Annotated in this window: 49 protein-coding genes (2 of these 49 cut by a window edge); 17 read left to right on the top strand and 32 right to left on the bottom strand. The window is 66.1% G+C overall.

Annotated features, from left to right (window positions below; all coding sequences use genetic code 11):
* The 3 genes in view from BFD71_RS18365 to BFD71_RS18355 are tightly spaced (at most 24 nt apart) and all read left to right on the top strand, a layout consistent with a single transcriptional unit that may run on beyond the window.
* On the top strand, positions 1–821 hold the 3' portion of the coding sequence (locus BFD71_RS18365; protein WP_069265714.1) for an MFS transporter. Its footprint begins 619 nt before the window's first position; 821 of the gene's 1,440 nt are visible here — the last part of the coding sequence; its start codon lies off the left edge, out of view; its stop codon occupies positions 819–821.
* Positions 822–845: 24 nt separating this feature from the next.
* A complete protein-coding gene (locus BFD71_RS18360) occupies positions 846–2,042 on the top strand; it encodes a CaiB/BaiF CoA transferase family protein (RefSeq protein WP_069265713.1) in 1,197 nt (398 codons plus the stop codon).
* A 2-nt stretch (positions 2,043–2,044) separates the two neighbouring features.
* Complete coding sequence (locus BFD71_RS18355) at positions 2,045–2,887, top strand: citryl-CoA lyase (protein ID WP_069265712.1); 843 nt, start codon at positions 2,045–2,047, stop codon at positions 2,885–2,887.
* A 74-nt stretch (positions 2,888–2,961) separates the two neighbouring features.
* Here the strand turns inward: BFD71_RS18355 and BFD71_RS18350 are convergent, their stop codons facing one another.
* The 20 genes from BFD71_RS18350 to BFD71_RS18255 all read right to left on the bottom strand — a co-directional run bounded on the left by BFD71_RS18350 (position 2,962) and on the right by BFD71_RS18255 (position 29,798).
* Entirely contained in the window at positions 2,962–3,732 is a 771-nt protein-coding gene (locus BFD71_RS18350; protein ID WP_069265711.1) for an IclR family transcriptional regulator, read from the bottom strand.
* 116 nt (positions 3,733–3,848) lie between these two features.
* Entirely contained in the window at positions 3,849–4,856 is a 1,008-nt protein-coding gene (locus BFD71_RS18345) for a LacI family DNA-binding transcriptional regulator (protein ID WP_176732901.1), read from the bottom strand.
* 35 nt (positions 4,857–4,891) lie between these two features.
* A complete protein-coding gene (locus BFD71_RS18340; protein WP_069265709.1) occupies positions 4,892–5,989 on the bottom strand; it encodes an ABC transporter ATP-binding protein in 1,098 nt (365 codons plus the stop codon).
* Positions 5,990–5,998: 9 nt separating this feature from the next.
* Positions 5,999–6,928 carry a carbohydrate ABC transporter permease gene (locus BFD71_RS18335; protein ID WP_069265708.1) on the bottom strand — a complete coding sequence of 310 codons (930 nt, stop codon included), beginning with the start codon at positions 6,926–6,928 and terminating at the stop codon, positions 5,999–6,001.
* Positions 6,925–7,869, bottom strand: coding sequence for a carbohydrate ABC transporter permease (locus BFD71_RS18330; RefSeq protein ID WP_069265707.1), 945 nt, complete (start codon positions 7,867–7,869; stop codon positions 6,925–6,927). Before BFD71_RS18330 ends, BFD71_RS18335 begins: the two co-directional genes overlap by 4 nt.
* An 8-nt stretch (positions 7,870–7,877) precedes the next feature.
* Positions 7,878–9,116: an ABC transporter substrate-binding protein gene (locus BFD71_RS18325; RefSeq protein WP_069265706.1), complete on the bottom strand. Its 1,239-nt coding sequence runs from the start codon at positions 9,114–9,116 to the stop codon at positions 7,878–7,880.
* A 244-nt stretch (positions 9,117–9,360) separates the two neighbouring features.
* Positions 9,361–10,764, bottom strand: coding sequence for a GH1 family beta-glucosidase (locus BFD71_RS18320; RefSeq protein ID WP_069265705.1), 1,404 nt, complete (start codon positions 10,762–10,764; stop codon positions 9,361–9,363).
* Between the two features lie 202 nt (positions 10,765–10,966).
* Positions 10,967–12,643: a SulP family inorganic anion transporter gene (locus BFD71_RS18315; RefSeq protein ID WP_069265704.1), complete on the bottom strand. Its 1,677-nt coding sequence runs from the start codon at positions 12,641–12,643 to the stop codon at positions 10,967–10,969.
* A gap of 196 nt (positions 12,644–12,839) precedes the next feature.
* Positions 12,840–14,564, bottom strand: coding sequence for a SpoVR family protein (locus BFD71_RS18310; RefSeq protein WP_069265703.1), 1,725 nt, complete (start codon positions 14,562–14,564; stop codon positions 12,840–12,842).
* A complete protein-coding gene (locus BFD71_RS18305) occupies positions 14,561–15,829 on the bottom strand; it encodes a YeaH/YhbH family protein (protein WP_069265702.1) in 1,269 nt (422 codons plus the stop codon). Before BFD71_RS18305 ends, BFD71_RS18310 begins: the two co-directional genes overlap by 4 nt.
* A gap of 174 nt (positions 15,830–16,003) precedes the next feature.
* Positions 16,004–17,926, bottom strand: a complete 1,923-nt coding sequence (locus tag BFD71_RS18300) for a PrkA family serine protein kinase (protein WP_069265701.1) — start codon at positions 17,924–17,926, stop codon at positions 16,004–16,006.
* Between the two features lie 777 nt (positions 17,927–18,703).
* The gene (locus BFD71_RS18295; protein ID WP_069265700.1) at positions 18,704–19,465 is read right to left on the bottom strand and encodes a 2-keto-4-pentenoate hydratase; all 762 of its coding nucleotides are present in this window, start codon (positions 19,463–19,465) and stop codon (positions 18,704–18,706) included.
* A gap of 379 nt (positions 19,466–19,844) precedes the next feature.
* Entirely contained in the window at positions 19,845–21,632 is a 1,788-nt protein-coding gene (locus BFD71_RS18290; protein ID WP_069265699.1) for a methyl-accepting chemotaxis protein, read from the bottom strand.
* A gap of 202 nt (positions 21,633–21,834) precedes the next feature.
* Positions 21,835–22,776 carry a ribokinase gene (gene rbsK / locus BFD71_RS18285; protein WP_305120834.1) on the bottom strand — a complete coding sequence of 314 codons (942 nt, stop codon included), beginning with the start codon at positions 22,774–22,776 and terminating at the stop codon, positions 21,835–21,837.
* A gap of 44 nt (positions 22,777–22,820) precedes the next feature.
* A complete protein-coding gene (locus BFD71_RS18280; RefSeq protein ID WP_069265698.1) occupies positions 22,821–23,858 on the bottom strand; it encodes a LacI family DNA-binding transcriptional regulator in 1,038 nt (345 codons plus the stop codon).
* A 139-nt stretch (positions 23,859–23,997) separates the two neighbouring features.
* On the bottom strand, positions 23,998–25,086 hold the full coding sequence (locus BFD71_RS18275) for an ABC transporter permease (RefSeq protein ID WP_141710712.1): 1,089 nt from the start codon (positions 25,084–25,086) through the stop codon (positions 23,998–24,000).
* Positions 25,083–26,795: a sugar ABC transporter ATP-binding protein gene (locus BFD71_RS18270; RefSeq protein ID WP_069265697.1), complete on the bottom strand. Its 1,713-nt coding sequence runs from the start codon at positions 26,793–26,795 to the stop codon at positions 25,083–25,085. The genes BFD71_RS18275 and BFD71_RS18270 overlap by 4 nt, the downstream gene beginning before the upstream one ends.
* Before the next feature lie 266 nt (positions 26,796–27,061).
* Positions 27,062–28,024, bottom strand: a complete 963-nt coding sequence (locus tag BFD71_RS18265; RefSeq protein ID WP_069265696.1) for a sugar ABC transporter substrate-binding protein — start codon at positions 28,022–28,024, stop codon at positions 27,062–27,064.
* 166 nt (positions 28,025–28,190) lie between these two features.
* A complete protein-coding gene (corA, locus tag BFD71_RS18260) occupies positions 28,191–29,168 on the bottom strand; it encodes a magnesium/cobalt transporter CorA (protein ID WP_069265695.1) in 978 nt (325 codons plus the stop codon).
* A 183-nt stretch (positions 29,169–29,351) separates the two neighbouring features.
* A complete protein-coding gene (locus BFD71_RS18255) occupies positions 29,352–29,798 on the bottom strand; it encodes a hypothetical protein (protein ID WP_069265694.1) in 447 nt (148 codons plus the stop codon).
* A gap of 141 nt (positions 29,799–29,939) precedes the next feature.
* Between BFD71_RS18255 and cydX the strand changes: the two genes are divergently transcribed.
* Both cydX and BFD71_RS18245 read left to right on the top strand, forming a co-directional pair.
* Positions 29,940–30,119, top strand: a complete 180-nt coding sequence (gene cydX / locus BFD71_RS18250) for a cytochrome bd-I oxidase subunit CydX (protein ID WP_069265693.1) — start codon at positions 29,940–29,942, stop codon at positions 30,117–30,119.
* The gene (locus tag BFD71_RS18245) at positions 30,116–30,709 is read left to right on the top strand and encodes an AAA family ATPase (protein ID WP_069265692.1); all 594 of its coding nucleotides are present in this window, start codon (positions 30,116–30,118) and stop codon (positions 30,707–30,709) included. Before cydX ends, BFD71_RS18245 begins: the two co-directional genes overlap by 4 nt.
* A gap of 4 nt (positions 30,710–30,713) precedes the next feature.
* Here the strand turns inward: BFD71_RS18245 and BFD71_RS18240 are convergent, their stop codons facing one another.
* The gene (locus BFD71_RS18240) at positions 30,714–31,817 is read right to left on the bottom strand and encodes a saccharopine dehydrogenase family protein (RefSeq protein ID WP_069265691.1); all 1,104 of its coding nucleotides are present in this window, start codon (positions 31,815–31,817) and stop codon (positions 30,714–30,716) included.
* A 208-nt stretch (positions 31,818–32,025) separates the two neighbouring features.
* Complete coding sequence (locus BFD71_RS18235) at positions 32,026–32,490, bottom strand: Lrp/AsnC family transcriptional regulator (RefSeq protein ID WP_042265707.1); 465 nt, start codon at positions 32,488–32,490, stop codon at positions 32,026–32,028.
* 224 nt (positions 32,491–32,714) lie between these two features.
* On the opposite strand from BFD71_RS18235, the gene BFD71_RS18230 reads away from it, so the two are divergent.
* Together BFD71_RS18230 and BFD71_RS18225 are read left to right on the top strand one after the other, a co-directional pair.
* Positions 32,715–33,269 carry a Spy/CpxP family protein refolding chaperone gene (locus tag BFD71_RS18230; RefSeq protein WP_069265690.1) on the top strand — a complete coding sequence of 185 codons (555 nt, stop codon included), beginning with the start codon at positions 32,715–32,717 and terminating at the stop codon, positions 33,267–33,269.
* A 157-nt stretch (positions 33,270–33,426) separates the two neighbouring features.
* Positions 33,427–33,861: a PGDYG domain-containing protein gene (locus BFD71_RS18225; protein WP_069265689.1), complete on the top strand. Its 435-nt coding sequence runs from the start codon at positions 33,427–33,429 to the stop codon at positions 33,859–33,861.
* 69 nt (positions 33,862–33,930) lie between these two features.
* Here BFD71_RS18225 and BFD71_RS18220 read toward each other — a convergent pair whose 3' ends face one another.
* The 8 genes from BFD71_RS18220 to BFD71_RS18185 all read right to left on the bottom strand — a co-directional run bounded on the left by BFD71_RS18220 (position 33,931) and on the right by BFD71_RS18185 (position 41,621).
* Complete coding sequence (locus BFD71_RS18220; RefSeq protein WP_069265748.1) at positions 33,931–34,296, bottom strand: DUF3022 domain-containing protein; 366 nt, start codon at positions 34,294–34,296, stop codon at positions 33,931–33,933.
* A gap of 33 nt (positions 34,297–34,329) precedes the next feature.
* Positions 34,330–35,139, bottom strand: coding sequence for a YhfC family intramembrane metalloprotease (locus tag BFD71_RS18215; RefSeq protein ID WP_069265688.1), 810 nt, complete (start codon positions 35,137–35,139; stop codon positions 34,330–34,332).
* Positions 35,140–35,253: 114 nt separating this feature from the next.
* The gene (locus tag BFD71_RS18210; protein ID WP_256094779.1) at positions 35,254–36,351 is read right to left on the bottom strand and encodes a LacI family DNA-binding transcriptional regulator; all 1,098 of its coding nucleotides are present in this window, start codon (positions 36,349–36,351) and stop codon (positions 35,254–35,256) included.
* Positions 36,348–37,313, bottom strand: a complete 966-nt coding sequence (locus tag BFD71_RS18205) for a 2-hydroxyacid dehydrogenase (RefSeq protein WP_069265687.1) — start codon at positions 37,311–37,313, stop codon at positions 36,348–36,350. The genes BFD71_RS18210 and BFD71_RS18205 overlap by 4 nt, the downstream gene beginning before the upstream one ends.
* A gap of 21 nt (positions 37,314–37,334) precedes the next feature.
* On the bottom strand, positions 37,335–38,618 hold the full coding sequence (locus BFD71_RS18200; protein ID WP_069265686.1) for an MFS transporter: 1,284 nt from the start codon (positions 38,616–38,618) through the stop codon (positions 37,335–37,337).
* Between the two features lie 98 nt (positions 38,619–38,716).
* Positions 38,717–39,685 (bottom strand): sugar kinase, encoded by a 969-nt coding sequence (locus tag BFD71_RS18195; RefSeq protein ID WP_069265685.1) that lies wholly within the window; start codon positions 39,683–39,685, stop codon positions 38,717–38,719.
* Between the two features lie 62 nt (positions 39,686–39,747).
* On the bottom strand, positions 39,748–40,545 hold the full coding sequence (locus BFD71_RS18190; RefSeq protein WP_069265684.1) for a TIM barrel protein: 798 nt from the start codon (positions 40,543–40,545) through the stop codon (positions 39,748–39,750).
* Positions 40,546–40,700: 155 nt separating this feature from the next.
* Positions 40,701–41,621, bottom strand: coding sequence for a LysR family transcriptional regulator (locus BFD71_RS18185; protein WP_069265683.1), 921 nt, complete (start codon positions 41,619–41,621; stop codon positions 40,701–40,703).
* Positions 41,622–41,766: 145 nt separating this feature from the next.
* Between BFD71_RS18185 and BFD71_RS18180 the strand changes: the two genes are divergently transcribed.
* From BFD71_RS18180 to BFD71_RS18155, 6 genes are all read left to right on the top strand, one after another.
* Positions 41,767–42,843 (top strand): YeiH family protein, encoded by a 1,077-nt coding sequence (locus BFD71_RS18180; protein WP_069265682.1) that lies wholly within the window; start codon positions 41,767–41,769, stop codon positions 42,841–42,843.
* A gap of 246 nt (positions 42,844–43,089) precedes the next feature.
* A complete protein-coding gene (locus tag BFD71_RS18175) occupies positions 43,090–43,824 on the top strand; it encodes a glutathione S-transferase (RefSeq protein ID WP_069265681.1) in 735 nt (244 codons plus the stop codon).
* 158 nt (positions 43,825–43,982) lie between these two features.
* On the top strand, positions 43,983–45,728 hold the full coding sequence (locus tag BFD71_RS18170) for a ClcB-like voltage-gated chloride channel protein (RefSeq protein ID WP_069265680.1): 1,746 nt from the start codon (positions 43,983–43,985) through the stop codon (positions 45,726–45,728).
* A gap of 150 nt (positions 45,729–45,878) precedes the next feature.
* Complete coding sequence (locus BFD71_RS18165) at positions 45,879–47,228, top strand: C45 family autoproteolytic acyltransferase/hydolase (RefSeq protein WP_069265746.1); 1,350 nt, start codon at positions 45,879–45,881, stop codon at positions 47,226–47,228.
* A 248-nt stretch (positions 47,229–47,476) separates the two neighbouring features.
* Complete coding sequence (locus tag BFD71_RS18160) at positions 47,477–47,749, top strand: hypothetical protein (protein WP_069265679.1); 273 nt, start codon at positions 47,477–47,479, stop codon at positions 47,747–47,749.
* A gap of 245 nt (positions 47,750–47,994) precedes the next feature.
* A complete protein-coding gene (locus BFD71_RS18155) occupies positions 47,995–48,225 on the top strand; it encodes a DUF2795 domain-containing protein (RefSeq protein ID WP_069265678.1) in 231 nt (76 codons plus the stop codon).
* A gap of 34 nt (positions 48,226–48,259) precedes the next feature.
* Here BFD71_RS18155 and BFD71_RS18150 read toward each other — a convergent pair whose 3' ends face one another.
* The gene (locus BFD71_RS18150) at positions 48,260–48,877 is read right to left on the bottom strand and encodes a TetR/AcrR family transcriptional regulator (RefSeq protein WP_069265677.1); all 618 of its coding nucleotides are present in this window, start codon (positions 48,875–48,877) and stop codon (positions 48,260–48,262) included.
* 253 nt (positions 48,878–49,130) lie between these two features.
* Here BFD71_RS18150 and BFD71_RS18145 point away from each other — a divergent pair, with 253 nt between their 5' ends.
* From BFD71_RS18145 to BFD71_RS18130, 4 genes are all read left to right on the top strand, one after another.
* Positions 49,131–50,267 carry an efflux RND transporter periplasmic adaptor subunit gene (locus BFD71_RS18145; protein ID WP_069265676.1) on the top strand — a complete coding sequence of 379 codons (1,137 nt, stop codon included), beginning with the start codon at positions 49,131–49,133 and terminating at the stop codon, positions 50,265–50,267.
* Positions 50,264–53,419 carry an efflux RND transporter permease subunit gene (locus BFD71_RS18140; protein ID WP_069265675.1) on the top strand — a complete coding sequence of 1,052 codons (3,156 nt, stop codon included), beginning with the start codon at positions 50,264–50,266 and terminating at the stop codon, positions 53,417–53,419. The genes BFD71_RS18145 and BFD71_RS18140 overlap by 4 nt, the downstream gene beginning before the upstream one ends.
* The gene (locus tag BFD71_RS18135; protein ID WP_256094778.1) at positions 53,416–54,993 is read left to right on the top strand and encodes an efflux transporter outer membrane subunit; all 1,578 of its coding nucleotides are present in this window, start codon (positions 53,416–53,418) and stop codon (positions 54,991–54,993) included. The genes BFD71_RS18140 and BFD71_RS18135 overlap by 4 nt, the downstream gene beginning before the upstream one ends.
* A gap of 84 nt (positions 54,994–55,077) precedes the next feature.
* Complete coding sequence (locus BFD71_RS18130; RefSeq protein ID WP_069265674.1) at positions 55,078–55,698, top strand: 2-hydroxychromene-2-carboxylate isomerase; 621 nt, start codon at positions 55,078–55,080, stop codon at positions 55,696–55,698.
* 392 nt (positions 55,699–56,090) lie between these two features.
* On the opposite strand, the gene BFD71_RS18125 is transcribed toward BFD71_RS18130, so the two are convergent.
* Positions 56,091–57,671, bottom strand: the 3' portion of a protein-coding gene (locus BFD71_RS18125; RefSeq protein WP_069265673.1) for a penicillin-binding protein 1A. The gene runs 948 nt beyond the window's last position; only the last 1,581 of its 2,529 coding nucleotides appear in the window; the start codon falls outside the window, past its right edge; it ends in the stop codon at positions 56,091–56,093.

Here is a 57,671-nt window from a genome sequence, read left to right as displayed (position 1 = left end):
GGCGCTGGGTCGTGATGTTCGGCGCGTTCGGCGCGCTCATCGCCTGGGCGATCCGCCGTCGCGTGCCCGAGAGCGCGCGCTGGCTCGCGCAGCGCGGCCGCACCGAGGAAGCTGCACGCATTCTCGCGAGGCTCGAAGCGAAGATCGAGGCGCAGCACGGTCGCTCGCTGCCTGCGCCTGTCGTGGAACCTGCCAGCGCGCAAACACTTGCCAAGGCGCGTTTCGCCGAGATCTGGCAGCCGCCTTACCGCCGCCGCACGATCACGCTGCTCGTCTTCAATCTGTTTCAGGCCATCGGCTTCTACGGCTTCGCCTCGTGGGTGCCGACGCTGCTCGTTTCCAAGGGCGTCACGGTCACGCACAGCCTGCTCTACTCGTTCGTGATCGCGGCGTCGAATCCGTTCGGGCCGCTGCTCGGCATGGCGATTGCCGACCGCATCGAGCGCAAGACGCTCGTCGTACTCTCCGCGCTCGCCATCGCCGTCTGCGGCACGCTGTTCGCCATGCAAACCTCGGCCGGCATGCTCATGTTCCTCGGTGTGCTCATTACGCTGGGCGGTACCCTCCTCTCGGTCGGCTACCACGCGTACCAGGTCGAGCTCTTCCCCACGCGCATGCGCGCCACCGCTGTTGGCTTTGTCTATTCGATGTCGCGTCTTTCCGCGATGTTCTCGGGCTTCATGATCGCGTTCGCGTTGCGCCACTTCGGGGTGCCAGGCGTTTTCGCGCTGATTACCGGCGCGATGATCGTGGTGATGGCGGCCATTGGCATCTTCGGGCCGCGCACGAAGAATCGCGCGCTCGACGACATCTCCCACTAATTTTTCCAATACGAGGCGGTAACCATGCTCCCGTTAGCCGGCGTGCGCGTCCTGGATCTGTCGAATGTGCTCGCGGGTCCCTTCTGCGCCTATCAACTCACGCTCTTCGGCGCCGAAGTCACCAAGGTCGAGCATCCTGAAGGCGGCGACCTGGCGCGCCGCCTCGGGGCCGACAAGGACGCCGCGGCGCGCAATATGGGCGCGTCGTTCGTGGCCGTGAATGCGGGCAAGCGCTCGATCACGCTGAACCTGAAAGACCCGCGCGGCAAGGCCATTTTGCTCGATCTGGTACGCCACGCCGACGTGCTCGTCGAAAACTTCCGGCCCGGCGTGATGGACCGCCTCGAACTCGGCTACGATCAGTTATCCAAAGTGAATCCGGCGCTGGTCTACTGTGCGATTTCCGGTTTCGGCGATGAAGGCGAGCTGTCGCGCCGCCCGGCCTACGACCAGATCATTCAGGGCATGTCCGGCGTGATGAGCGTGACGGGCGACGCGCACAGCGCGCCGCTGCGCGTAGGCTATCCCGTCTCCGATACCGTGGGCGGCCTCACCGCCGCATTCGGCATTTGCGCGGCGCTCGTCGACGCGCGAACGAGCGGCCGCGGGCGGCACCTCGACGTTTCGATGCTCGAAGCCACGCTCGCGACCATGGGCTGGGTCGTGTCGAACTACCTGAACGCCGGCGTCGAGCCTGCGCCGATGGGCAACGAGAATTTCACGGCCGCGCCCTCGGGCACCTTCCGCACCGGCGCGGGCCTGCTCAATATCGCGGCAAACGAAACGCGCCAGTTCGAGAGCCTGTGCGAGGTGATCGGCCGCCCCGACCTGCCGCGCGACGAGCGTTTTGCCGCGCGCCATTCGCGCAAGCAGTATCGCGAAGCGCTCAAGGCCGAGATCGAAACCGCGCTCGCCGCAGACAGCGCGGCGAACTGGGAAGCGCGCCTGCTCGAGCGGGGCGTGCCCGTGGGCCGCGTGCTCTCGGTGCCCGAAATCCTCGCGCATCCGCATCTGGCCGAACGGCGCTTCATACGCGAGTTCGAACCGGCACAGGGCGAAGCCGCGCAACGCGTGACGCGCGCGGGCCTGCGGCTCGCCGATGCCGACGCCGCGCCCGCCACGCCCGCGCCGGTTCTTGGCGCCCACACGCGCGAAACGCTCGCACAACTCGGTTACGAAGCCGCCCAAATCGAAGCTCTCCACGATGACGGAGTGATCTGACCATGCCGACGACGAATACAGCCACGCCCGATCTCGCCGCCCTATGCGCCGACTACTGGAGCACCTCGATCATCGACATCCATCCGGGCTCCATCAAGGTGCGCGGCTATCCGATCCAGGAGCTGATCGGCAGCGTGAGTTTCCCGCAGATGATCTGGCTGATGCTGCGCGGGGAACTGCCCGGCGACGAAGAGGCCACGCTGCTCGAAGCGGCGCTCGTGGCCTCGGTCGATCACGGGCCACACGCTCCTTCGATCGCGATCTCGCGCATGGCCACGAGCTGCGGCTTGCCGATCAACGGCGCAATGGCCTCGGCGCTCAACGCACTCGACGACGTGCACGGCGGCGCCGGCCAGCAGGCGGTCGAACTCTATGCCGACATCGCCGCGCGCATCGTGGCAGGCGCCCCATTCGACGCGGCGGTCGAAGCCGGTGTCGACGAGTTCATTGCCAGTCACGGCAAGTATCTCCCGGGCTTCGGCCATCGCTTTCATCCGGTCGATCCGCGCGCCGGACGGTTGCTCGCGCTCGTCGATGCACATGTGGCGTCGGGCACCATCAAGGGCCGCTACGCCGCGATTGCGCGCGGCATCGAAGCGTTGCTGATAAAGCGCAAGGACCGCCCCGTGCCGATGAACATCGACGGCGTAACGGCCGTTATCTACGCCGAACTGGGCTTTGCGCCCGAACTGGCGCGCGGCGTGTTCTGCCTCTCGCGCGCGGTGGGCATCCTCGCGCATGCGTGGGAGCAGCGCGGGCGCGGCGAGCGTAACAAGGGGCCCATGCCGCGTCAGATTCCGTATGCCTATACTGGCGCGCCGGAGCGACATCTGGAGCAGTCCTGATCAACGCCCCGTGAAAGCGACCGTGTGCAAACGGTGCTTTGCGCCTGCAATGTTTGCGCTAGCCGCGCGTGGCTTCAGGCGTCCTGACGTGCGTGCGCGGCGTGCGCACGTTGGGCGGCGCGCAGCGCGCGCGAGTCGCCGCCGAGCGCGTCGGTAGCGCGTATCGCGCACTCGAACAGCGCGTCGAGATGACGCTCGACGAACGCCGCGTCGATACGCGAACTCGGCCCGGCGAGCGTGAGCACGCCACGCAAGGTGTCGTGAACGCCGAACACGGGCATGGACACGCCGGCGGTTTCGCGGTCGCGCTCACCGATCGAGATGCAGTAGAAGTCGTGGCGAATGGTCTCGAACGGCTCGCCCGGTTCGCCGCCGAATGCCAGCAGCGCGCGGCCGCCAGATCCGCTTTCGAGCGGCAGCACGTCGCCCTCTCGCACATGGTGACGCACCACATGATGCGAATCGACGCGATGCAGGCACACGCGCACCGCGTTGTCACGCACGTAGAACGAAACGCTCTCGCCGCTCGCCGCGGCCAGTTCACGCATGAGCGGCAGCAGAATGTCGCCCATGTTGAGACCGCGCTGATAGAGCGCGCCCAGCGCGAACGTGGCGGGGCCGAGCTGGTAGCGGCCGTCGTCGAGGCGCAGCAGCAGGCGATGCTGAATCAGCGCACCGGCCAGCCGCAGCAACGTGCTTTTATAGAGGCCCGTGCGCGCTGCGAGTTCGGCGAGCGTGAGCGCGCTGTCTCCGGGGCGAAACGCAAACAGGATGGCACACGCGCGGTCGATGACAGCGACGCCTTCTTCTTTCTTGACCGTACCAGCCGGGTCTTGCGCGGGCATGAATGGAAAACGTGGGGATTGGGAATGCGTTCGATTTTACGCGACTTGCCGTCTCCCGGGTGCGCCCGCCTCACCTTCGACTCCAGCGCTGCTGCTCGTTGCATGGGACGCGCGCGTTACTTCGCCCGCGCCACCGAATCGCGCAGCGTCACGCTTACGGGAAACGTGCGCTCGATCGGCCACTGCGTGCCGTAGCACTGGTTGATGAGCCAGCGCACCGCATTGCGCGTGAGCTCCGCTGTGGGAATGTGCACCGAGGTCAGCGCAGGCGCCATGTAGGCCGCCGAATAATCGTCGTCGTAGCCGATCACCGAAACGTCGTGGGGCACGCGCAACCCTGCCTGCTGCAGACGCGCGAGCGCACTCATGGCCATCGTGTCGTTCGCGCAGAAAAGCCCGGTGAAGCGATGTTTGCGTTCGAGCAGCGTCCCGGCCGCCACATAGCCGCCCTCGGGCGAGAAGTCCGAGACGATATGCGGCACGGTTCTGCGCTCGATGCCGTGACGCGCCAGCTCGGCGAAAAAACCATGCAGACGCGCCGCATTGTCCGAGGACGTTGACGGGCCGCCGATCACCGCAAGCTCGCGATGGCCGTGCTCGATGAGCGTGCGGGCTGCCATCTCGCCGCCGTGAAAGTGATCGGCGCAAAACGATGCTTCGGGTAACTGATCGAATGAGCGGTTCAGGAAGGCCATGCGCGGGTGCATGGCGTGCAGCATCTGCAGGTCGTCGTCGTACAGATCGTGGCTGATGACCACGACGCCGTCGCAATCGCGGCCGATGAGGAAGCGCACGGCCTCGATGGCCTGCTCGCGCGGCGAGGCTTCACCGCAACCGGTGGCCACCACCACATGACGCCGCACGGCGCGCAGCTGCGTGTCGGTTTCCTTCAGGATAGTGCCGTAGTACGAGCCGAAAAACGTCGGTACGAAGATACCGATGATGCCGAGCGACTTCGTGGCCATCGCCCGCCCGATGGACGAAGGCCGGAAATTGAGCTGTTCGATCGCAGCCTGCACGCGCGCGGCTGCTTCTGCCGACACCGGGCCGTTGCCCGATATCGCCCGCGAAGCTGTCGAAAGGCCCACGCCGGCCAACGCCGCCACGTCTTTCAGGGTCGCCACGTTCCTGGCCTCTCTGTCTTTATCGGTTGTATGCATCAAATGCGTGCGCCGGTTTCTTCGTCGAATAGCGAAACATGCGCACCGTCGATGGAGAACGGCACCGCCGCCCCACTCGCCAACGGCGTCTTGTGCTGATCGATCGACGCGATCTGCCCCCCCTGATGTTCGATCCACAGGACACGATGATTGCCCATGGGCTCCACGAGCGTCAAGTGGCCTTCCCACGACGCCTCGTGCGGGCGCACTGCACCGCCTGCACGCACGTCTTCCGGGCGCACGCCGAGCACGCAGGGGCGTGTCGGATCCGGCGTGCCCTTGAACGCGTAAGCCGACACATCCACGTCGAGGCCTGACCCGCGAAAGCGCAGCCGGCCTTCGTCGGCTTCGAGCCTGCCACGCAGCAGGTTCATCGGCGGCGCGCCGAGGAAGGTCGCGACGAACAGGTTCTCTGGGCGCGCGTAGACTTCGGCCGGTGTGCCGAACTGCTGGATCGCCCCGCCCTTCATCACCGCCATGCGCGTGGCGAGCGTCATCGCCTCGACCTGGTCGTGCGTCACGTAGATCATCGTCGCGCCGAGTTGCTGATGCAACTGCTTGAGTTCGCGGCGCAATTCGGTGCGCAGCTTGGCGTCGAGATTCGAGAGCGGCTCGTCGAACAGGAACACGTCCGCCTCGCGTACGAGTGCGCGCCCGATCGCCACACGCTGGCGCTGGCCGCCCGAGAGCTGCGCGGGTTTGCGCGAAAGCAGTGGCCCGAGCTGCAGCATGTCGGCGGCGCGCTTCACGCGGCGGTCGATCTCCGCCTTCGGCGTGCCATTGATACGCAGTGCGAACGAGAGATTGCGCTCCACGTTCATGGTCGGATAGAGCGCGTACGACTGGAACACGAGCGCCACGCCCCGATCCTTCGGGTCGGCCCACGTCATGTCCTCGCCGCCGATCTCGATGCTGCCGTCGGTCACGTCGACGAGGCCCGCGATGCTGTGCAGCAAGGTGGATTTGCCACAGCCCGAAGGCCCGAGCAACACGACGAACTCGCCTGCGCGCACATCGAGATCCAGTTCGTCGATCACCGTGTTCGCGCCGAGGTCGATGCGCAGGTTGCGTACGGAAACGTTCGTGAGATTGCCCATGCCCTGCTCCTAGCCTTTCACCGCGCCCGAGGCGATGCCGCGCACGAACCAGCGCCCCGAAATGAAGTAGATCGCGAGCGGCACGGCCGACGTGAGGATCGTCGCGGCCATGTTGACGTTATAGATACGCTCGCCGGTCGTCGTGTTGATGATGTTGTTCAGCTGCACCGTCATCGGCAGGTTTCTCGTGCCCGCGAACACGAGGCCGAGAATGTAGTCGTTCCAGATGCCGGTGACCTGCATGATGATCGCCACGACAATGATCGGCACCGACATCGGCAGCATGAGCTGCATGAAGATGCGCCAGAACCCGCCGCCGTCGATGCGCGCGGCCTTGAACAGCTCCTGTGGCAACGACGCATAGTAGTTGCGGAACAGGAGCGTCATGACCGGCATGCCGAAGATCGTGTGTATCAGGACGATGCCCGGCAGCGAGCTGAACAGATGCACGAAGGCCAGCACGCGCACGAGCGGGTACACCATCACCTGCACGGGAATGAACGCGCCCGCGAGCAGAATGCCGAACAGCACGCCCGCGCCGCGCGGCCGCCAGAACGACAGCGCGTAACCGTTCACGGCGCCCACGGCAATGGAGATGACCGTGCTCGGCACGACGATGCGCACCGAATTCCAGAAGCCCACGCGAATGCCGCTGCAGTCGAGCCCCGTGCACGCGGAGGACCACGCGTCGCGCCACGGCGCGAGCGTCCACTGCACCGGCAGTGCGAGCAGATGACCGAGGCGGATCTCGGTCATCGGCTTGACCGAAGTCACCAGCATCACATAGAGCGGCAGCAGGAAGAACAGCGCCGCCGTGAACAGAAACGCATAGACGCCGAGCCGCGCGGGCGTGAAGCGGCTGCGCGGCTTGCGCCGCTTTTGCGCCGCACGCGCGGAAGCGGGCGCGGGACGCAGCGAATCGGCCAAAGGCGTGCTCATGCCCGGTCTCCTCTGAGCGCCGCGCGGCTGCGCGCGTAGAAGAATGGCGCAAGAATCGCGAGGACCGTAGCGAGCAGCACGATCGACGCTGCCGAGGCGAGCCCGATGTTCGCGCGATTGAACAGGTAATCCATGATGAATTTCGCCGGCACCTCGCTCGCGGTGCCGGGGCCGCCCTGGGTCATCGCGACCACGGCGTCGTAAAGTTTCACGACCATCACGAAGAGCAGCACGAATGCCGTGGAAAGCGAGGTCTTGAGCATCGGCACGACGATGCTCGCGTACACGCGCCAGCGCGGAATGCCGTCGAGGCGCGCGGCCTTCCATATTTCGTCGTCGATGCCGCGCAGCCCCGCGAGCATCAGCGCCATCACGAGACCCGAGGCCTGCCACACGGTGGCGATCACGAGCGTGTAGATCGCGAAGCGCTGCGTGACGATCCAGTCGAAGCGCGCGTGCTCGAATCCCATGTGCCGCAGCACGGCCTGCACGCCGAGTTCGGGGTTGAGGATCCACTGCCAGACGAGGCCCGTTGCGACGAACGACATCGCATAGGGATAGAGAAACACCGTGCGCAGCGCGCCTTCCGCCACGACGCGCTGGTCGATGAAGATCGCGAGCAGTAGCCCGATCGCGAGGCACGCCGCGATGAAGCACAGGCCGTAGATCACGAGATTTTGCAGCGACAGGATCCAGCGGTCGTTCTCGAAGAGCCGCACGTACTGCGTCACGCCCGCGAAGGTGTTGGTGGGTAGCGAGCGCGAGAGGCTGAGCGAGACGCGCGCCGTCCACAGCATGGTGCCGAGATACGCGAACAGGACCGTCGCCGCCATCGGCGCGAGCGCGATCCAGGCGGCGAGCGAGAGCCGCCGCCGCGCGGGGCGCGCGCTGCGCACTTGCCCCGCTTGGCGTTTGGCCGGGTGCAGCTTGGCGGCGTACATGGTTGCGCTCAGCTCTGGATTGCCGTGGCAAAGGCTTTCTGCGCGTCTTCGGCCGACTGGTTCTTGTTCCAGAAGTTCGTGATGACGTCCTGCAGCGCGCCCTGGACATCAGGCGGAATCAGCATTTCCGGATTCGGCAGTTGCCGCGACTTGTCCTTCATGATCGTCATGCCCTCCTTCGCGCAGATGTCGAAGCCCGAGGTGTCCACGTCGGGGCGAATCGGAATCGAGCCCTTCTTCTGGTTGAACGCGACCTGTGCGGCCGGCGACGTCATCACCGTGGCGAGCAGTTGCTGCGCCTTGACCTGCTCGGGATTGTCGGTCTTCGGGAACACGAACACGTCGCCGGCGATCATGTACGGCGACTTCGGAAAACCGGGGAAGCATCCGAAGTCCTTGCCCGCCACCTGGTTCGCGGCCGAAAACTCGCCCTTGGCCCAGTCGCCCATGATCTGCATGCCCGCCTTGCCGGAAATCACGAGCGCCGTGGCGTCGTTCCAGTTGCGGCCAGGCGAGCCCGGATCCACGTAATTATGCAGCCGCTTGAAGGTCGTGAGCACGTTGCGGAACGCGGGCGAATTCACGGCGTTCGCGTCGCGGTCGCGGTAGACCTTCATGTAGAGATCGCGGTCCATGTCGGCGAAGATGGCGTCGAAGGTGATCTTCTCCTGCCATGCCTGACCACCCAGCGCGAGCGGAATCACCCCAGCCGACTTGAGCTTGTCGAGATCGGCGAAGAGTTCGTCGAAATTCTGCGGTTCGCCCTTGATCCCGGCCTTGGCGAACGCGGGCTTGGAATAGAAGAACCAGTCCTGCATGTGAATGTTCACGGGCGCGGCATAGTAGTGCCCTTTGACCTTGATCGCCGTGAGAATCGATTCAGGGAAGCTGGTGCTCCAGTTCTCCTTCGTTGCGACCGCATCGACATTGTTCAGGAGTCCCTGGTCGATGAGATCGTGAAACTGCCTGGACGTATTGAACTGCGCAGCGGTGGGCGGATCGCCGCCCACGATGCGGTTGATTGCCGTTGCGCGCGCCTGGTCCCCACCGGCGATCGCGTTGTCCACCCACTTCCCACCCGCCTGATCGTAGGCAAGCGCGAACTGCTTGATCGCGGCCGACTCGCCGCCCGACGTCCACCAGTGAATCACGTTGGCCTTCAGCGGCTCCGCGGCGTGGGCCGCGAGCGCGCCGGCCAGCGCGAGAGCGGCCACGATGCCGCGCAGAACGGGTGCGTTGTGCTTCATTGCGTCTCCTGTCGATCCGGAGCTGGCGCTTCAGCTGTCGCCTGGCGTCAGTGCTTTCGGCACCGGCGTCGGGCCCATGCAGGGCTCCGGTTGCTCCGGGTTGGTCTGCAAAAGCTTTTGGGTTGGAAATTTCGTCGGCCACGGCGCGTCGTACGGCATGCCCGAGCGTCGCATGCCCTGCCGTGGTTGTCACGCTAGTTGTTGCCCTTGCTCGGTAACCCTGTCAAGCGCCCTTGATGTGCCATCAAGCGCCGTCGAGCGCGCGCCGCTGCGCGATGAAATGCGCAATGAGTTGCGCACTGCGCTTGGGCGTGCGAACCTGAGTGTCGTAATCGACATGCACGACGCCGAAGCGCCGCTCATAGCCAAACGCCCATTCGAAGTTGTCGAGCAGCGACCAGACGAAATAGCCGCGCACGTCCACGCCCGCCTTGATCGCGGCGTCCACCGCGGCGAGATGGCGCTTGAGGAACGAGATGCGTTGCGTATCGTTGACCTCGCCTTCGCTCACGCGGTCGTCCGAAGCCATGCCGTTCTCGGTGATATAGATCGGCGGCAGGTTCTCGTAGGTGCGACCGAAACCGATCAGCAGGTCGCGCAGACCGTCGGGGTGAACCTCCCACCCCATCTGCGTGCGCTCGACGTCCTTCAGCGGCACTTCGACGAAGCCGTGCGCGCCGTCGCTCTTCACGTTGGTGCGGAAATAGTAGTTGATGCCGAGGAAATCGAGCGGCGCCGAGATCGTCTTCATGTCGCCTTCGAGCACGAGCGGCTCGGTGCCCGGCCACAGCTCGAAGAGTTCTTCGGGGTACGCGCCCTTGAGCAGCGGATCGAGAATCCACGCGTTGTGCTGCACTTCGAAGCGGCGTGCGGCGCGCACATCTTCCGGCGACGAGGAATCGGGCGTGCCGCGTCCCACGTTCGCCACGATGCCCTTGGTCGAGCCCGGATCGTTCGCGCGCAGCACGCCGGTAGCGAGGCCGTGGCCGAGCAGCAGATGATGCATCGCCTGGGTGGCATAGCGGCCGTTCGCGAGGCCCGGCGCGTGATGGCCGTTGCCGTAGCCGAGGTACGCCGAGCACCACGGCTCGTTGAGCGTCATCCATGCGTCGACGAGGCCGGACAGTTCGCGGCTCATGAGGTCGGCGTAGTCGGCGAAGCGGTATGCGGTGTCGCGATTGAGCCAGCCGCCGCGATCTTCCAGATGCTGCGGCAGGTCCCAGTGGTAGAGCGTGGCGAAGGTGCGCACGCCCTTCTCCCTCAGGCGCTCCAGCAAGCGCTTGTAGAAGGCGATGCCTTTGGCATTGGGCCGGCCCGCCTCGTCCATGACGCGCGGCCACGCGATCGAAAAGCGATAGGCCTCGAAGTTAAGGCTCTCGAGCAGATCGAGATCGGACTCCCAACGGTGATAGTGGTCGCAGGCCACGGCGCCCGTGTCGCCCGCGAGCACCTTGCCCGGCGTGGCGCTGAACGTGTCCCAGATCGAGGGGATGCGCCCGTCCTCGTGAATGGCGCCTTCGATCTGATACGAAGCCGTGGCCGCGCCCAGGAGGAAGTCGCTGCGCCACAGTGCAGAGCTGGCGGGCGGAGTGAAAGGATCGTCGGCAACTGCGGCGGCGGAATGCGGCAATGCGGTGTCCTGAGTCACGAAGCCTCCTGCGCGGAAGTCACCGGCGTTCTGGGTAGCCGGATCAGGTTGGAGTGGAAGCGCTTCCACAGCGCTTGAGGCGCACAATAGCAGCGGCGAATTCCGGCGGGCAATCGGGGTTTTTATGGACGTTATTATGTAGCTGCTTCACACGTTTTCCGCACTACACGCTCGTCTGGCTTGTAGCATGGCTACACGGGCGTCACGCATCCGAGCGCGACTCCAGTTCGGGACGCACCGCCGCGAGCGCTTCGTGCAGGGTCGGGAAGATGTTCGCACGGCCCACCACGGCCGTGATGCCATGCCGATCCATGTCCGAAAGCAGATAGCGGTTCACGCGCCCGAAAATCACCTTCACGCCGCGCTCCGCGAGTTCCGCGCAGAGGTCGATGACGGAGCGCCCCGCGGAATAGTCGAGATCGGTGATCGCCCCCGCATCCACGACCACGCAGTGCACGGGCGACGGCGCGCGATCGATCAGCATGCGCAGTTCGTCGACGAACAAATGGTCGTTCGCATAGAACAGGTCCGCACCGAAGCGATAGACGATCAGCCCTGCCGCCGTGAGCTGGCCCGCTTGCGCGGGCTCGGGCAGCCAGTGCCCCTCGTCGTTCGGCACGAGCACCATGGTGTGCGGCCGGTAGCTATGGCGCACGTGGCGCAGTAACGACAGGCCGATCGCGATGAGGATACCGTTCTCCACGCCGATCACGACGACGGCGAGCGCCGTCGTCACCGCGAGCCGGAATTCGCCGGGACTTTCGCGGCGAATGTCGATCAGCTGGCGAATGTTCACGAGCCCCACGGCAATCGTGAAGACGATCGCGGCCAGCACGCAGTGCGGCAGATATTGCAGCAGGTGGCTGAAGAACAACAGCACCACGAGCACGACGCCCGCGAACACGAGCTGCGCGAACTGGCTGCGCGCGCCGGCCTGATCGGCCATGGCGGTCTGCGTGAGGCTGCCGTTCACGACGAACGCGCCGCTCATCGAAGCCGCCGCATTGGCCGCCGCGAGGCCGAGGAGATTGGTGTCTTCGTCGGTGCGCTCGCCGTAGCGCTCGGCAAACGCGCGGCTCGTGGCGGCGCTTTGCGCGACGATGATGACGAAGCACGACGCCGCCACCTGCAGCAGATCGATCATCTGGAACCAGCCCACCGCGGGAAAGCTCAGGCGCGGCAAGCCGCCCTGCACTGGCCCGATCACCGAAATGCCGTGGGCCGCGAAGTTCAGCATGGCGCTCGCGGCGATGCTGCCCGCCACGGCGACGAGCGGCACCGGCCAGCGCGGCCGGTACGTCTTGAAGACCAGAATCGCCGCCACGACCACCGCGGCGATGGCAAGCGTCTGCCAGTGAATCGTGCCCAGTTGCGTGACGATCTGCTTGATCTGCAGGACCGTGCGGCGTGAATTGACAGTAATGCCAAGCATGTCGCCGAGCATCGCCACGCCCACTTGCATGCCCACGCCCGTGAGAAAACCTGCGAGGACGGTGCGCGAGAGAAAGTCCGCGAGAAAGCCGAGCCGAAACAGGCGTGCGATCAACAACATCACGGCCGTGAGCAAGGCGGTCATGCCCGCGAGCGCGACATACTCAGCGCTCGAAGGCGCTGCCATGGTCGTGAGACGGCTCGCGAAAATGGTGGCCGTGGCGGAATCGGCGGCAACCACGAGATGGCGCGACGCGCCAAAGAGTGCAAACGCAACGAGCGGCAGAAAGCCTGTGTACAGACCGGTGACGGCAGGCATGCCCGCGATGCGCGCATAGCCAAGCAGTTGCGGCACGTTCATCGAGGCAAGCTGCACGCCGGCGAGCGCATCACGTAATGCAGACGCACGAGACAGCGGACGCACGCCGCGAAACAGTTCAAACGCCATTACGCCATCCTTTCGAAATCCGCCTCTGCGGGCGGTGTTTTTTTAGCTGCGGGTTCACTGGCGCAGTATGTTAGCGCGCGGGCGCGTTCCAGTACGTGTTCGATTGCAACGTCGTTGCTCGCGCATCAATGAAAGAGGCCAGCCCGCAGGCTGGCCTCATGACTGATCCGCTCAACCGCGTCACGCAGCGCGATGGCTATACCCGAATCGGCGGCGGCATATAACGGCATTCGTAGCGTTTTCGTACCGTGCCGTTCTCATCCACGCTTTCGAGGAACACGTCGAACTGCCAGAGGCGCGCCATGTGGCGCAGCACTTCGTCGGTGTCACCCGATAGATGGCGATTGTCGCTCATGAAGTGACGCAGCGTGAGGCTACGATCGCCGCGCGTGTTCACCGACCACACCTGAATATTCGGTTCGCGGTGATGCATGTCGTACTGACGCGAGAGCGCCTGGCGTACGTACTGGTAGCCGCTTTCGTCGTGGATGGCCGAGACTTCGAGTGCGTCGCGCATGTCGTCGTCGAGCACCGAAAAGAGCCGCATTTCACGGATCAGATGCGGCGACAGGTATTGCGCCACGAAGCTCTCGTCCTTGAAGTTGCGCATGGCATAGTGCAGCGCCTTGAGCCACGGACTGCCGGCCAGCTCGGGGAACCACTTGCGGTCCTCCTCCGTGGGGTTCTCGCAGATGCGGCGAATGTCGCTCATCATCGAAAAGCCGAGCGCATACGGATTGATGCCGCTGTAATACGGCTTCGTCACCGGCGGCTGATAGATCACGTTGCTGTGCGAATGCAGGAACTCCATCATGAAGCCGTCTTCGAGCTTGCCCTGCGTATAGAGCGTGTTGAGCAGCGTGTAATGCCAGAATGTGGCCCAGCCTTCGTTCATGACCTGCGTTTGCCGCTGCGGATAGAAGTACTGCCCGATCTTGCGCACGATGCGTATGACTTCGCGCTCCCACGGCTCGAGCAGCGGTGAGTTCTTTTCGGCGAAATACAGCAGGTTTTCCTGCGGCTCCGGCGGAAAGCGCTCGTCGATCTCCTCGGCAACGGGCATTTGCTGCTTCGGCAGCGTGCGCCATAGTTCATTGACCTGGGACTGCAGATAAGCCTCGCGTTCCCGGCGCAATGCGGCCTCGCGTTCGAGCGATAGCTTTTGCGGACGTTTGTAGCGGTCTACGCCGTAATTCATGAGCGCGTGGCACGAGTCGAGCAACTCTTCCACGCGGTCGAGACCATAACGCTCCTCGCATTCGGCGATGTAATTCTTCGCATACACGAGGTAATCGATGATGGCGTGCGCGTCCGTCCAGAGACGGAACAGATAGTTGCCCTTGAAGAACGAGTTGTGCCCGTACGCGGCGTGCGCGATCACGAGCGCCTGCATCGTCATCGTGTTCTCTTCCATGAGATACGCGATGCAGGGGTTGGAGTTGATGACGATCTCGTAGGCGAGGCCCATCTGGCCGCGGCGATAGCTCTTTTCGGTGGAGAGAAAGTGCTTGCCGAATGACCAGTGGCGATAGTTCACCGGCATGCCGACGGACGCATAGGCGTCCATCATCTGCTCGGCGCTGATCAGTTCGAGCTGGATCGGATAAACATCCAGTTCGTATTGCTCTGCAACATGCGAGATATGAGTGTCGTACTCCTCGATGAGTTCGAAGGTCCAGTCGGAGGGGCACGGCAACGGCCGTTTGTCGGCTACGTTCATTTGCACTTCCCTTTGCTGGGCGAGCCCATGCTCCTTGTGGCGAGCAGCCCCGGCGGCATGTCCGGGCGCTTCGGCGTCTTCATGGTGGCCGGGCTTGCGCTCGTCACCGTGTTCGCCATGATGCCCTTTTTCGTGGCCGCTCGTCTTCCGGCGCTCCGGCTGGTAGCCGCGCGCCTCATTGTGCAGGTGGCGTGTCGTCATGAGTGTTCCACCTGCTTTTCGAAAAGCTCCCGGAACACCGGGTAGATGTCCGCCGCGGTGTCGACTTTCTTCATCGCCAGATGCGGTTCGGTGAGTGCGAGCTGCGCGTATTCGAGCCAGAGGTTCTGCTCCTCCGGCGTGACCTGAATATACGCAAAATAGCGCACCTGCGGCAGTATGTCATCCGCGAGAATCTTGCGGCATTTGGGCGAATCGTCAGTCCAATTGTCGCCGTCCGAAGCCTGTGCGCCGTAGATGTTCCAGTCGCTTGGCGAATAACGGTCCTCGATCACTTTTTTCATCAGCTCCAGTGCGCTCGACACGACCGTGCCGCCGCTTTCGGTGGAATGAAAGAAGGTGTCCTCGTCCACTTCCTCGGCGCGCGTGTGGTGGCGAATGAAGACCACCTCGATCTTTTCGTAATTGCGCTTGAGGAACAGGTACAGCAGGATGAAGAAGCGCTTGGACAAGTCCTTGCGCTGCTCGTCCATCGAGCCCGACACGTCCATGAGGCAGAACATCACGGCCTGGCTCGACGGTTGCGGCTGCTTCACGCGATTCACGTAACGCAGATCGAACGGGTCGATGAACGGAATGCGCCAGATGCGCCCGCGCAGGTGATGGATCTGCTCTTCGAGCCGCGCGATTTCTTCACGCCGGTCGGCCGGGTCGGCCTTGAGCGCTTCGAGCTGCTCCTCGAGTTCGTGCAGTTCGTTGACGAGCGGCGCGCCGAGCGCGATGCGACGGCCAAGCGCGCTGCGCAGCGATCTCACGACATCGATGTTGTTCGGCGTGCCTTCGGCAGCCCAGCCCGCGCGGATGCTCTTCCACGTTGGCACGGCCATGAGATGGGTTTTGACGAGGCGCGGCAGTTCGAGGTCGTCGAAGAAGTACTGCATGAATTCTTCGCGGGAGAGTTCGAACACGAAGTCGTCCTGACCTTCGCCCTCGTTGCTCGCCTGGCTGCCGCCACCGCCGCCGCCGCCCTGTGGACGCGGAATGCGGTCGCCGCGAATATAGTCCTCGTTGCCTGGGTGAACCATTTCGCGCTTGCCGCCGGGGCCGTGCCGGAACGACGGCTCTGCGATGTCCTTGCGCGGAATGGTGATGCTCTGGTTGCTCTGTATGTCCTTGATGCTGCGGTCACGCACCGCTTCCGAAACGGCGTGACGAATATAGTTCTTCACGCGGCGCAAAAAGCGCTCGCGGTTAGCAATGCTCTTGTTCTTTCCGGCTAGCCTGCGGTCGATGATTTGATGAAGCACATCCAGTCTCCCGCTCCAGTTGCGAATGGGCGAGGTGCGCAGTGTTCATTGCCGCGTCTGCCATCGTGCGTGCCGCGTTCACCCGCTCATGGCCACGCCGCCTGCGCCCCGCCGGGGGTCCTTTTGCGCCGCCGCAAAACTGCGGCAGCGCACTCGGACGGTAAAGCCTCTTCGTCACGACGACTTGCGCACCCGCAGATACCAGTCGCAGAGCAACCGGACCTGCTTCGGCGTATAACCCTTCGCCACCATACGGTTGACGAAGTCTTCGTGCTTGCGCTGCTCTTCCGCCGATCCTTTCGCATTGAACGAGATGACCGGCAAAAGTTCTTCCGTGTTCGAAAACATTTTCTTTTCGATCACCACGCGCAGCTTCTCGTAGCTGATCCAGGCCGGGTTCTTGCCGGCGTTGGCCGCACGCGCACGCAGCACGAAATTCACGATCTCGTTGCGGAAGTCCTTCGGGTTGCTGATGCCCGCGGGCTTCTCGATCTTCTCGAGCTCGGCATTCAACGCCGCGCGATCGAAGCTTTCGCCCGTGTCGTGATCGCGGAACTCCTGGTCCTGAATCCAGAAGTCGGCGTACGTGACATAGCGGTCGAAGATGTTCTGCCCGTATTCGGAATACGACTCGAGGTAGGCGGTCTGGATCTCCTTGCCGATGAACTCCGCGTAACGCGAGGCCAGCACGTCCTTCACGAACGACAGATACTTCTGCTCGGTTTCCGGCGGGAACTGCTCGCGCTCGATCTGCTGTTCGAGCACATACATGAGGTGCACCGGATTCGCGGCCACTTCAGTCGAGTCGAAGTTGAACACGCGCGAGAGGATCTTGAACGCGAAGCGCGTCGAAACCCCGTTCATCCCTTCGTCCACGCCCGCGAAGTCGCGGTACTCCTGGTACGACTTCGCTTTTGGATCGGTGTCCTTGAGGTTTTCGCCGTCGTACACCTGCATCTTCGAGAAGAGACTCGAGTTCTCCGGCTCCTGCAGGCGCGTGAGCACCGACATCTGCGCCATCATCTTCAGCGTGCCAGGCGCGCACACGGCCTCGGCCAGCGACGAATTGCGCAACAGCTTCTCGTAGATCTTCATCTCTTCCGAGTAGCGCAGGCAGTACGGCACCTTCACCACGAAGATACGATCGAGCAGTGCCTCGTTGTTGCGGTTGTTGCGGAACGCCTTCCACTCCGACTCGTTCGAGTGCGCGAGGATGATGCCGTTGAACGGAATCGCCCCGAATCCTTCGGTGCCCTTGAAGTTGCCTTCCTGGGTGGCCGTGAGCAGCGGGTGCAGCACCTTGATCGGCGCCTTGAACATTTCGACGAATTCGAGCAGGCCCTGATTCGCGAGACACAGGCCGCCCGAGTAGCTGTAGGCGTCGGCGTCGTCCTGGGCATATTGCTCGAGCTTGCGGATGTCCACCTTGCCGACGAGCGACGAGATGTCCTGATTGTTCTCGTCGCCAGGTTCGGTCTTCGCGATGCCGATCTGGCGCAGGATGGACGGGAAGCGGCGCACCACGCGGAACTTGCGGATGTCGCCGTTGTATTCGTGCAGGCGCTTCACGGCCCACGGGCTCAAGATGCTGCGCAGGTAACGGCGCGGTATGCCGTATTGCTCTTCGAGTATCGGGCCATCTTCGTCGTAGTCGAACAGCCCGAGCGGAGACTCGTTCACGGGCGAGCCCTTGATCGAGTAGAACGGCACGCGCTCCATGAGCTGCTTCAGCCGCTCGGCGATGGAGGACTTGCCGCCGCCCACCGGACCGAGCAGATAGAGAATCTGCTTCTTCTCTTCGAGTCCTTGCGCCGCATGGCGGAAGTACGCGACGACCTGCTCGATCACGTCTTCCATGCCATAGAACTCGCGGAATGCGGGATACACCTTGATGACCTTGTTCGCAAAGATGCGCGACAGACGCGGATCGTTGCGGGTGTCGATCTGTTCGGGTTCGCCGATTGCCGTCAGCATGCGTTCGCCAGCCGTGGCGTACGCATTGGGATCTTCCTTGCAGAGCGCGAGATACTCCTCGAGCGAGAACTCCTCCTCTCGCGTTTTTTCGAAGCGGGTCGCGAAGCTGCTATAGATATCCATGCTACCTCCTCGCCAAGATCTGCGACCGATGTCGTGCGCGGCGCGCTATTCGGAAACGACATCGCTCAAATTCATCCTAAACCCTTTTGAAATTTTTCGCACCGTTAAATCGCGCCTGATGTGCCCTCTAAAGCTAAGCATTATTGAGCGCTTGGAGGGCGCCAGACAACGACTTACAATGATCTTCCCTACTGGTGCAAATTTCAGACCGGGGTCACGCTCCTTCCCACATGCTGTGCCTGCGTGTTGGCTAATTCCATCGGGCGGGGCATTCGCAGCACGCCACTTTCTACCTGATGTTCGACCGGCTTTTCGCCTTGTCATCCGGCCTGTCCGGCACTCCGGCATACAGAGCGCCTCTTCATCAAACGCACCAACGCAGCGCCGGTGCACACCCATTCGTTACGATTTGTTCGCGAGCCCGCAGAACGCGCGCGCATTGCGAACTGCCACGCAAATGTTGTGAGCACGCGTCAATGCGATTTTTTTCCCGTTTTACGCGTCGATTTCGCCGTCGTCGGTGACCTGCCGCGCATTCTTGCGCGGATGCCAATCGACGCTGACCGGCCCTGTCGGCAGTAGTGGTTTTCCCGCTCCAATCGGACGACGCGCGAACGCCATGCGATGAAGATGACGCGCGTGACAGGTTGCCAGGTTTACACCCATGGGACGCACAACGCGTACAAAAAAATAAAGCCGCCGCGCAATGCGCGCGGCGGCCGTTCGTGAGAGCAAATATGACAGGTGCGACAGTTACACGATGCGCCCCTGGGCGACCTAGACGAACTCGACTTCGACTTCCCCTAGCCCGTCGATGTGGCCGTGCAGGAGGCCCGGTGTATCGATGCGGTGCGCACCGACATAGGTGCCGGTCGTAATAGTCCATTCGGGCTCGATCGTGATGCCCATGGCGGCGCAATGATTGACGAACCAGACCAGCAGTTCGCGCGGATCGCCCGCGGGGTTGCCCGGCGCCTCCGGCACGAGCGAGGCGCCGTCGAACGTCAGTTCGAGCTCAGGCGCGACGAAATCGAGCACGCGGGCAAGCGCTGGGTACGGCAGCGCATGGCCGGTCACGAGTGCACCATTGTTCTGTGCATCGGCGAGCTGGGCGAGCGGCGCGACGTTGGGCCACTGCGCGAAACGGCTGTCGACGATCTCGATGGCCGGCACGATCTGGCCCACGCGCGCGAGCACCTCGTCGCGCGCATAGGCTTCGGCGCGCGGGACGATCGGTTCCGAAAAACGAAACGCGATTTCCAGTTCCACGAGCACGCGGAAAAAGTGGCGGCGCTCGAAGCGCGCCGGCGAGGCGTGCACGAGCGGCGCCGGGATCGGCGCGCCGGAGGCAGGGCCGCCGGGGGCGCGTGCGCCCACTTTCCAGCCGCCCGTGGTCGTCTCGAGCCCGGCGAGCACCGCCTGCTGGATCGCGTAGGCCGTGGCCGCGTCGGGCGGCACGCGCTCGGGTTCCAGCGTTTCGATCAGATGATGATGCCGGCGCGCATTCACGAGGCGTTGCGCGAGATCGTCATGCGTCATGTCGGGTTCCTTGTTTGTGCTGTCATGCGGCGCTGGCGCTCGATGCCGGCCAATCCGTCCTGCCTGGCGCGGTGCGCCTGCCTTGCCCCTGCGGGGCGGGTCGTTCCTCCTGCGGTGCCACCCCGTTTGGCCCGCGCCCGGACATCGGCGCGGGCTGAACCGTCCAGCACGACGCCATGCCGCTCGCGGGCACCGCTGGGCGCCGCAGTGTAGCGCGCCGACCGGGCCGCGCAGATGACACGGCTGACAATGTACCGTAACGGCGCCCACATGGCGCACGGCGGGGCCGCACAACGGGGTCAAAGGCGTAAAAAAAGCCGCTGCGGTACAGCGGCTGGCTCTCGTGCGCGGACGGCCCGCGCGGCTTGGCGGATGAATGTCAGAAGGTTTCCCAGTCGCCGTTCGAACCGGCAGCCGACGCCACCGCGCTCATGGGCGCGCGGGGGGGTGCGACGGGCCGTGCGGCCGGCTGGGCGGCGGCAGCAGCCGGAGTGCTGCGCGGCGCGCGCTTTGCGGCAGGCGCCGCTGCCCCGGCTCCCGATGCCTGGCGCGTGGCAGCAGCACGGGCGACGGAAGCCGTCCTGGCGGCTGCCGGCGCAGGCTTCACCTGCGCTGCGCCCAGCGCTGCGTCTTCCAGATTGAATACGGCGACGGCCTCGCGCAGGCGTCCCGCCTGGTCCTCGAGCGACTGCGCCGCGGCGGCGGCCTCCTCGACGAGTGCCGCGTTCTGCTGGGTCACCTCGTCCATCTGCGTGACCGCACGCGCGACCTGGTCGATGCCGCCCGACTGCTCCTGCGAAGCCGCCGCGATCTCGCCCATGATGTCGGTCACGCGCTGCACCGCGGCGATGATCTCGGTCATCGTGCGGCCCGCCTCGTCGACGAGCGCCGAGCCCGCCTGCACGCGCTCGACCGAGGTGTCGATGAGCCCCTTGATCTCCTTGGCCGCCGCCGACGAGCGTTGCGCGAGGCTGCGCACCTCGCCCGCCACCACGGCGAAGCCGCGCCCTTCCTCGCCCGCGCGTGCCGCTTCGACGGCCGCATTGAGCGCGAGGATGTTGGTCTGGAACGCGATGCCCTCGATGATCGTGATGATGTCGGCGATCTTCGCGGAGCTGTCGTTGATGTCGCCCATCGTGCCGACCACCTGATTGACGACCGAGCTGCCCTTGTTGGCGATTTCCGAGGCGTTGGCGGCGAGCGCGCTGGCCTGGCGGGCGTTGTCGGCGTTCTGCTTCACGGTGCCCGTGAGCTGTTCCATGCTCGAGGCGGTCTGCTGGAGCGCCGATGCCTGCTCTTCGGTACGCGACGAGAGGTCGAGGTTGCCCGCGGCGATCTCACGCGTGGCCGTGGCGATCGATTCGGTGCCCGAGCGCACCGAACGCACCGTTTCGGTGAGGCTGCGCTGCATCTGCGCGACGCCGCCCAGCAGTTCGCCCATCTCGTCGTTGCGGCGCACGACCACGGGCCGGCGCAGATCGCCGGCGGCGATCGCATGGAAAGCGCCAAGCGCTTCGCCGAGCGGCTCCGCAATAGCGCGGCGCAGCGAGAAGAACGAATAGGCGGCGGCGCCGATACCTACGAGCAGCGCCGCGATGCACGCGACGCGCAGCTGCGAGAACGCGGCCTGGGCGTCGTCGAAGCCCTGCTGCGCTTGCGTCATCTGGAACTTGTCGAGCACGGCGTCGGCCTTCGAGAGCCCGTCGTAGGCCTCCTTGAGCGCCTTGGCGCCGGCCACCACCTTCGCCTGATCGCCCGACTGGACGGTCGTCATGAACTGGTCCGCGATCTGGTGCAGGGCCTCGCGCCGGGCTCCGACATCCTGAGCGAGGCGCGCTTCCTCGCCGGCGTGCGGCAAGGCCATGTACTTCTTCCAGAAGTCGTCCGACACGCCACGCAGCATGCGCGCCCGGTCGACCGTCGCCGCGGCGTCGGACGTACCCTGTTCGAAGGCGGCCCGGTCGAGCGCGAGACGCTCGCGTGCCGCATAGATTTCGGCCAGATTGACCGCGTGCGAACTGGGCATCTGGTCGGTGAAAGTCTCGCGATACGCGTCGTTCGAACGCGTGAGACCCAGCAGCCCGACCGCACTGATCGCGACGATCAACGTCGCCAGAAAGCCCATCGTGATGCCAATGCGCGCCTTGATACTGATGCCCTTGCCCATGACTCCCCCAACGCTTGTGATATGGTCGGGCCCAACGCCCGACATCGAGTGGTCGCTCTAACAGGCGTTTACGGCACGGGATTTCAAGGTCTTGAAATGTGTATATGGTATGAAGTATTGGCGAAATACAATCAGGCGCGGCGCGAATAAGCCGCGCCGTGGCCGGTCATGGCTTAGATGCCAGCGAGACGTGCTGATGCGCTCAGCCCGCGAGTTCGGCGAGCGTGGGAATAGAGGGTTGAGCACCCGCGCGCGTGACTGAAACCGACGCCGCACGCAATGCGAAAGCAATGGCTTCGAGCGCGGGCGCCCCGGCAGCCAGGCGCGCGGCCAGACCGCCGATGAAGGTGTCGCCGGCCGCCGTCGTATCCACCGCATTGACGCGTGGCGCGGGCAGATGGACCGGCGCGGCGCCGTCGAGCAGCGCACATACGCCCTGCGCTCCGAGCGTCACCAGCACGTTGCGTGCGCCCGCCTCCCGCAGCGCCGACGCCGCCCGCGCCGCCTCTTCCGGCGTGCTCGCGGGCAAGCCGGTGAGCGCGGCCGCCTCCAGTTCGTTCGGTACGAGATAGTCGATGAGCGGGAGCCACTGCGCGGGCAGCGGCCCCGTGGCGGGTGCTGGATTGAGGATGGTGATCTTGCCCAGGCGCCGTGCAGCGGCGAGCGCGGCCGCCACGGCGTCGGTGGGCGTTTCGAGCTGGCAGACCACGACGTCGGCCCGCGCGAGCACGGCCTCATGGCGCGCGATCGTTTCGGGCGCGAGTTCGCCGTTGCTGCCGGCCACGATGACGATGGCATTCTGGCTCGCGTCGTCGACGATGATCAACGCCACGCCGGTCGGCGCGCCAGGCGACGTTTCGAGCGCGCCGCAGTCGATACCTTCTGCCATCAGCCCCGCGCGCAATACCTCGCCGTTGCTGTCGGCGCCGACCCGGCCGATCATCGCCACCTGGGCGCCCAGGCGCGCCGCGGCCACCGCCTGGTTGCCGCCCTTGCCGCCGGCCACCTGCGCAAAGGCATGGCCAGCGAGCGTCTCGCCGGGAGACGGCAAGCGCGGCGCGCGCGCGACGAGATCCATGTTCAGACTGCCGACCACGGCCACGCGAGCGCGTGCGTCGGTCGGCTTTGCTGCGTCAGTCGTCACGATGCCTCCTCGATGGCTTGCGCCTTCGCTACGGCCACCCTGCCTCAGGCCGCGAGCGGCGCGTATTCCTCCGCACCGACCCAGGGCCCCGTCGATTCGCGAGCGAAGAGCGTAGGCGGCATGACGCGCCGGCGCGCCCTCGCGCCTTCCTCTCGCGCGTTCGCGATGCGCTCGATCAGCGTGAGCGCCGCCATGTCGCCGAGCGCACGCGCGGGCTGGCCGACCGTCGAGAGCGCGGGCCAGGTGAAGTTGCCAAGCTCGATATCGTCGAAGCCGATGATCGAGCAGTCGCCCGGCACGCGCAAGCCGCGCTCGGCGGCCGCGCGCAAGGCGCCAATGCCCATCATGTCGTTGCCGGCGAAGATCGCAGTGGGCCGCACGCTGTCGAACAGTTGCGCCGCCGCGCGGTAACCGCCCGCCCCGGAAAAGTCGCTTTCGACGATCGCGCCCGGCGCGATCTCCACGCCCCGCTCGGACATGGCGCGCAGGAAGCCGTGCATGCGCATCGCGCTCACCGCGGTCGTCACCGGCCCGGTGATGCAGCCGATGCGCGAGTGCCCGAACTCGAGCAGATGCCGCGTGGCGAGCCAGGCGCCGCGCTCGTGGTCGATCTGCACGAGATCGGCGTCGAGTCCCTCGATGTTGCGGTCGATGACGACGATCGGCTCGCGCGTATCGGCAAGCGTCGAGGCGAGCACGGCGTCGTCACCGGCCGAGGCGACGATGAGGCCGTCGATGCGCTTTTCCTGCAGCACGCGCAGGTAGCTGCGCTGCTTGGCCGGGTCGTCGTCGGAGTTGCAGAAGAACACGCAATAGCCCTTGCGCGCGCAGGCGTCCTCGACGCCGCGCGCAAGCTCCGCGAAATACGGGTTGGTGCCGTTCGGCACGAGCAGACCGACGGTCGCCGTGGCACGCGCCTTGAGCGAGCGCGCCACCGCCGACGGCACGTAGTTCAGGTCGCGGATCGCGCGCTCGACCTTGGCCCGCACGTCCGCCGACACCGGACGCGAATTGTTCACCACATGCGACACCGTCGTGAAAGATACCCCCGCCACGGCGGCCACATCCTTGATCGTCGCCATCTTTATGTTGCTCCTGCTTTTTTGCTGCCCTGTTGCTGCCGGCTCTCTGCGCGCCCGTTGTAGGTTTGGTCTGGCGTCGCTTTCCCGGTCATTTCCGTCGGCCCGCGCTGCGTTGCGGACCGCGCCCTCGAAAAAATTGTTATGTCCTGCTGCCTCTGCGACTTCGCCTGCTGCGGTACGTGTCGAGCACGACCGCCACGACGATCACCGCGCCGGTGATGATCCGTTTGGTGGGCTCGTTCGCGCCGATCTGCGCGAGCCCCGCGGCCAGCACCGAGATGATCAGCACGCCGAAGAACGTGCTGATGACCGAGCCGCGCCCGCCCATCAGACTGGTGCCGCCGATCACCACGGCCGCGATCACCTGCAGCTCCAGCCCCGCGCCCGCGTTTGGATCGGCGGCTTCGAGGCGCGAAATCTGAAACAGCGCCGCTAGCCCGGAAAGCGCGCCCATCAGCGCGAACACGATCACCTTGTACGGCCGCGGATCGACGCCCGCCAGGCGCACCGCCTCTTCGTTGGTACCGATACCGATCAGATACCGTCCGAACACCGTGCGCGTCAGCGTGAGCTGCGCGATCACCATCACCGCCACCGCGATCAGGAACGCCGGCGAGATGCCGAATGCGATCGGGTTCGAGAGAAAGTCGAACGCGTCGCCGATATACGCCGTGCGCGAATTCGTCATCTGGTACGCAAGCCCGCGCGCCGCTTCGAGCACGCCGAGCGAAACGATGAACGACGGGATGCGCCAGCCCACCGTCACCGCGCCCGTGAGCGTGCCCGTGGCCGCCGCGGCGACGAGGCCGAGCAGCGCCGCCGGCAGCGCGCCCCAGCCCCACTTGAGCGACGCCACGCTCACCACCGAAGCGCCGAGCGCGAGCACCGAACCCACCGAAAGATCGATACCCGCGATGATCAGCACGAAGGTCATGCCCACTGCCATCACCACGAGATCGGGAATCTGGTTCGCGATCGTGCTGAACGTATCGTACGTGAGGAAGTGTGAACTCAGCAGCGAGAACAACACGATCATCGCGATCAGCGCGAGCGCGAGGCCCAGGTAGTTCGAAAAGCCGAAGCGCGTGCCCACGGGCTTGCCGCTCGCCTGCATCGCATGCGGCGCCGACACCGGCGCAGCGCCCGGCGCGATTTTGGTCGAACTGGTACGCCCACCGATTTCGTCGCCGTGCGGCGACGGTTGCCCGCGCAACGGGTCGTTCGTCATGAAGCGCTCCCTCGTGGGTCGTCGTTGCGTTCCTGGGGCTTGCGCGTTTCCCTGTGTGGCGGCACGTCGCCCATCTCCGGCAGATCGCGCGCGTTCGCGACCAGCGCATCCTCGGCGCGCAGCCCCGCGAAGGCGGCGGCGAGCAGCTTGTCCTGGCTCCACTCGTCGCGACCGTAGATGGCCGTCATCTTCCCCGCCGACATCACGCCGATGCGGTCGCAGATCAGCATCAGCTCGCGCAGGTCGCTCGATACCACCACGAGCGCCCGGCCTTCACGTGCGAGCGCGCCCATCAGCGCGTAGATGTCGAACTTCGCCCCGACGTCGATGCCACGCGTAGGCTCGTCGAACAGCACGACGCGCATCGACTGCGTAATGTCGCGCGCGAGCCAGCGGCCGATCACCACCTTCTGCTGGTTGCCGCCCGACAGCTCGCCCACCGGCTGCGCGGGTCCGGACGCGCGGATTCGCAGCGCGTCGATCTGCGTGCGGGCCAGCGTGTTCTCGCGCGCCGCGTCCACCACGCCATAGCGCGAGACCGCGCCTACGTTGCCGAGCGTCACGTTCGCGGCGAGCGGCTGCGGCAACAGCAGCCCTTCGCCCTTGCGGTCCTCGGTGATGAGCGCGATGCCAAGCTTAACCGCATCGGCGGGCGAGGCAATCTGCACGGGTTCCGGCGCCGCGCCCGGCGTGGGCGCCAGCGCCACCGTGCCGCGCTCCATGCGGTCGGCGCCGTAGATGAGCCGCATCAGCTCCGTTCTGCCCGCGCCGATCAGCCCCGACACGCCGAAAATCTCGCCGGCGCGCACTTCGAACGACACGTCGCGCACAGCCTTCGCGCGCGTGAGCCCGTCCACCTTCAGGAGCGGCGCGCCGATGCGCCGCTGCCCCAGATCGATGCGCTCGCCAAGCTCGCGCCCCACCATCAGCGCGACGATGCGCTCGGGCGTGAGGTTGGCCATGGCGTCCACCCGCACGAGCTTGCCGTCGCGCAGCACCGCGACGCGCTGCGCGATGCGCTCGAGTTCTTCGAGCCGGTGCGAGATGTAGACGATCGCCACGCCGCGCGCCTTCAGCCGCGCGATCTGCTCGAACAGCAATTCGACCTCGCGAGCCGTGAGCATGGCCGTCGGCTCGTCGAGGATCAGCACGCGCATGTCGCCGCCATCGCCATGATCGGCCGCAGCGGCGCTGCCGACCAGGTTGCGCGCGATCTCCACGAGTTGCTGATGCCCGATTCCCAACTCCCCGACCGGCGTATCGGAGTCGATCGCCTCGAGTCCGACCTGCGCCATCGCGGCCCGCGCGTCGTCACGCAGCCGCCTGCGATCGATCCAGCCGAACCGCAGCGGCCCCGACTGCGGCAGGCGGTCCAGAAACAGGTTCTCCGCAACAGTGAGCGTGGGCAGCAGGTTCAACTCCTGCATGACCATGCGCACGCCGAGCGCCTCGGCTTCGCGGCGGCTCGCCGGGGCGTAGGGGCGGCCCATCAGCGTCATGCTGCCCGCACTCGACGCTGTGAGGCCACTCACGATCTTCGAGAGCGTGCTCTTGCCCGCGCCGTTTTCCCCCGTAAGCGCAAGCACTTCGCCGGCGTGCAGCGCGAGGCTGACGTCGGCGAGCACCGGCTGCTCGTAGGTCTTCCCGACGCCCGTCACCGTAAGCACGGCGGGCGCAGGTGACGCTACGTCGGGGACATTTGCATCCATCACGATCCTGTAGTCGCGAGCCGCGCCGCCGGGTTCAACCGGTGAGTCGCGCCGCCCGGATACTGCGGGTCCGCACCGCCGCCGCACGCTCCGGTAGAGCATGCCTCGAACGGCGCGCTGGGCAGCGATACGCCGCCCAGCGGAAGACGGCCGCCCATGCGGTCATCCCGGTACAAATAACGGCTGCGCGGCGAGATTCTTGAGCGCTTATTGCGTTGCGCACGCAAATACCGCCGCGGCACGGCATGGCGCCTGCCGGCAGCGCTTTACTTCGTGACGAGCACCACGGGCGTTTCGACGATACCCGACAGCTCCGACTGCTTCTTGTGCTCCTTGAGCGCCTTCAGGGCCGTGTCGATGCCGAACACGGCCTGTTTCGCCGCGAACTGGTCGGCGGTGGCGAGCACGCGGCCGTCCTTGAGCATGGGCTTGATGGCGCCGATGTTGTCGTAGCCGACCACGTACACCTTGCCCTGCTTGCCCGCCGCGCGCACGGCCGACACGGCGCCGATCGCCATGTTGTCGTTGCCGCACAGGAGCGCCTTGATGTCGGGGTATTCATTGAGCATGGCGGAGGCGACGGCGTTGCCCTTGTCGATCTCCCATTCGCCCGACTGCGTCGAGACGATCTTCGCGCTCACGGCGTCCATCGCGTCCTTGAAGCCCGCCGTGCGCTGCTGCGCGTTGGTCGTGGTGGAGACGCCCTCGACGATGCCCACCTGGTCGCCCGACTTCAGGCGCTTGGCCAGGTAGTCGCCCACGAGGCGGGCGCCCTTGCGGTTGTCCGGGCCGACGAACGGCACGTTCAGGTCCTTGGACTTGAGCACGTCGGCGTCGAGCTTGTTGTCGATGTTCACGACGATGATGCCCGCGTCCACCGCCTTCTTCACGACGGGCACGAGCGCCTTGGAGTCGGCGGGCGCGAGCACGATGGCGTCGACCTTCGAGACGATCATCTGCTCGACGATCTGGATTTGGGCGGCCGTGTCGGTCTCGTTCTTGATGCCGTTGGTGATGAGATCGAACTGGTCGGCGTTGTGCTTCTGATAGTCCTTCGCGCCGGTCTCCATGGTGAGGAAGAACTCGTTGGCGAGCGACTTCATGACGAGCGCGACTTTCGGCTTGTGAGGCGCCTGTGCGCGGGCCGCGAGCGGCAAAGCGCCTGTTACGGCGGTCGTGGCGAGCGCGCTGGCGGCGAGAAGGATGCGGCGGCGAATGCGGGAGTTCATGTCTGGAAGTCTCCGGTTTGTCGGGCCCGGCTGGGCCCTGCTTTCTGGTTATGCGCAAACGTTTTCTGCCGGCCCATTCTCGGCGCAGGCGCTCAACGATGTCAACTTTGCTCTGTCACTGGCGTCGCTGCCGGCCATGCGGCGGCGCAACAACGCCCGCACCGCCTTAGAGCCAGTTAATACGACGAAACAGGAAAAACAGGAAGATATCGAGCACGAGCATGGCGGCGAGGCAGATCTGGTAGCCGAATCTGAAGTGCAGCTCCGGAATGTGCTCGAAGTTCATGCCGTAGATGCCCGCGATCATGGTCGGCACGGCGAAGAGCGCGGCGAAGGAACCGAGCCGCTTGGTCACTTCGTTCTCCGCGAGCGAGATCATGCCGAGGTTCACCTGGATCGCCGTGACGATCATTTCGCGGCGCGCGTCGATCATGTTGGACACGCGCACGAGGTGGTCGTACACATCGCGGTAGTACGCCTGCATGCCCACGCAGATTTGCGGAATGCGCCCGCCCACGAGCTTGCCGACGGCATCGACGAGCGGCGTGACGTGATGCGCGAGGATCACGAGACGACGCTTGAGCGAATAGAGATCCTCGATGATCGCGCGCGAGCCCGCGAGGTCGTGCTTGTCGAAGATGCGGTCCTCCAGCTCCTCGATCTCGCCGGAGAGCGTTTCGAGCACCGGCGCGTAGCGATCGACCACGCTGTCCATCAGCGCGTAGAGCACGAACCCGGAGCCTTCGCGCAGCAATTCGGGCTCGCGCTCGCAGCGCGCGCGAACATCGCTGAAACCCTGCTGCGCGCGGTGGCGCACCGAAAGCACGAAATTGGGGCCGGCGAAGACGTTCACCTGGCCTGTGATGACTTCGCCGTCGTCGTCGAGTTCGAGCGTGTGGAGCACGCAAAAAAGCGTGTCGCCATATTCCTCGATCTTCGGCCGCTGGTTGCCGTTCATCACGTCTTCGATGGCGAGCGCATGCAGGCCGAACTCCTCCTTCATCGCCGCCATTTCTCCGGCGTCCGGGTCCTTGAGCGCGACCCAGACGAAACACTCGGGCTTCGCCAGATAGTCGCTGATGGCTTCGACTGTGACATCGGCCAGTTTCTTGCCGCCTTGATACGCGACGCAATTGATTAGCATGTTCCTTTTCTTCCGCGCGGCGGGTCGCGCCCGCGCCGCTTCGAGTTGCACCGGTTGCCAAGTGTAAGGTGTTCCGTCGACCGACGGCGTCTGGACGGGGTGCCCGAGCGGCGCGCGTCCGGTTGACTGGGCCTGAGAGCACTGCCCGTGCCCGCCGTGCAACGGCGGCGGCGAACCGGGAGGCTACTGCGCGACGCGGCGGATGCCGATGCGGTCATCCTTGTCGAAGGTGATGCTCGCGCGGTTGGTGTAGCGCGGATCCACAAGCAAGCGCAGCTCGATCACGGGATCGAACTGCGTCGTCACGGCGATGCGGCGCACGCCGGGCTTCAGGTAGAACGTGACGTGTTCGCCGTCCATGAGGTCGGTCACGCGTTCACCGTCGATGTAGACGGGCGCGTCGCGGAATTTGACGATGACGTTGCGGGTGCGCTCGCGGCGCACGTCCACGGCCACGAGGCCCTCGCCCGGCTCGGTGTAGCCAGGCTTCAGGATGCGTTCGGCCGGCACGGGCTTGAACGGCATGGGCTGCGGCTGCTCCTCGGCACAGCCGCCGAGTGCGAACGCGGCGACCACCGTGACGGCGGCGGCGAGACTCGCAATCGCTCTGCGCGACGGCAAAAGCGGCATGGGCGCTTTCCCCTTTTCTGACTTCTGGCTCCCGGTTCGCGCCCATCATATCCGTACGGGCGCCAGACCGATCATCGTTGTTATATGCTTTGGGGACTGCGCGGCAGCGCTCGCAACCGGCATTGAGAGGAGGCAACGGCCATGTGGTACTTCTCGTGGATTCTCGGCATCGGCGTTGCGCTCGGCTTTGGCATCATCAACGTGATGTGGCTCGAGGCCAACGGCAAATTCCTGAACGGACACGGACCCGAGCAAAACGGCCTGGATAACGCCCCGTCGGCAAACGCCGGCACGCAACCCGGCGAGGCACGCCGCCCGTGACAAGACTGGTGTTCTTCTGCGGCCACGCCGGCGCCGGCAAGACCTCGCTCGCCAAACGCCTGTTCGCCCCGCTCGCCCGCGAGACCGGCGAGCCGTTCTGCCTGCTCGACAAGGACACGCTCTACGGCAGCTATAGCGCAGCCGCGATGGGCGCGCTCACGCACGACCCGAACGATCGCGACAGCCCGCTTTTCCTGCAGCATTTTCGCGAACCCGAGTACCGCGGGCTCATCGACACCGCCCGCGAAAACCTCGAACTTGGCGTGAGCGCGCTCGTGGTCGGCCCGCTGTCGCGCGAAGTGCGCGAGCGCAAGCTGTTCGACCGCGCGTGGCTCGGTGTCGGTCAGGAGGTGGGACTCACCGTGGTGTGGGTGCATACGAGCGAGGAAACGGCGCACGCGCGCATCGGCGCGCGCGCCCATCCGATCGACGCCTACAAGCTCACTCACTGGAACGAATACCGGCAGCGGCGCTTCATGCCGTCGGGCGCGCAGCTCGACGGCCTTCTGCTCTTCGACAACAGCGCGCCCGCCGCGGCCGACTACGACGCGCTGCTCGAGCGCATCGTGTCGGCAACGGCATCGACCTGAGACGTCAGGCCGCCACCTTCGCGCGGCTGTCGAGCGTCGCGCCTTCGTACACCTGGCCGAAGCGGTTCGCGAGGAACTGCTGGAGCGACACCTGCTCCTGGCGCACGAACCCGGCTTGCGGCAGACGCTTTTCGCGGAACAGATCGAGCACCGCGCACATGGCGCCGGCGGTGGTGATCTGGATCGCGCTCATGGGCACGCCGCACACCGTCTTCGCGAAGATCTTGCGCGTGAACACTTCCTGCACGAGCTTGCCGTCGCGCATGCCGGTCACCGTCATGAAGATGAGCACGACGTCCTGCTCGGTTGCGGGCACCGAGCGGCGCAGGATGGACTTGAGCGTGTCGCGGTCGCTGGAAAGGCGCAGGTCTTCGAGCAGGAACTGCATGAGCGCGCGATGACCCGGATAACGCACCGACTTGTAGTCGAGCGATTCGACCTTGCCCGAAAGCGTTTCGCAGAGCGTACCCAGGCCGCCCGACGTATTGAAGGCCTCGTACTCGACGCCGTCGAGCGAGAAATGCTCGAGACCTTCGAGCGGCTGCACCCACTGCGTGCGACTTTCGCGAATCGCTTCGCACGGCTGGCAATACTCGTTGATGAGACCGTCGACGCTCCATGTGAGGTTGTACTTGAGCGCGTTGGTGGGAAACTGCGGCAGCGCGCCTACGCGCATCTTGACGTCGCGGATCTCGGTGAAGCGGCTCGCGAGCGCATGCGCCGCTATGCCGATGAAGCCGGGCGCGAGACCACATTGCGGCATGAAGACATGATCGGCGTCGTCGGCCAGCGCGCGAATCGCGTGGGTCGCACGCACGTCTTCGGTCAGATCGAAGTAATGGACGCCTGCGCCCTTCGCCGCCGAGGCGACGTTCACGGCAAGGTAATACGGCAGCGCGTTGATCAGCACGTCATAACCTTCCAGCGCGCCGCGCAGCGCGGCGGCGTCGCCGGAATCGACACGCGCGGTGGGAATGCCCTGCGCCGCAAGCGGCTCGAGCGATTTCGCATCGCGGTCGAACGCCGCGACTTCGTAGTCGCCGCTCTCACGCAGCATGTGGGCAATGGTGTGGCCGATCAGGCCGGCGCCTGCAATCGCAACTTTCATGTGTCATCTCCTTTGGTTTTCTATGCTTGGGGATGGGCAGCGCCCGCTCAAACACAGTCTAGGGAGAGACAAATACGGTTCATAGACGCAAAACGATGCGTTTCGACCGCCATTTTCGTCATTCTGACGACCCTTCTCGTCGAAATGACGAAACCATTCATTTTCGATGGCGAAACCTCGCCGTTCGGGCCGCGGCTCAGCCCTCGATTCAGCCCGTCACCGAGCCGCGATCGACCTTGCGCGCAAGCACGATCGATGTGGTCGTGCGTTCCACGCCGGGTATGCCGCCAATCTGGTCGAGCAGATCGTTGAGGCGGTCGGGCGAATCGGCGCGCAGCCACGCCACGTAGTCGTACTCGCCGCTTACCGCGCACAGCAACTGCACTTCGGGCATCTTGCCGAGGCGCTTTTGCACATCGGGCCCATGGCGCGGCGCGATGATGAGTCCGACCCACGCCTGCAGGCTCGCGTCGAGCACATCCTGGCCGAGGCGCACGCCGTAACCGGCGATCACCTGAGTGCGTTCGAGCCGCTCGATGCGCGCAAGCACCGTGGTGCGCGCGACGCCCAGGCGCCGTGCGAGATTCGCGACGCTTTCGCGCGCATTTTCCTGCAGCAGCGCGACGAGGCTGCGGTCGAGGTCGTCGAGTTGATCGAGGCGCGGAGGTCTCATCGGGCGGCGTCTGTATGGGAAGTCTGAACGGCGTCATTATCGCGCGCGGGTGAGCACGCCGGCGGCGCTCGCGGCGCGCAAGTCCTGCGCGACGGGTATTTCCACGCGTTTCGTTTGTAAGCAAGTGTCGCAGCCGGGGCGTCGCGAAGCGAGAACGTGGTACTAATAGCGCCTGCAGCCATTCTGGCCATGCTACCCGCTACGAAATGATTCAAGGAGTCACAATGAAGAAAGCTTTCGTCATCCTTGCCGTCTCGCTCTCGATGAGCGGCGCGTTCGCGCAAAGCGCTGCGCCGGCCGCTTCGGCAACCGCCGCAGCCGCGTCGAGCGCCGATGTGCGCGCCGCGCAGCATCAGCAGCGTGTCGAGGAGCGCATCACGTGGCTGCACACGCAGCTCAAGATCACGCCCGAGCAAGAACCGCAATGGAAGACGTTCGCCGACACCATGCGCAGCAACGGCGAGACCATGGCGAATCTCTTCAAGCAGCGCGCGGAGAGCGAAAGCTCGCGCAACGCGCTCGACGACATGAAGCAGTACGCGCAGATCGCCCAGGCACACGCGGACGACATGCAGAAGCTCGTCTCGGCGTTCGAGCCGCTCTACACGAGCCTCTCGCCGGAACAGAAGAAGCTCGCCGATCAGTCCTTCCGCCACGGCAATGAGCACGGCCCGTCGGGCAAGCCGGGCCATCCGAAGCACAAGGGCAAGGCCAAGCCGTCGGCAGACGACGCAGCAGCCAGCGACACCGAAGCGGCCAGCACGCCGGCCGCGCAGTAAGACGGAGTAAGGCACCCGCGAATCGGGCTGCGCGCCCATGCGTGCGCGACGGCCCGATCCAGGGTACCCTTGCGGACCGCGCGACGGCCGGGCGAAACTGCCCGGCCGTCGCTTCTTTGAAAGCCGCTTTTTGTGAAGCCCGTCCGCTGCTGCCGCCATGATTGAACTGACCCAACTCGACCTGCGTGTCGACCCCGCCGCACTGCGCGTCGTCAAGGACGAGACCGTGAGCGTCGAGTTCGCGGCCGTTGCCGGCGAGCTGATGAGCCTCGAAGGCCCGAACCGCTATGCGCCCGGCGACGCGATCATCACCGGTTCGACCGGCGATCGCTGGGTCGTCTCGCGCGATCGATTCGATGCGAAGTACCTGCCGGCGAGCGACACCCTCGCGCACGGCGAGGCAGGCGCGTATCGCAACGAGCAGGTCGTGGTGCTCGCAAGGCGCATGGACGAGCCGTTCACGCTCGTGCGTTCTGCCGGCGGCGACCGGCTTGCCGGCGTGGCCGGCGACTGGGTCATGCAATACGCACCCGGCGACTATGGCGTCGTGCAGGCCGCACGTTTCGCCAAGGTCTACAAGCTCGCCGACTGAATCTCAGCGCAACGCAAACTGGGCGCACTGCGCCCATCGCTTCAAGCCAATGCGCTTCGAGCAAGCGCTTTACGCAAATTCTTCGTCCAGCGCGATCGTCACCTCGCGCGGCACGTCTTCGCCCTTCGCGTGCTGTTCCTCGAGCGATTCGATCGTCGCCTCCACGTAGGCTCGCAACACCGCGAAGCTGCGCCCGCGCAGCCGCGGCGGCAATGCGCGATAGCGTGCGAGCGCGGCGGGCGCGATTGCCACCGTGAGCGCCATGCGGCGCGCCTTCGAGCCGAAGCGCATCGCCACCCAGTGCACGACCAGTTGCGGCACGCCGTTTTCATTCGGCTCTTCGGCAAAGCGCGTCTGCTCGGGAAAGATGTCGGCGATCACGCGGGCGAGCTCGTCGAATTCGGGGCTCGCGCATTCAAACAGATAGGCTTCCATTGACGCCAGAAAAAAGAAGTAAGACGCGCGCACTTACGCCGCGCGTGCGACGCGCCGCTGCGGGCGGCACGTCCTGAAAAGCACGACGGCGACCACCACGGCCGCCACCACATACAAACCGTCCACGGCCACGAGCGGCACGAGACGCGCCTGATACATCGCGGCAGGCACGTCGATGAGCGCGTGCACGAGGATCGCGAGCGGCAAAATCCCCTTCCATCCCGCGCGCACACCGCGCCACATCAGCACCGACAAGGCAATCTGGAACACGAACGCGGTCGTGCGCTCGAGCGCAAAGACGCCCGCGAACAGCGGCGAAAGGCTAGCGAGAATCAGATGCACGCGCAAGACCGAGTCCATCGTGAGATTGGAGAGATGCTCGTCGAGATCGCCGCGATTCGCGAGCACCGCGAACACGATCCATTGCAACTGCACGAGCACGCCGACGAACCACGCCTCCGCACCCGCATGGCCGATGCCGTAGCCGAAGGCCGAGCTGTCTGCGGGCGCGTTGGACTTGCCTGCGCCGCGGCGCGCGATGAGCCGCATGGCGATATAACGCCCGACCTCCTCGCACACGCCCGCCGCGAGCGCACCGTACAGCACGAAGAAAACGGGGTTCGAAAGGACCTGCGCGACGGCGGCGTTGCCGTGCAGCATGTAGTCGTTGATGGCGCGCTCGATCACAGCCACGAACAACGCGAAGATGGCGACGCCCGTGACCGTATCGCGCCAGTCGAGCGCGAACGGCACACGCAGCCGGCGATACAGCGATACGGGCAAGGCGGCGACAAACAGCGTCGCGAGCGATAGGCAGACGAGCGTGATCGGAGCTACGGACATGGGCTTCCTTATGACGTTCGGCACGCACGCACGCGCGCCGCAGCCCGAATGATCGCAGATATCGGCGCTTGCGCGCAGCCCCGGCTGCGCGCAAGCGCCGATATCGCGCCGTCCTCACCCCAGCGTCGAAGCCCTCACCACCAGTTCGCCCTCGAAGGCCGCCGCGCGTGCCTTGGGCGCCGCGCCCTCGATGCGCTCGTGCAGAAACTCCACCGCGCGATAGCCGATCTCGCGCGTCGGCTGGCGGATCGTCGTGATGCCGGCAAGCTCGGCCCACTCCGGATCGTCGATGGCGACGAGCGCCACGCGCTGCTGCCACTGCGCGCCGAGGGCCGCTTTCAGATGCAAGGCGAGGCGCAGCGCCACCGGCGCATTGGCCGCGAACAACGCGCACCGCGCACCGCGTGCCAGCGCCTGGGCCACGTGGGTGTCGAGCGCCGCGAGCGCGGTTTGCACGGCGGCTTCGTCGTGGAGATCGAGCACGTGCGTGAGGCCGCGGGCCGCGCCCTTCGTCGCCTGCATCGACTCGCGAAACGCCGCTTCGCGCTCGCGCCGCGAACTCACCTGTTCGAACGGCTGCACGACGAACACGATGTCGTCGTAGCCGCGCGCAAGCAGATGCTCCGCGCCGAGGCGCACGGCCGCCGCGTTGTCGAGGCCGACCATGTCCGCATCGAGGCCGTCGACGGTCCGGTCGATCAGCACGGCCGGAATGCCGCCGCTGCCCACGGGTTTCAACATCGATTCGCGCACGCCGAGTGCGTTGACGATCACGCCTTCCACGCGATACGTGGTGAGCAGCTGGAGATAGCGCCGCTCCATGTCGATCTCGTTCGCCGCGTGGCAGATGAGCGGCATGTAGCCGAGCGCGTGACACGCCTCTTCCACGCCCTGCAGAATCTCCACCGAATAGGGATTGGCGAGATCGGCGATCAGCAGGCCGAGCAGACGGTTGCGGCCGCGCTTGAGCCCGCGCGCCATCTGGTTGGGGCGATAGTCGAGCCGCTCGATCGCCGCCTCGATGCGCGCGCGCAGGTCGGGCGAAAGCACACCCAGCTCACCGTTCAGATAGCGCGAGATGCTGGTCTTGCCGGTGCCGGCTTCGCGCGCCACGTCGCTGATGGTCGCGCGGCGCGGCGCCGTGGCCGCAGCGCCCTTTTCCGCCGTATCGACGTCACGCTCGCGATCCGCGCCGCCCGCAGCCATGCTCATCGCGCGAGCACCTCGCGGTTGACGACGTTCACATCGAGCGTGCCAGCGAGCGCCGCGACGAGGTTCTCCGCTGCGCAGCGCGCCATCGCGTGACGCGTTTCGTGCGTGGCCGAGCCGATGTGCGGCAGCGCCACCACGTTAGGCATGCGCAGCAGCGGCGACGCGGGATCGATCGGCTCGCGCTCGAACACATCGAGGCCCGCGCCGTGGATCGTGCGAGCTTCGAGCGCGGCGATCAGCGCTTTTTCGTCGACGGTCGCGCCGCGCGAGGCGTTGATGAGAATCGCGCTCTTCTTCATCTTCTTCAACTGTTCCGCGCCGATCAGATGGCGCGTGGCGTCAGTGAGCGGCACCTGGAGGCACACGAAGTCCGCGCTTGCGAGCAGTTCGTCGAGTTCGACACGGCGCGCGCCATAGTTGCGCTCGGCCGCTTCGTTCGGACTGCGGTTCGTGTAGAGCACCTTCATGTTGAAGCCGAGCGCGGCACGGCGCGCCACGGCGCCGCCGATGCGCCCGAGCCCCACGATGCCGAGCGTTTTGCCCTGCACGTCCACGCCGAATTGCGCCGGGCCGATGCTGCCCTTCCACTGGCCCGCCTTGACCCAGTCGGCCAGTTCGACCACGCGGCGAGCGCTCGCGAGGATCAACGAGAAGACGGTGTCGGCCGTCGATTCCGTCAGCACGTCGGGCGTGTGGGCGAGCACGATGCCGCGCTTGGTGAGATCGGGCACGTCGAACTGGTCGTAGCCCACGGAGATCGTCGAGAGCGCCTTCACGCGCGAACCGTCCAGCATCGCCGGTGCGATCTTCACGCTCGCGCCGATCGCGCCGTCGGCGTCTTTTAGCGCGGCGGCGAGTGCGCCGGGCTGGTCGGCATCGACGTCGATCAGTTCGGCATGCTCGCGCAGATAGTCGGCGACATCGGCGGGCAAGGCTTTGTAGACAACGATTTTCGGCTTCATAAGTGCGCTAGAAAAGAGAGGTTATTTTCCGTGAGCCGGGGATGCATAACCACGGGTGGCGGCGCGCTGCGGCTTGACGGCGAGCGTGAGGCCCACCGAAACGAGCAGCGCCGCGCTCATGAACGCATAGGATGCCGCAGGCGAGCCCGTCGCGCCATTCAGATACCCGACCACATAGGAGCCGACGAACGAGCCGAGCGCGCCCATGCTGTTGATGAGCGCCATCGCACCGCCGGCCACGTTCTTCGGCAGCAGCTCCGGCACGATCGCGAAGAACGGGCCATACGGCGCGTACATCGCCGCACCCGCCACCACGAGCAGCGCGTACGAGATCCAGAAGTGCGTCGAGCCGAGTGCGTAGGAGAGCGCGAAGGCGAGCGCGCCGACCAGCAGGAACGGCCACACGAAGGCGCGGCGATTGTCGAGCTTGTCCGACGCCCACGAGGCGGCCAGCATCGCAATGGTCGCCGCGAGATACGGCACGGCGGAGAGCCAGCCCGTTTCGACCATGCCGAGCGCCGAGCCGTTCTTCACGATAGAGGGCAGCCACAGCACGAAGCCGTACACGCCGATGCTCCAGCAGAAGTACTGCGCCGAGAGCAGCATCACGGCAGGCGTGCGGAACGCCTCGGCATAGTTGCGCACCGGCTTGATGGCGGCCTGCTCGGCGCGCATCGCGGCGTCGAGTGCGCGCTTTTCATCGTCGGAGAGCCAGTTGACTTGTGCGGGCTTGTCGCGCACGAGCAACCACCAGCACACGGCCCACAGCACAGCCGGCACGCCTTCGGCGATGAACATGTGACGCCAGCCGAAGGCATGCACGAGATAGCCCGAGACCACCGACATCCACAGCACCGTGACCGGATTGCCGAGGATCAGGAACGTGTTGGCGCGCGAGCGCTCCTTCTTCGTGAACCAGTTGCTGATGAAGATGAGCATGGCGGGCATCACGGCCGCCTCGACCACGCCGAGCACGAAACGGATCGCCATGAGCGACGGAATGTTCGTGACGACGCCCGTGAGCGCGGCGCAGCCGCCCCACAGCACGAGGCTCACGAACACAAGCGTGCGCACGCTGCGGCGCTCCGCATACACGGCGCCCGGCAGCTGGAAGAAGAAGTAGCCGAGGAAGAACAGCGCGCCGATCAGCGACGAGAGCCCCGGGCTGATGCCGAGATCGCGATTGATGCCGGCCGCCGAGGCGAAGCCGTAGTTGGCGCGGTCGAGATAGGCGAGGCTGTACGTGATGAACACGATCGGCATGATTGCCCACCAGCGGCGCGGTGCGAGCGAGGTTGAGGTCATCGGTGTCTCCAGTTGAATGGGGCTCGGTACCTGACAGTGCCGCCCTCTGGTCTCATGTTGTCTGGCGCGCCGCACTTTGCGTTGCGCCGCCTGTTCCGCTATGCGGCTGCCTGCGTTTGCGCGGCTTCGAGCGCATCGAGCTGCGCGCGCGTCGGCAAGCCTTCCGAGTCGCCGATCACCTGAACGGCCAGCGCGCCGATGCGGTTGCCGCGAGCCACGGCCGCGGCAAGCGACCGGCCCTCGAGCAGCGCGCTCACCACGCCCACGGCAAAGCCGTCGCCGGCGCCCACGGTATCGACCACGCGCTCCACGCGCTGCGCCGCGGCGCGGCCCTGCTCGCCTTCGGCCGTGGCGTAGTACGCGCCCTCTGCGCCGAGCTTCACGATCACGCCGCGTGCGCCGCGCGCAAGATAGAACTGCGCGATGGCTTCCGGGTCGTCCGAACCCGTCAGCACAAGGCCTTCACCGACGCCGGGCAGTACCCAGTCGGCGAAGCTCGCGAGTTCGTTGAGCGTGCCAACCATTTCGGCTTGCGAGCCCCACAGCGTCGGGCGCAGATTCGGGTCGAACGAGATCGTGCGCCCCGCGGCGCGCATCTCATGTGCAAGCTTGAACGCCAGTTCGCGTGAAGAGGAAGAGATGGCGGGCGCCACGCCGCTCAGGTGCAGATGGCGCGCGCCGAGCACATAGTCGGCCTGATAGTCGCGAGCCGAGAGCTTGCTCGCCGCCGAGCCGCGACGGAAATACTCGACAGCGGGATCGCTGCCGTCGTCGTTCCTCGACTTGAGCTGGAAGCCGGTCGGAAAGCGCGTGTCGGTGCTCACGCAACGCGCGTCGATGCCTTCGTGCGCGAGCACGTCGCGCACGAACTGGCCGAACGAGTCGGCCCCCACGCGGCTCATCCAGCCCACCTTGAAACCGAGGCGCGCGAGGCCGGTCGCGACATTGAGCTCCGCACCCGCCGCGCGCTTCGTGTAATGGGCGACCTGGGCGAGCGGACCCGGCTCCGTGGCGACGAACATCGCCATCGCTTCGCCGTAGGTGATGACATCGAGTGCTTCGGTCATGAGATGCGTTCCTGATGAATCGTATGGAGTCTGGTGCGCGGTTTCGAGGCTTCGCGCGGCGCTCAAGCGGCCGCGAGCCATTCGACGTAATGCGCGGCGTCTGCGTGTACGCGCGCCGGATCGAACGGAAACTCGATGCCGCGCGGCACGTGTGTCGGCAGCAGCGCGAGTGCGGCGCGGCACAGCGCGTCGTCGTCGCCCGGCGCGGCAGCGAAGCGGCGCGCGCCCTCGCCCACCACGGCCTTGCAATGGATGTATTCGACGTGCGGCGCGAGCGCGGCGGCGGCGAGCAGCGGCGGCTCGCCCGGCCATTGCCAGTTGCCGATGTCGAATGTCATCCCGATCACACCCGGCGCGCCGCCGTCGCGCAGCGCGTTGAAGAGGCCGATGAACTGGTCGAGCTTGCCACCCTGCTCGAGCTGGCCGTTCTCGACGACGACGCGCGGGCCGTTGCGCGCGTCAACGGTGTCGCCCGTGCGTGCGCCCAGTGCTTCGAGCAGGCTCGCGAGGCGCGCCGCGCTGGCGTCGCCGGAGAAACCGCCCAGTTGCAGCTTCACGAAACGCGCACCGAGCGCCCGTCCCGCGGCGACCGCGGCGCCAAGCGCCGCCTCGTTTAGCGCGCCATCGTCGCCATAGAGCGCGTCCGGTGTGGACCAGACGCGCCACAACCCTTCGTCCGCAAGCGCCTTTCCGAGCGCGCGCAGCGCTTCGGGCTGCGCGTCGGCATCGTGCATCAGCTCGCGCCGCACCTCGAACGCGTGCGCGCCCGCGCGCCGCGCGAGCCGGCTCCACGCCGCGTGACCGTCACGCCAGATTGCCTGCGCCCCGAACGCGCTCGCCACGATTGCTACTTCCGCCATTGCCGTCATCCCGTTGCCTGCCGTCGCGCACTTCGTTTTTTGGAACCGGTTCCAAATCCAGCCCGAAAAAAAGCGCCTGCGCGCCGGTTAATTAGAGCGGATAGTGCGCGTTAGCCGCTTGGGCCGCCATTCTGGATTGCCCTGGGTCTGGTGGATCAGGCGCCAGGAACATCGGCGAGACACAGTTCCAGGAAGCGCTGCGCAACGCGCGAAGCCGCGCCCGCGTGCGGCACCAGGATGGAAAAGCGCCGCGCAAGCGGCTCGGGCCCAAGGCGGATCTGCCGCAAGGCGCCGTTCTCGTGACGCATCGACATGGCCGATACGAAGCCGATGCCCATACCTGCTCGCACCGCCTCCTTCACGCCCTCCACGCCCGCGATCTCCAGCGCAACGCGCATGGGCACGCCGGCGCGAGCGAACGCCCGCTCGACCACCTGGCGCACGCCCGAGCCATCCTCGCGCAGGACCAGCGGCCACTGCGCGAGCGCTCCCACCGTGATGGCCGGCATCGCGGCGGCCGTCTCCCCCTGCGCGTCGAGCTGCGACGCCAGTGCGTGAGAGCGCGGCACGATCGCGACGATTTCGTCCTCGTGCCACGCATGCACGGCGGTATCCGGCGGCAGCTGCTCGCCCACCGGGCCCTCGATTAGCGCGATATCGACCGCGCCGAGCATGCCCACGACGTCCGTCGAATTTCCGCTCGACGTTTCGAGCTTGACCTGCGGATAGCGGCCGTGGAACTGCGCCACCAGATACGGCAGCCGGTAGCTCGCGGGCGTGGTGGTCGCGCCGATGCGCAGCGTGCCGCGCTCGAGGCCGCGCAACGCGTCGCGGTAGGTGAGCGCGTCGCGCCAGGTGTCGCGCAGGCGCGCTGCGTAGCCCGCGAGCTGTTCGCCCGTGGGCGTGAGGCGCACCCCCCGGCCGTCGCGCTGATACAGCGGCTCACCGATCTCCTCCTGCAGCAGCCGCAACTGGCCCGAAACGGCCGGCTGCGACAAATGCAGTGCGAGTGCAGCTCGACTGATATTGAGATGCTCGGCGACAGCAGCGAAAGTTATCAGTTGTTCCGGGGTCATCGTGGAAAACCATCGTGTTGTCCTATATATTACGTCACAAATCACGATTTTTCATATCGATATATCTAAATTAGGATTAGGCCATTCGATAGCGACCTGTTCGCTACCCCATTTTTCCGCCGCATCGCCCGGTAGAGAGGCCGTCATGTCCACACCCAGTCTTGCGCACGCATCATCGCCGTCCACCCGCGGGCAGCTCAACGGCGTCCTGTTCGTCGCGCTGTTCGCGGCCGCCGTCACCAGTGTCGCGTCGCTGCCCGCGATCGCCGGGCTCGGCATGAGCCCGCTGATCGTCGGCATCGTCGCGGGCGCGATTTACGGCAATGCGCTTCGCGACGGCATGCCCGAAAGCTGGGCCGCCGGCGTGAACTTCTCCGCGCGCAAGCTGCTGCGCATCGCCGTGGCGTTCTTCGGACTGCGCGTGAGCCTGCAGGAAATCGCCCAGGTCGGCGTGCCGGGGCTCGTCGAGTCGGTCGTGATCGTCGTGAGCACACTCGTGATCGGCACCTGGGTCGGCATGAAACTGCTCAAGCTCGACCGCGACACCGCCATTCTCACGGCGGCCGGCAGCGCGATCTGCGGCGCAGCGGCCGTGCTCGCCTTCGAATCCACATTGCAATCGAAGCCGCACAAGAGCGCCATGGCTGTCGGCAGCGTCGTGCTGTTCGGCACGCTTTCGATGTTTCTGTACCCGGTGCTGTTCCACGCGGGCTGGCTGCATCTCGACACGCTCGGCGCCGGGCTCTTCTTCGGCGGCACGATTCACGAGGTCGCGCAGGTGGTGGGCGCCGCGAGCAACGTGAGCCCGGAGGCCACGCACATCGCCACCATCGTCAAGATGACGCGCGTGATGCTGCTCGTGCCTGTGCTGCTCGTGCTCGGCGTGTGGCTCAATCGTTCGGCGCGCAGCAAGGCAACGGCCGACGGCCACGCCAGCCAAGGCGGCGCGCGCAAGCTCGCGGTGCCCTGGTTCGCGCTCGGTTTCCTCGCGCTCGTGATCGTCAATTCGCTCCACGTGCTGCCCGAGACGGCCACCCACGCGGTCAACACGCTCGACACCTTCGCGCTGACCATGGCGATGACGGCCCTCGGCATCGAGACGCGCGTCTCGCAGATTCGCCAGGCCGGCCCGCGGGCGCTGACCGCCGGTTTCATCATCTACCTCTGGCTGGTCGGCGGCGGTCTCGCGATCACCTGGGGCGTGCAGCGCCTGTTCGGATGACCCGGCGCCCGAGGGCCGCGCGCCCCGACCCGATCCCTTGTGCGCCGGCGCTCCCGGCCACCGGCCCCGCCTGCGGCGGGGCTGTTTGCGTTTCTGCGCGCGGCCCCCTTACGCCATCTCGCGTGCGCACGCCACACGCGAACCAGGCGCGAGCGTTGCGAGCGATACTGTGCGTTGCTGCCCGTTGCGTGGGCAGCGGCCGCGCGGGCCGTGGCGAGCACGGCCATGAACGCAAGGGGACGACCGATGGCATACGAACTCTATTACTGGGACGGTCTGCAGGGCCGGGGCGAATTCGTGCGGCTCGCGCTGGAAGAGGCGCAGGCGCCCTACGTGGACGTGGCGCGCGGCGAGAAGAAGGACGGCCTCGGCATCGGCGCGATGATGGGCGAACTGGAGAGCGACGAACCGTATCCGCCCTACGCCCCGCCCTTCCTCAAGGACGGCGACCTGATCGTGCCGCAAACCGCCAATATCCTTTTCTATCTCGGCCCGAAGCTCAAGCTCGCGCCGCGCGACGAGAGCTTGCGCATCGTCGCGAACGGCCTGCAACTGACGATCGCGGACCTCGTGACCGAAGCGCACGACACCCATCATCCGATCGCGAGCGGGCTCTACTACGAGGACCAGAAGGACGCAGCGAAGGCGCGCTCGGCGGATTTCATCGCGCATCGCATTCCGAAATTCATGAGCTATTTCGAGCGCGTGCTCGCGCAGAATCCGGAAGGCCCGCGCCACATGGTGGGCAACGCGCTCAGCTATGTCGATCTGTCGATGTTTCAGATCGTCGAGGGCCTGCGCTACGCCTTTCCAAAAGCGACGAAGCATTTCGCGGATCACTATCCGCATGTCGTCGCGCTGCGCGACGCCGTGGCCAAGCGCCCGAATATCGCCGCCTATCTCGACTCGGAGCGGCGGCTGCCGTTCAACGAAACGGGCATCTTCCGGCACTACCCCGAACTCGACCGGGCCGTGCGCTGAATGCGCGCGGGCCGAGGAAGGCGTCCGCCACCGCCTGGTTTCGTGCACGCGGCGCGCAATTGCCGTGCAGTTGCTGCATTGACCCGTTATGCTTCCCGCCGCACGTCGCGCCCTGCGCACGCGCGGCTCTCTTTCACCCGTAACCTGACCCGCCCGCCGTGCTGTCATTCCTGCTGAAACTGCGCACCCGCGCCCGCGATCTCTTTCGCTTGTCCGACGCCCATACGATGCTGATCTGGTCGGTCATCGTCGGCGTGGCGGGCGCGTTTGCGACCGTGATCTTTCGCGAGGGCATCGCGTATGTGCAGATGCTCTTCGCGGGCAGCGAAGGCAGCCTCGTCGAGATGGCGCGTCACCTGCCGTGGCACCGGCGCATCTGGATGCCGGCGGCAGGCGGCTTCATCGCGGGATGCCTGCTGCTGCTCGCGCGGCGCAAGGCGCCCGGCAGCAGCGGCAAGGCGATGCACGCCGACTACATCGAGGCGGTGGCGATCGGCGACGGCGTCATGCCCGTGGGCACGAGCATCTGGCGCAGCCTCTCCTCGCTCTTCACGATCGCGAGCGGCGGCTCGATCGGCCGTGAAGGCCCGATGGTGCAGCTCGCCGCCCTCGCCGCCTCGCTGATCGGCCGCTGGGTCCACTTCGATCCGCCGCGGCTGCGCCTGCTCGTCGCGTGCGGCGCGGCGGCCGGTATCACCTCGGCGTACAACGCGCCCATCGCCGGCGCCTTCTTCGTGACCGAAATCGTGCTCGGCTCCATTGTCATGGAAAGCTTCGGGCCGATCGTCGTTTCCTCCGTGGTCGCCAACATCACGATGCGCGAGTTCGCGGGCTACAAGCCGCCGTACGAGATGCCCGTGTTCCCGCCGGTGACGGGCGTCGAGGTGCTGCTCTTCGTGGCGCTCGGCCTCCTTTGCGGCGCGCTCGCCCCGCAGTTCCTCATGATGATGGCCACCGCGAAAAAGGGCTTTGGGCGCATCAACGCGCCGCTGCCCGTGCGGCTCGCGCTCGGCGGTCTGGTGGTCGGCATTCTTTCGGTGTGGACGCCCGAGGTGTGGGGCAACGGCTATAGCGTCGTGAACTCCATCCTCCATTCGCCGTGGACCTGGACGGCGCTCGCCACGGTGCTCGTTTTCAAGCTCATCGCGACGGCCGCGACGGTCGGCTCGGGCGCCGTGGGCGGTGTGTTCACGCCGACGCTCTTCATGGGCGCCGTGCTCGGCTGCCTGTTCGGCCAGGGCATGCACACGCTCTGGCCCGACGGCACCTCGGCGTCGTACGCCTACGCGATGGTGGGCATGGGCGCGTTCCTCGCGGGCGCGACCCAGGCGCCGCTCATGGCGATTCTGATGATCTTCGAGATGACGCTGAGCTATCAGGTGGTGCTGCCGCTGATGCTCTCGTGCGTCGTTGCGTATTTCGTCGCGCGCGCGATCGGCAAGGCGTCGATGTACGAAATCACGCTGCATCGCAACCGCGAGGAAGCCGAACGCATGCGCCTGCGCATGACGCAGATGCGCGAGCTGGTGCGCCCCGCGCAGACTGTCGTGCTGGAGAGCGCCACGGTGCAGGAGATGACGCGCGTGTTCCTCGAATATCCGGTCAAGTACCTCTACGTGACCGACGAGACGGGGCGCTTTCTCGGCGCGGTTGCGCTCGCCGACATCACCTCGGACCTGCTGCAAAAGCGCGATACCGCGCACAAGCACGCCCGCGACTACCTGAAGCCGACGTTCGACGTGCTCACGCCCGACATGCCGCTCGCCGTCGGCCTGCAGCACTTCATGTCGTTTCAGGGCGAGCGTCTGCCCGTAGTCGAAAGCACGCGCGAGCCGACGCTCGCGGGCGTGGTGTACAAGACGTCGCTGCTCGATGCCTATCAGCGCATGAACGCGGAGCGGTAGGCTTCGCCCGCGCGCGAGGCGCGTGGCAAAGCGCAGCGGATTTTCTAGAATCTAGAGGGAAACGCGCTTCGCGGCCCGCGCTGTGCGTGCGCGCACCGTCGTGCGCACAGGGGGCCAGCGAGAATCGACGCGGGGATGACCGGAGCGAAGATGAGCGAACCCTCACTCGAAGCCGTACGCCGCGACCACGCGGGCTGGATATTCTTGCACTTGCAGGGCGAGCCGTACGACCGCGGCGAGCAGCACGGCAAATTGCTCGCCACCGAAATCCGCAATGCGATTCGCACCGCGCGCTACCTCGCGAAGTGGGACACGGGCGAAGACTTCGACACCTTCGTCGACGCCGCGATCATGCAGTTCGCGCCGCGCCTCGACACCGAATTCGCCGACGAGATCCAGGGCATCGCCGACGGCGCCGGTCTCAAGTTCGCCGAAGTGCTCGCCTGGAACGGCTACATGGACCTGCTGCAGAGCTGGTGGCCGGTTCATGTTGCGACACAGCAAGCGCAGCCCGCGGTGCGCCCCTGGCGCGGGCGGCGCGGCCACCATTGCAGCGCCTTCATCGCGACGGGCAGCGCGACGCGCGACGGCCGCATCGTCATGGCGCACAACTCGTGGGACCGCTACGCGGCCGGCGATGCCTTCAATATCGTGTTCGACATCGTGCCCGACTCGGGGCACCGTATCCTCATGCAGGGCCTGCCCGGCTGCATCTCGAGTCTCACCGACTTCTGGATCAACGGCGCGGGCCTGATGGTGACGGAGACGACCATCTCGAACTTCGTCGGCTACCGCGCGAACGGCGCGCCTGAGTTCTATCGCTCGCGACGGGCGACGCAGTATGCGTCGAGCATTGCGCAATGGTGCGAGATGTTCGCGCAGGCGAACAACGCGGGCTATGTGAACAGCTGGCTGCTCGGCGACACCAAAACGGGCGAGATCGCGCGCTACGAACTGGGCCTGCAGCACGCGGGCTTCGAGAGCACGAAAGACGGCTTCTACAGCGGCTTCAACGCGGCCACGGACCTCAAGATCCGCAACCAGGAGTGCACCGGCGAAGCCGACGACTACACCGACGTGCGCCGCAACGGCGCGCGCCGCCTGCGCTTCATGCAACTCGCGCAGGAGCACCGCGGCGCGATCGACGCCGAACTCGCCAAGGCGATGATCGCGGACCACCACGACGTCTACCTCGAGCGTAGCGACAACCCGTGCTCGCGCACGATCTGCGGCCATCTCGAACTCGACGACGCGCGCTTCGGCGGCGCCGACCACGGGCCGTTCAACCCATGGGGCGCGAACGACGGCAAGGTGGTCGACAGCGAAATGGCGCGCGATCTGTCGTTCTGGGCGCGCTGGGGCCATCCCTGCGGCCGCCCATTCGACGCCCAGGCGTTCATGCAGCGCCACCCGCAATGGAACTGGCTCAACGGCTATATGCGCGACCGCCCGTCGTGGCCCTGGACGCGCTTCGAGGCGCTGCGCAGGCCCTCGCCTTAGTCCCGCGTAGCGGCAGTGCCGGCAAAAAAGCACGCGCGTTCGAGACGTGTCGGGTCATTTCCTGCCATCATGGTATTTCCGTATGCGCGTCGCGCACATGAGCCGTCCAGGCGGCTCGTTGCGCCCTCGCGTAGCGGCGCGCCTGGCCGCCCCGGCTGGCGCGGCTGCCTGCGCCGCCAACCCACGCTGGCGGATGCGGTACGGCGCTTGCTGCGACCTGTGGGCCGCATGAGAAAGGAGGTCGAGCGATGAAAACCTCGACACTGATGACCACCGTGCTGTTGTCGGCGTCCTGCTTCGCCGCTCCGGTACGTACCGCGCAGGACTCACCGGTCACCCCGACCAGCGCGCACATCCCGCTCGCAAGTGGACAGTCCCACGCCTACGACGCCCCCGTCGCGCCCCCGGCCCCCAACGTGCCCGCGACCGCAAACGGTCCGCAACACTGGGAGTACCTCACGCTGCCCAGGTCGCATCGGCTGGACAAGACGCTCAGCCCGGACCTGCACGAGCAGACCTGAGCCTGACCGGTACCCCCGTTTGCGAACAAGCGGCAAACCAAAGTGGCGCATGAGCGGCAAATGAGCAGCGCGTGCGCACGCGGCGAGGGCGTGCGAGGCGGATTGTGTATGCTTGAGGCGCGGCGCTAGCGCTGCGCGCCGCAAAGCAGACCGGGCGCGAACAGAATCTGAAAAACAAACCGCACAACAAACGAGACGACGACGCGGACCGCCAACGCCGGCCGCCCGCGCAAAGGACGCCACGCATGTCAGCCTCTCGCATTCCCGACGAACCCATCGATCTGCAATTCGCCGACGTGCTGCGCGAGGTGCGCTGGCCCGCCAACAAGGACGAACTCGTGGACGCCGCGCGCGAGGCCGGCGCGAGCAACGAGGTGCTCGGCATCCTCGACGGCATGCCCGAGCAGGATTACCAGGACGTCGCGTCCGTTACGCGGCTGATCGGCAGCAACTACGGCCCTGGCCTCGGCTCCTGACGCGCGCGCGTCGTGGGCTGGCTGCACGCCGGGCTCACGCGTCGCGGCCGAACACCACGCGCGCGAGGAAAGTCCCCAGCACGGCTTCGACGACTGGCGGCGTGACATGCTGCGGATCGGCCGTGGCGAGAAACTGCACCCCGTCGCACAGCCCCATCAGCCCGAGCGCGAGCAATTGGGGATCGAGCGGCACCGGCATGCCCGCACGCGCCGCAAACTCCTCGATGTACACGGCAAGACTCTCGCGCTTTTCCTTCATGAAGGCGTTGTAGCGCGTGCGAAAGCGCGCGTCGCGCGCAGCCAGCAGCCTGGCTTCCACCCACAGCAGGAAGACCTTGTTGTCCTGCGGCATGCGGCTGTAGTAGGCGAGCACGCGCGCCTCCATCTGCTCGCGCGAGACCTCGGTCTCGAAGATGGCGCGCAGGTCGGTCTGCATGGCTTCGTGATCGCGCCGCAGCAGTTCCACGAGCAGGTCCGACTTGCCCGAAAAGTTCGAGTAGAACGCGCCGCGCGTGTACCCCGCCGCGTGCGCGATGTCCTCGACGCTCGCGCCCACGAACCCTTTTTTCATGAACACGGCCTGCGCGGCGTCGAGCAGGCGCTCGCGCGTCTGGTCGCGGCTTTGTTCGCGGGTGAGTCGAATGCGCTTCATGGCGTGGGGCGTCGTTATGTATCACGGATGGACGCGAGTCTAGCACTGAAACATTCCTCGGATTCAGATTCGCACTCAGATACAAGGTTGTATTAGAATCCGGCTCATCATCCCAAGTCCGGGTCGGTGCGCGAGCCGCGCCGCGCCCGCGACTCAACGGCGGCGCAGCCGGTCCGGCGGCATTGCGGTCTGCGTGCGCACCCAGCCTATCGAGGTCCAGGTGAATCGTCGCGGTCGTGGCGCATCGAGCAGAATGCGCAGTGGTACCGGTAAGTTCAGTGCACCGTGGCGGCATGCCGCGAATGTGCTTCTCGTGCTCGGTGTGGCCGCGCTGGCTGCCTGCGGCAAGGAAAAGGAAGCCCCGCCGCAGCCGCGCCCGGTCGTCTCGATGACCGTGCACCCCGACGGCGGCGGCGTGAGCCCCGTCTATCCAGGCGATATCGAGGCGCGCAACGCCACGCCGCTTTCGTTTCGCGTGAACGGCAAGATCATCGAGCGCAGCGTGCGCCTGGGCGACAGCGTCAAGCCCGGCCAGACCCTCGCGCGGCTCGATCCTGCAGACTTCGAAAAGAACGCGGCCAGCGCGCAGGCCCAGTTCGACGCCGCGCAGCATCGCCTCGTCTTCGCGAAGCAGCAGCTCGATCGCGACACGGCCCAGTCGGCGGCCAATCTCATCGCCCGCGCGCAGCTCGAACAGACGCAGGATGCCTACGCCTCGGCCGCGGCCCAGCGCGATCAGGCGCAGCAGCAGCTCGCGCTGGCAAAGAACCAGTTGCGCTACACACAGATCGTAGCGGACCACGCGGGCGTCATCACCGCCGAAAACGCCGACACCGGCCAGAACGTGCAGGCCGGCCAGGCCGTCTACCAGCTCGCATGGAGCGGCGACGTCGACGTGGTATGCGACCTGCCAGAGCGCGCCGTGGCCGCGCTGCACACCGGCGACACCGCGCAGGTCACGCTCGGCGCCCTGCCCGGTCGCCACTACACGGCGCGCCTGCGCGAACTCGCCGCGGCGGCGGACCCGCAAAGCCGCACGTGGCGCGCGAGGCTCACGCTCGAACGTCCCGATGCCGACGTGCGTCTCGGCATGACCGCCAACGTGGCGTTCGCGGCACCGAGCGAGGCCAACGCGCCGGCCGCGTTTACCGTGCCGGCCACCGCGCTCTTCCACGACGGCGCAGCGCCCGCCATCTGGGTCGTCCACGCGCCCGACAACGTGCTGCAATTGCGGCGCGTGAACATCGCGCGCTACGACGCGCGCACGATCACCGTGGCGGGCGGATTGCAGGACGGCGAACGCATCGTGCTGCAAGGCGTCCATACCGTCCACGCGGGCGAGCAGGTACGGCCGGTGGCGCCGCTGCATCCCGAGGACTTCGCGTCATGAGCCAGACGACGGACTCGGGCCCCGGCGCCGATCACGAAGAGGGCCGCTTCAACCTGTCGGCGTGGGCGCTGCGGCATCGGGCACTCGTCACCTTTCTCGTTGCGCTCGCAACGATCTTTGGCGCGCTCGCCTATACGCGTCTTGCGCAATCGGAAGACCCGCCCTTCACGTTCCGCGTGATGGTCATCCAGACCTTCTGGCCCGGCGCGAGCGCGCGCCAGGTCGAGGATCAGGTGACGACCCGCATCGGCCGCAAGCTGCAGGAAACGCCGTATATCGACTTTCTGCGCAGCTATTCGCGGCCCGGCGAATCGCTCGTGTTCTTCACGATGAAGGACTCCGCGCCCGTGAGCGAAGTGCGTGAGACCTGGTACCAGGTACGCAAGAAGGTCGGCGACATCGCGTACACGCTGCCCCAGGGCGTGCAAGGTCCGTTCTTCAACGACGAGTTCGGCGACGTCTACACCAACATCTACGCACTGGAGGGCGACGGCTTTTCGCCCGCGCAACTGCACGACTACGCGGACAAGCTGCGCGAGCAGCTGCTGCGCGTGCCCGACGTCGGCAAGGTCGATTATTTCGGCGATCCGCAGCAGCGCATCTACATCGAAATTCCGAACACGCAGCTCACACGCCTGGGCATCTCGCCCACGCAACTCGGCCAGGTGATCGGCGCGCAGAACAGCGTCTCCGCCGCAGGTACGCTCACGACCGCCGACGACCGCGTGTTCGTGCGCCCGAGCGGTCAGTACGAGGACCTCGAGGCGCTCGCCGATACACTGATCCGCGTGAACGACCGCACGTTTCGCCTCGGCGACATCGCGACGATCCGGCGCGGCTACGACGAGCCGCTCGCCACGCAGATGCGCTTCCAGAACCAGGCCGTGCTCGGTATCGGCCTCACGATGCAGCCGGGCGGCGACGTGATCCGTCTCGGCAAGGCGCTCGATGCGCGCGTCGAGCAGTTGCGCGCGCAACTTCCCGCGGGCCTGAGGCTCGTGGAGGTGTCGAGCATGCCCGATGCGGTCTCGCGCTCGGTGGACGACTTCGTCGAAGCCGTGGCCGAGGCCGTGGGCATCGTGCTGCTCGTGAGCCTCGTTTCGCTGGGCGTGCGCACGGGCATGGTGGTCGTCATCACCATTCCGATCGTGCTCGCCGTCACCTCGCTCGCGATGTACCTCTTCGGCATCGGTCTGCACAAGGTCTCGCTCGGCACGCTCGTGCTCGCGCTCGGCCTGCTCGTCGACGACGCCATCATTTCCGTCGAGATGATGGCGGTGAAGCTCGCACAGGGCTGGAACCGCACGCGCGCCGCTGCATTCGCCTACACCAGCACCGCGTTCCCGATGCTGACCGGCACGCTCGTCACCGTTTCGGGTTTCCTGCCCATCGTGCTCGCGAGGTCGAGCACCGGCGAGTACACCCGCTCGATCTTCCAGGTGTCCGCCATCGCGCTGATCGCCTCATGGTTCGCGGCCGTCGTGCTGATTCCGCTGCTGGGCTACCGGCTGTTGCCGGAGCGCAAGCCCGATCCGGATGCGGCGCACGCCGCCCATGGCGACGATCACGAGCACGAGATCTACGATACGCGTTTCTATCGGCGGCTGCGTGGCTGGATCGGCTGGTGCATCGAGCGCCATGCCATCGTGCTCGTGCTGACCATCGCGCTGTTCGTGGCCGCGCTCGCGTGCTTCAAGCTCGTGCCGCAGCAATTCTTCCCGAGTTCCGACCGGCCCGAGTTGCTCGTGGACGTGCGCCTGCCCGAAAGCGCCTCGATCGATGCGACGCTGCGCCAGACGAAGCGCCTCGAAGCGGCGATCAAGGGCCGCCCCGAGATCGACCATTTCGTCGATTTCGTCGGCACCGGCGCGCCGCGTTTCTATCTGCCGCTCGATCAGCAGTTGCAGCAGCCCAATTTTGCGCAGTTCGTGATCACGACGAAGTCGGTCGAAGATCGCGAAAAGCTCGCCAGCTGGCTCGAACCGATGCTGCGCGACAGGTTCCCCGCCATCCGCACGCGCCTCTCGCGGCTCGAGAACGGGCCGCCGGTCGGCTACCCCGTGCAGTTCCGCGTGAGCGGCGACGACATTCCGACCGTGCGCGACATCGCGAACAAGGTGGCGGCGACGATGCGCGCCGATTCGCGCACCGACAACGTCAGTTTCGACTGGGACGAACCGGCGGGACGCTCGCTGCACTTCCAGATCGACCAGCAAAAGGCGCGCGCGCTCAATGTCTCGTCGCAGGACATCGCCAACTTCCTGCAGATGACGTATTCGGGCTATACCGTCACGCAGTTTCGCGAGCGCGACAAGCTCATCAGCGTCGATCTGCGCTCGCCCGCTGCCGAGCGCGTCGATCCGGCCCGCCTGCTCACGCTCGCCATGCCTACGCCCAACGGCCCGGTGCCGCTCGGAGCGCTCGGGCATCTCGCCAACGATCTGGAGTACGGCGTGATCTGGTCGCGCGACCGGCAGCCGACGATCACCGTGCAGTCCGACGTGCGAGCGGGCGCACAGGGCATCGACGTCACGCATGCGCTCGACGGCAAACTGGAGTCGATCAAGCGCGCGCTGCCGCCCGGCTACCACATCGAGGTGGGCGGCTCCGTCGAGGAAAGCGCGAAGGGCCAGGCATCCATCTTCGCGCAGTTGCCGGTGCTCGCCATTGCCGTGCTCACGCTGCTCATGATCCAGCTGCAAAGCCTCACGCGCGTGCTGATGGTCGTGCTGACCGCGCCGCTCGGCCTGATCGGCGTGGTGATCGCCCTGCTCCTGTTCGGGCAGCCGTTCGGCTTCGTGGCCATGCTGGGCGTGATCGCCATGTTCGGGATCATCATGCGCAACTCGGTGATCCTCGTGGACCAGATCGAAACGGACATCCGCGCCGGGCACAAGCGCTTCGACGCCGTGGTGGGCGCCACGGTGCGCCGCTTCCGGCCCATCATGCTGACCGCCGCGGCCGCCGTGCTCGCGCTCATCCCGCTCTTGCGTTCGAACTTCTTCGGGCCGATGGCGACGGCGCTAATGGGCGGCATCACGATTGCGACCGTGCTCACGCTGTTTTTCCTGCCCGCGGCTTACGCAGCCGCGTTCCGCGTGCGCAGCAGCGAGACTGACGAGACCGGCACGACGCCGGAACAGGCATCATGAAGATGGATTCTTCGACATTGGCGTCGGGCCCGCGTGCAACGGCGCGTTCGCCCGCAACACGTTTTCCGCACGCGCCCGGCTTGCTCGCCGCATGCGCCGCGCTCGCGCTGGCCGGCTGCGCGATGGGACCGACCGGTGAGCCGCCCGCCATGCCGCAGCCCGAGCACTACGGTGTGCAGGCGCAACCGGCACAGACGGTCGCCGCCCAGGGCGTCGCGCAGCAGTTCGTGACGGGCGCGGAACCGGTGCCGCAATGGTGGACGCTCTACGGCTGCGACGCGCTCGATGCGCTCGTGAACGAGGGCCTCGCCAACAGCCCGAACCTCGCCGCCGCCGACCACAACCTGCAAGCGGCGCGCGAGCAGTTGCGCGGCCAGATCGGCAGCTCGCTGCTGCCGACGGTCGACGCCATCGGCATCGCGCAACGCCAGCAGCAACCCGCGATCCCACAGTTCGGCATCGACCGGCTGCAATACGCGATCTTTGCGGGCTTGATCGACGTTCGCTACACCTTCGACGTGTTCGGCGCGACCCGCCTGAACAACGCGGCGCTCGCCTCGCGCGTGAACGTGCAGGCGTTCCAGTTCGAGGCCGCGCAGCGCGCGCTCGCGGCGAACATCGTGGCAAGTGCGCTCGGCGCGGCAACGCTGCATGCGCAGATCGACACGACCGAACAGCTGATCGCGCTCGCCAATGCGCAGGCCGACGACGTGCAAAAGCGCTACGCGCTCGGCTCGGCCTCGCGCACCGATCTGCTCAGCGCGCAGCAGAGCGCGGCGTCGCTCGCGGCGAGCCTGCCGGGGCTGCGTCAGCAATGGGTCGCACAGCGCCATGCGCTCGCCGTGCTGATCGGCCGCACACCCGACCAGGCGCCGCCCGACCTCGATCTCGCCAGCCTGACCTTGCCCGCGCAGGTACCGGTAGTCATCCCTTCAGAACTCCTGAGAACCCGACCCGACATCGAAGCCGCCGAAGCCACGCTCAAGGCGGCCGCGGCGGGCGTCGGCGCCGCCACCGCGCAAATGTACCCGAGCATCACGCTTTCGGCGGCGCTCGGCCAGGGCGGCTTCAGCTGGCCGGTGGTGACTTCCGGCGCGGGCGCGCTGTGGGCGATCGGCGCTTCGCTTTCGCAGCCGATTTTCCACGGCGGTGCACTCGTTGCGCAGCGGCGTGCGGCGTTGCAGTCCTATGAGGCAGCCAACGACACCTATAAGCAAACGGTGCTCACGGCGTTCCAGGATGTCGCCGATCGTCTCGCCGCGCTCGATCACGACGCCCAGGCGCTCGACGCAGCCAGTACCTCGGCACGCACGGCCCAGGGCGTCTACGAGGACACCCACGCGCGCTACAGGTTGGGCGCGGTGCCGTGGTACGCGGTGCGCCAAAGCGAGCAGCAATGGCGTAACGCGCGGCTCGACGAAATCCGCTACCGCGGCACCCGGCTTGCCGATACGGCCGCCCTCTTCCAGGCGATGGGCAATCCGCCGGTCAACCCGGCGACGCTCGGCAGCGGGCGCGGGACGGACACGGCCGCTGCCGCATCGGACGCTGGAGCCGCCGCACAAGGCAAGTAACACTCGCGATTGTCCGGGCGTCTCGGCGTACCATGATCGCAAGCGCCGCGCACCTCGGTGCAACCGCTTCATGGAGACGACAGCATGTCCCGTCCATCGCTCGACTTCTGGTTCGACCTCGCCAGCAACTACAGCTATCTCAGCGTAATGCGCATCGCCGCGCTCGCCGAACGAAATGGCGTGGATGTTTACTGGCGGCCCTTCCTCCTCGGCCCCATTCTCGACGCACTCGGCTGGGAAGGTCCGCCCTTCGTCGTGCAGAAGGAAAAAGGCGCCTATGTGTGGCAGGACATGCGCCGGCAGTGCCGCAAATACGCACTGCCGTGGCAACAACCCAGCGAGTTTCCCCGCCGCGCCGTGCTCGCGACGCGCATCGCCGTGCTCGCCGCCGACGAGCCGTGGCTGCCCGACTGGTGCCGCGCCGTCATGACGCGCAACTATGGCGACGACCGCGAAGTCGATTCGCCCGAAGCCGTCGCACAGATGCTCACCACGCTCGGATTGCCGGCACAACGGCTCATCGAGGAAGCCGGCAGCGAGGCGAACCGGCTGCGCCTGCGCGAGCGCACCCAGGCGGCTCGCGATCTCGGCATCTTCGGCGCACCGACGTTTTTCGTCGGCGAAGAGATGTTCTGGGGTAACGACCGGCTGGAAGACGCCATCGAAGCGGCGCTCGGCGCGCCGCAGAACCGGGACACTGCGTAGTCCTGTTCTTTGCGCATCACTACCGTGGAGCTGTTCGTATTCCTGCCTGTTCACGCCGTCACGTATTCGCGCGGTTCGCACAGCCAAACCTTCGGACTGCGTTCTGACGATGTGTTTTGAGGCGCGATGCCTCATACGGCCTGCCTGTGAACAAAGCCTTTGGCGTCAGCCAGTTAGCTTCGATATCCCAGGGTTATGAACAGGGGCTTCAACAAAAACTGTGGAAAAGTCGGCGCGAAAGTTACCCACAGATTTCGTTGACAGCCCTGTGGAAAAGCCCTGGAAAGCTCGACCAACTCCTTGGCCCACAAGGAAATTCCGCTCACCAAACAAAACACGGCGCGCCGTTGCCGACGCGCCGTGTTTATCCGGCAGAACTCATCAAACCGGCATCAAGGCTTGTTCGATTCGAACAGATCCATGATCTGCTTCTTCTCCGTCGTCGTCACGTTCGGCGGCGTCATGCCGGCCGGCCCCATGCTGCCGGTCGCGCCGCTCGCGTCGCTCGCCGCACCGGCCGGGTTCGCCGAGTCCAGACCGATGCTCGCCACGAAGCCGTTACCCGGCGTCATGTCCGAGAAGAACAGTTCGTCGTTGATCGTCGTGAGGCCCTCGGGCATCGCCGGTTCTTCCTGCGGCACGCCGCGCAGCGCACGCTGCATGTACTCCACCCAGATCGGCAACGCGAGCTGCGCGCCGAATTCGCGGCTGCCGAGACTCTTCGGCTGGTCATAGCCCATCCACGCCACGGCGACCAGTGTGCGCTGATAACCGGCGAACCAGCCGTCCTTGGCGTCGTTGGTCGTACCGGTCTTGCCCTGCAGGTCGTTGCGATGGAGCACGTTGGTGCCGGCGCCCGTACCCGCCGTCGCCACCGAGTGCAGCAGGCTGTTCATCACGAATGCGTTGCGCGGCGAAAGCGTTTGCGGCGCATTCTGGCCCGCCACCAACGGCTGTGCGCGCAGGATCGGCTGGCCGCGCGCGTCGTCCACTTCGGCGATCAGATACGGGTTGATGCGATAGCCGCCGTTCGCGAACACGCTATACGCGCCCGCCGACTGCAGCGGCGTGACGAGGCCCGCGCCGAGCGCCATCGGCAGGTACGGCGGGGTCTTGTCCGCGTCGAAGCCGAAGCGCTGCGTCACGTAGTCCTGCGCGTACTTCGTGCCGATGTACGAGAGGATGCGGATCGACACGAGGTTCTTCGACTTCTGCAGCGCGAGGCGCATCGACATCGGCCCTTCGGGCTGGTCGTCGTCCTTCGGCTCCCACGCGTCGCCGCCCGGCGTGCTGGGGGGGAAGTACAGCGGCGCGTCGTTGATGATCGTCGCCGGCCCAAGGCCCTTTTCGAGCGAAGCCGAGTAGATGAACGGCTTGAAGCTCGAGCCCGGCTGACGCCACGCCTGCGTGATGTGATTGAACTTGTTCTTGTTGAAGTCGAAGCCGCCGATCAGCGCGCGGATCGCGCCGTCCTGCGGCGTGAGCGAGACGAGCGCGCCTTCGACCTGCGGCAGCTGCGTGATCTGCCAGTTGCCCTTCGCGTCCTCCATCAGGCGCACGATCGAGCCCGGGCGAATGCGCAGCGCCTGCGAGGCGCGCGGCGAGAGCGCGGCCGCGACGAAGCGCAGGCCCTCGCCCGTCACCGTCACCGAGGTGCCGTCGAGCTGTTGCGCCGTCACCGACTTCGGGCCCGCGTCGGTCACGACTGCCGAAACGAGGTCGCCGTTGTCCGGGTGATCGGTGAGCGCGTCCTCGATGGCCTGCTCGCGGTCGTCGCCGTCCGCGGGCAACTGCACGAAGCCTTCCGGTCCGCGATAGCCATGGCGGCGCTCGTAGTCCATCACGCCCTTGCGCACGGCCGCGTACGCGGCATCCTGGTCGGCCGAATCGATCGTCGTCGTCACCGTGAGGCCGCGCGTATAGGTCTCGTCCTTGTACTGTGCGTACATCATCTGGCGCACCATTTCCGCGAC

Origin of the sequence: Paraburkholderia nodosa (genome assembly GCF_001718195.1) — a bacterium.
GTDB lineage: Bacteria > Pseudomonadota > Gammaproteobacteria > Burkholderiales > Burkholderiaceae > Paraburkholderia > Paraburkholderia nodosa_A.
The sequence above is the reverse complement of the archived record's forward strand: the minus strand, read 5'-3'. Positions and strand labels throughout refer to the sequence as shown.

What these genes read in the sequence shown, in the direction of transcription:
- BFD71_RS18360 (WP_069265713.1), top strand. Translation starts at nt 846, where the DNA reads ATGCTCCCGTTAGCCGGCGTGCGCGTCCTGGATCTGTCGAATGTGCTC.
- BFD71_RS18355 (WP_069265712.1), top strand. Translation starts at nt 2,045, where the DNA reads ATGCCGACGACGAATACAGCCACGCCCGATCTCGCCGCCCTATGCGCC.
- BFD71_RS18350 (WP_069265711.1), bottom strand. Translation starts at nt 3,732, where the DNA reads ATGCCCGCGCAAGACCCGGCTGGTACGGTCAAGAAAGAAGAAGGCGTC.
- BFD71_RS18340 (WP_069265709.1), bottom strand. Translation starts at nt 5,989, where the DNA reads ATGGGCAATCTCACGAACGTTTCCGTACGCAACCTGCGCATCGACCTC.
- BFD71_RS18335 (WP_069265708.1), bottom strand. Translation starts at nt 6,928, where the DNA reads ATGAGCACGCCTTTGGCCGATTCGCTGCGTCCCGCGCCCGCTTCCGCG.
- BFD71_RS18330 (WP_069265707.1), bottom strand. Translation starts at nt 7,869, where the DNA reads ATGTACGCCGCCAAGCTGCACCCGGCCAAACGCCAAGCGGGGCAAGTG.
- BFD71_RS18325 (WP_069265706.1), bottom strand. Translation starts at nt 9,116, where the DNA reads ATGAAGCACAACGCACCCGTTCTGCGCGGCATCGTGGCCGCTCTCGCG.
- BFD71_RS18315 (WP_069265704.1), bottom strand. Translation starts at nt 12,643, where the DNA reads ATGGCGTTTGAACTGTTTCGCGGCGTGCGTCCGCTGTCTCGTGCGTCT.
- BFD71_RS18310 (WP_069265703.1), bottom strand. Translation starts at nt 14,564, where the DNA reads ATGACGACACGCCACCTGCACAATGAGGCGCGCGGCTACCAGCCGGAG.
- BFD71_RS18300 (WP_069265701.1), bottom strand. Translation starts at nt 17,926, where the DNA reads ATGGATATCTATAGCAGCTTCGCGACCCGCTTCGAAAAAACGCGAGAG.
- BFD71_RS18295 (WP_069265700.1), bottom strand. Translation starts at nt 19,465, where the DNA reads ATGACGCATGACGATCTCGCGCAACGCCTCGTGAATGCGCGCCGGCAT.
- BFD71_RS18290 (WP_069265699.1), bottom strand. Translation starts at nt 21,632, where the DNA reads ATGGGCAAGGGCATCAGTATCAAGGCGCGCATTGGCATCACGATGGGC.
- BFD71_RS18280 (WP_069265698.1), bottom strand. Translation starts at nt 23,858, where the DNA reads ATGGCGACGATCAAGGATGTGGCCGCCGTGGCGGGGGTATCTTTCACG.
- BFD71_RS18275 (WP_141710712.1), bottom strand. Translation starts at nt 25,086, where the DNA reads ATGACGAACGACCCGTTGCGCGGGCAACCGTCGCCGCACGGCGACGAA.
- BFD71_RS18270 (WP_069265697.1), bottom strand. Translation starts at nt 26,795, where the DNA reads ATGGATGCAAATGTCCCCGACGTAGCGTCACCTGCGCCCGCCGTGCTT.
- BFD71_RS18265 (WP_069265696.1), bottom strand. Translation starts at nt 28,024, where the DNA reads ATGAACTCCCGCATTCGCCGCCGCATCCTTCTCGCCGCCAGCGCGCTC.
- corA (WP_069265695.1), bottom strand. Translation starts at nt 29,168, where the DNA reads ATGCTAATCAATTGCGTCGCGTATCAAGGCGGCAAGAAACTGGCCGAT.
- BFD71_RS18255 (WP_069265694.1), bottom strand. Translation starts at nt 29,798, where the DNA reads ATGCCGCTTTTGCCGTCGCGCAGAGCGATTGCGAGTCTCGCCGCCGCC.
- cydX (WP_069265693.1), top strand. Translation starts at nt 29,940, where the DNA reads ATGTGGTACTTCTCGTGGATTCTCGGCATCGGCGTTGCGCTCGGCTTT.
- BFD71_RS18240 (WP_069265691.1), bottom strand. Translation starts at nt 31,817, where the DNA reads ATGAAAGTTGCGATTGCAGGCGCCGGCCTGATCGGCCACACCATTGCC.
- BFD71_RS18235 (WP_042265707.1), bottom strand. Translation starts at nt 32,490, where the DNA reads ATGAGACCTCCGCGCCTCGATCAACTCGACGACCTCGACCGCAGCCTC.
- BFD71_RS18230 (WP_069265690.1), top strand. Translation starts at nt 32,715, where the DNA reads ATGAAGAAAGCTTTCGTCATCCTTGCCGTCTCGCTCTCGATGAGCGGC.
- BFD71_RS18225 (WP_069265689.1), top strand. Translation starts at nt 33,427, where the DNA reads ATGATTGAACTGACCCAACTCGACCTGCGTGTCGACCCCGCCGCACTG.
- BFD71_RS18220 (WP_069265748.1), bottom strand. Translation starts at nt 34,296, where the DNA reads ATGGAAGCCTATCTGTTTGAATGCGCGAGCCCCGAATTCGACGAGCTC.
- BFD71_RS18215 (WP_069265688.1), bottom strand. Translation starts at nt 35,139, where the DNA reads ATGTCCGTAGCTCCGATCACGCTCGTCTGCCTATCGCTCGCGACGCTG.
- BFD71_RS18210 (WP_256094779.1), bottom strand. Translation starts at nt 36,351, where the DNA reads ATGAGCATGGCTGCGGGCGGCGCGGATCGCGAGCGTGACGTCGATACG.
- BFD71_RS18205 (WP_069265687.1), bottom strand. Translation starts at nt 37,313, where the DNA reads ATGAAGCCGAAAATCGTTGTCTACAAAGCCTTGCCCGCCGATGTCGCC.
- BFD71_RS18200 (WP_069265686.1), bottom strand. Translation starts at nt 38,618, where the DNA reads ATGACCTCAACCTCGCTCGCACCGCGCCGCTGGTGGGCAATCATGCCG.
- BFD71_RS18195 (WP_069265685.1), bottom strand. Translation starts at nt 39,685, where the DNA reads ATGACCGAAGCACTCGATGTCATCACCTACGGCGAAGCGATGGCGATG.
- BFD71_RS18190 (WP_069265684.1), bottom strand. Translation starts at nt 40,545, where the DNA reads ATGGCGGAAGTAGCAATCGTGGCGAGCGCGTTCGGGGCGCAGGCAATC.
- BFD71_RS18185 (WP_069265683.1), bottom strand. Translation starts at nt 41,621, where the DNA reads ATGACCCCGGAACAACTGATAACTTTCGCTGCTGTCGCCGAGCATCTC.
- BFD71_RS18180 (WP_069265682.1), top strand. Translation starts at nt 41,767, where the DNA reads ATGTCCACACCCAGTCTTGCGCACGCATCATCGCCGTCCACCCGCGGG.
- BFD71_RS18175 (WP_069265681.1), top strand. Translation starts at nt 43,090, where the DNA reads ATGGCATACGAACTCTATTACTGGGACGGTCTGCAGGGCCGGGGCGAA.
- BFD71_RS18165 (WP_069265746.1), top strand. Translation starts at nt 45,879, where the DNA reads ATGAGCGAACCCTCACTCGAAGCCGTACGCCGCGACCACGCGGGCTGG.
- BFD71_RS18160 (WP_069265679.1), top strand. Translation starts at nt 47,477, where the DNA reads ATGAAAACCTCGACACTGATGACCACCGTGCTGTTGTCGGCGTCCTGC.
- BFD71_RS18155 (WP_069265678.1), top strand. Translation starts at nt 47,995, where the DNA reads ATGTCAGCCTCTCGCATTCCCGACGAACCCATCGATCTGCAATTCGCC.
- BFD71_RS18150 (WP_069265677.1), bottom strand. Translation starts at nt 48,877, where the DNA reads ATGAAGCGCATTCGACTCACCCGCGAACAAAGCCGCGACCAGACGCGC.
- BFD71_RS18145 (WP_069265676.1), top strand. Translation starts at nt 49,131, where the DNA reads ATGCGCAGTGGTACCGGTAAGTTCAGTGCACCGTGGCGGCATGCCGCG.
- BFD71_RS18140 (WP_069265675.1), top strand. Translation starts at nt 50,264, where the DNA reads ATGAGCCAGACGACGGACTCGGGCCCCGGCGCCGATCACGAAGAGGGC.
- BFD71_RS18135 (WP_256094778.1), top strand. Translation starts at nt 53,416, where the DNA reads ATGAAGATGGATTCTTCGACATTGGCGTCGGGCCCGCGTGCAACGGCG.
- BFD71_RS18130 (WP_069265674.1), top strand. Translation starts at nt 55,078, where the DNA reads ATGTCCCGTCCATCGCTCGACTTCTGGTTCGACCTCGCCAGCAACTAC.